Consider the following 54,580-nt stretch of genomic DNA (forward strand, 5'->3'; position numbering starts at 1 on the left):
GCCGATCGTCGGGGTGCCGAAGACCATCGACAACGACCTGATGGCCACGGACTACACGTTCGGCTTCGACACCGCGGTGCAGATCGCCACGGACGCCATGGACCGCCTGCGCACCACCGGCGAGTCCCACCACCGCTGCATGGTGGCCGAGGTCATGGGCCGCCACGTCGGCTGGATCGCCCTGCACTCGGGCATGGCCTCCGGTGCGCACGCGATCCTCATCCCGGAGGTCCGCACCCCGATGTCCCAGGTGGCCGAGTGGGTGAAGCAGGTGCATGACAAGGGCCGCTCCCCGCTCGTGGTGGTGGCCGAGGGCTTCGTGCCGGAGGGCCAGGACGACCCGTTGGCCGCCGCCGGCAACGCGAAGGACGGCCGCCCGCGCCTGGGCGGCATCGGCGACTGGGTGGCCCGCGAGCTCGAGGAGGCCACCGGCGTGGAGTCCCGCGCCACCGTCCTCGGCCACATCCAGCGCGGCGGCGACCCGTCCGCCACGGACCGTGTGCTCTCCACCCGCTTCGGCATGCAGGCCATGAAGCTCGTGGCCGAGCACCGCTGGGGCCAGATGGTGGCCGCCAACGGCACCGAGATCATCTCCGTGCCCATGTCCGCCGCCCTGTCCGGCCTGAAGAAGGTGCCGCTCGCCCGCTACGAGGAGGCCAGGGTCCTCTTCGGCCGCTGAGCGGGACCATGGCACTGCAGGAGCACACCCTCGCCCTGGTCGGCCTCGCCTGGGCCCGTGCGCTCGGGCTTCCTGACGACGGGCTCGGCACCCTGGGCGCCTCGCCCGCCACCGGTGCGGCCTCGCCAGGCCCGGCCTCGGGCGTCCCGTCCGCCGCCCCCTCGGCACGGGCGGCGGGGGCGCCGGGCTGCGCCCGGCGCGTGGAGGTCGTCCTCGACGACGGGGCCGTGCTGCCCGGCCAGGGCGAGCGCGTGGCGACCGTCCTCCGCCTGGGCGAGGCGGCCGTCGTCGTCGGCCCGCAGTGGTTCGTGACGGCCTGCCGGGACCTGGACGACGAGGTGCTGGCGCTCGAGTCCACCCTGCTGCGGATCGGCGCGGCGCACGGGGTGCGTTCGTGCGGCGAGCACACCCTCTACTACGCGGACGAGGCGCCGGAGGTGGACCCCGCGCAGTCGATCGCGGTGTCCTTCGACTCCGCCCACGCTCTGGAGGTCGGGGCGCTCTGCCCTGCCGACGACGTCACGGCCGCCGCGCTGCCGCAGTGGGACCACACGGCCGCCCTCGTCCCGGTCGTCGAGGACGGCCGGAGCGGCGGTGCGGCCTGCGCGGCCGCCGGCTACGACGTGTTCTCCGGGATCGTGGCGCGCCTGGGCGTGCTCACCGTGCCGCACCTGCGCGGCAGGGGGCTGGGCACCTATGCCGCCGCGTCGGCGATGGAGTCGGCCTGGCTGGACGGGCTGGTGCCCTCGGCGCGGGTGCCGGAGGGACACACCATGGCCCACCACATCGCCGTGGCGGTGGGCATGGAGCCGCTGGGGACGCAGACGTCCGTCACCTGGGGGCCGGGCGCCTGACGCGCGGGGCCTGAGCCTGTGGTCGGCGCGGCACAGCCGGAACACCGTGCCGGCCTCACGGCCTGCGGTCAGCGGCGGCGCACGTCAGGACGGCCGACGACCTGCCCGGCGTCCGGGGCCACGAGGACCTCCTGCGACGCGGCGACGTGCCCGGCGCCGCCCTCGGAGTCGTCGCGGACGATCAGCTGGGCGTCCACCGGAACCGAGCGCTTCACCAGGGCCAGGCCGAGGTGGCCGGCCTCGTGGTGCTGGCCCACGGAGGTCAGCACGCCCACCGGGCGGGCGGCGGCGCGGGCCTCCTCGGTGTCCGGCTCGGGCCGCACGATCACCGGCGCCCCGGGGGCCGGGAAGGCATGGCCGGAGCCGTCCATCAGCAGCTGCACGAGACGGCGCGGCGGACGCCCGAGGTTGTGCACCCGGGCAATGGTCTCCTGACCGCGGTAGCACCCCTTCTCCAGGTGCACGGCCGTGCGCAGCAGGTCCAGCTCGTGCGGCAGCGCCTTGGCGTCCGCGTCCACGGACGGGCGGGGGCGGCCTGCGGCGATGCGCAGGGCCTCGGCGGCCGACGTGCCGGCCAGGGACCAGCCTGCCAGCTCCCCCTCGCCGAGGCGGGCGGCGGTGGCGAGGAGGTCGTCCCGGGTCACGAGGTACTCGCGCCAGGACCAGTCCTCGCCGGGATGGTCGGGGCCGGAGTAGGCCCAGCCGCCCGGGGCGACCTCAGGCCAGGGGTCGATCCACACGGTGCGGTCCTCCCAGCCCGGAACGGCCGCGGTGGCGCCCACGACGGCGACGGTGCCGGTGTGGCGGCGCAGCGTGACCTCGTGGGCGAAGCGCATGCGCGTCAGCCAGTCCAGCAGCGCCTGCTCGTCCGCCCTGTCCAGGATGAGCCAGCAGGCGGCGCCGTCCTCGAGCAGGTGGACGCCGTGCTCGATGCGGCCGTTGGCATCCAGGAAGAGGGCCTCCGTGCTGGTGCCGGGCCGCGCCTGGGACAGGTGCTGGGTGGTCAGGGTGTGCAGCCACTCCAGCCGGTCGGGCCCGGAGACGGACAGGACGGCGCGGTGGGACAGGTCCACCAGTGCCCTGCCGCGGTCCAGCGCGCGCTGTTCGCGCAGCGGGGCGCCGTAGTGCGCGGCGACGCCGGCGTCGGGCCCCTCGCCCTCGACGGCACCGGTGGCGGGGCCCTCCGCCGCGGACAGCGGGGGCTGCAGGAGCGGGCTGCGATACGCGGGGGCGGACATCAGCGTGGACGCTTCGCGTGCGGGGACAGGCGACCCTCGGAGCGGTCCGGCATGCGGTCGAGGATCGCGGAGGCGTGGGCCTCGAGGTCGTGCTCCTCGGCGGCCGCGGTGTCCCAGCGCCAGAAGAGCTGGTTGTTCACGAGGCCCGCCATGCGGGTGGCGCGGTGGTAGTCGCCGGCGGCCGAGCCGCGCAGCACCGCGTCCGTGGCGAGCTGCAGCTGCGGGCCCTTGATGCGGCCGTAGTACAGCTCGGACATGGAGCCGGGGTGCGTGATGGTGGCGGTCAGGCCGAAGGCCTCGTCCTCGCCGCGCAGGGACTCGACGTCCTCGGCGGAACGGTAGGCGGGGACCACGTCGGCCGGGACCATGCCGGGGCCGACGTCTCCGTCGCGGCGGGGGCGGTCCACCTGCCAGAACCCGGACTCGACGGTCAGCGGGCGCAGCAGGGTGCCGTCCTCCTCGCAGATCCAGGACTCGGCGCGGTACTCCAAGAACGGCAGGCCGTACTCCGTGAAGTCGACGCGCTGGTAGAAGATCTCGGTCCCCTCGGCGCCGTCGCCGAGGCGCCCCTGCCCCTCCCAGGAGCCGATGAGCCAGGAGAGCGGAGCGAGTTCGGGGGTGAGGTCGTACGGGAGCTCGGTGGCCATGGAGACGTCGGTCTCGCGTTCAGGTCACCGTGCGGCCGGATCCCGGCCGCACGGGGACCTCAGCGCTGGCCCTTGAAGAGGCCGCCGATGACCAGGGCGGCCACGCCGGCCATGCCCAGGGAGGCGAGGCCCACCAGGCCCAGGAAGAAGATCTCGAGTGCAAGAAGGTTGTCCATGGCGGCCAGTCTAGCCGCCCTCGTCGCCTCGATCAGCCCAGGAGCGCGAGGATGACGTGGCCGATGACGCCGGCAGCGCCGACGGGTGCCATCGCCAGGGCGAAGCCGGGCCGCCGCGGACGCAGGGTGGTGGCCACGGGACGGTCCTCGGGACGCGGCTTCGCAGACGGCGCGGTGGCCGCGGTGAGCGCGACCAGGGTGCTGGAGGCCAGTGCCGCGACGGCCGCGATCGCAAGCTTGCGCGGCTCGGCGTCCAGGACCAGGCCCGACGCCACGGCGATCAGCACGGACAGCGGGATGAGCACGGCCGCCAGGGTGCCCGGACGGCCCTGCATCCAGGGTGTCAGGCCGAGCAGGGACACCAGGGCGACGGTGGCGCCGATGCTGAGCAGCAGGATGGGGGCGAGCGGCATGGCGTTCCACTGGGCCAGCGCGGCCCAGCCGGAGGTCATCACCACGATCATAACGCCGCCCATGGTGGCCACGGTGGACTCGAGGCGCAGCGGCCGTCCGGTCCCGCGGAAGAGCTGGACCATGAACGCCGCGATCACGCCCCAGCCCGCCACGACGGCCATCGGCTGGAAGAGGCCGAGCGCGCCCTTCTCCGGCTCGCCGAGGCCGACGTGGCCCCAGAGCAGGGTGAGGCCCAGGCTCACGAGGCCGACGACCGCCAAGGTGACGGACAGGGAGATCCGGGCCGGGGACCCGAGCTGACGGGGCCATCCCCAGGCGATCACGAGGATCACCACGACGGCGACGGCGGAGACCGCGAGGGGTCCCACGAACGCGGCCGCGCTGAGCACGACCGCCGCGAGGGCGGCGGCCAGGGCCATCGACAGTCTCATCACAGCCCCCATCCTGCCAGGTCGCGGGGCCACCGCCGAGCGTCACGCCAGTGGACACGGTGGGCACCGCCGCTGCGGGCGGACGTACAGTGTCACCGGACATTCGGCATGCGGTGTCCGCGAACCGGTGTCCAGGAGCGAAGGGAGTGCGGCCGTGACGCATGTGGTGCTGCTCACCGATGCGGAAGACGGACTCGGCGACCTCACCGAGCACCTGGACCTGCTCGGCCACACCGTCACCGCGCGTCCCCGCCGCGCCTCGGCCGCCGCAGGCGTCCCCGCGGCGGACGCCGTCTTCGTGGACGCCCGTACGGACCTGTCCGGCGCCCGCACCGTCTGCACGGACCTCGCGGCGCTGGCCGCCCACCTGCCCGTGGTGGCCGTGTTCCACGACGCCGGCCTGAGCGCCGTCTCCGCCCGCTGGCAGGTCGCCGACATCCTGCTCACCACCGCCGGCCCGGCGGAGGTGGAGGCACGCCTGCGCCTGGCCACCGCGCGCAGCGGGCCGCAGGGAGGGCACGAGCCGGACGAGATCCGCGCCGCGGACCTGGTGGTGGACGCCGCCGGCTACACCGCCCGCGTCCACGGGCAGCCGCTGAACCTCACCTACAAGGAGTTCGAGCTGCTGAAGTTCCTGGCCCAGCATCCGGGCCGCGTCTTCAGCCGCGAGCAGCTGCTGCAGGAGGTCTGGGGCTACGACTACTTCGGCGGTACCCGCACCGTGGACGTGCACGTCCGCCGCCTGCGCGCCAAGCTCGGCCCGGACCACGAGCAACTGATCAGCACGGTGCGCAACGTCGGCTACCGCTTCGACGCCCGCACCGCCTGAACCGCACGTAGTGTGGAGGGCATGACCGACCCCTCCGTGCCCGACGTCCGTGTCCTGACCGACCCCGGCCACGTGCCCGCCGCCGCGGTGCTCGCCCTGGCCGACGCGGCCCGCGCCGCCGACGGGCATCCCCCGCTGTCCGACCAGACCCGCGTGCACGTGCAGCGCGGCACCGCGCTGGCCGTGCTCCTGACCGGACCCGACGAGGCACCGGACGGCGCCGCCGTCCTGGCCCCCGAAGGCGAGGGCGCGGTCCTGGAGCTGGTCGTGCACCCCGACGCCCGCCGCCGCGGCGTGGCGACGGCGCTGGCCGGGGAGGCGGCCGTCGTCGTGGAGCAGAGGGGACTGCAGGAGGCGGTGAGCGTCTGGGCCCACGGGATGCTGCCGGGGGCGGCCGAGCTGGCCGCCGCCCACGGGCTGACTCCGGTGCGCGAGCTGCGCCGGATGGCCGTGGACTCGTCCGTCCTCGCTCCGCTGACCGCCCCGGAGCTGCCGGAGGGCGTGCGGCTGCGCCCCTACGTCCCCGGCACGGACGACGCCGCCTGGCTCGAGCTCAACGCCGCCGCCTTCGCGGACCATCCGGAGCAGGGCTCGCTGACGCAGGCCGACCTGGAGGACCGCCGCAGCGAGGACTGGTTCGACGCCGCCGGCTTCCTGCTGGCCGAGCGCGAGGCGGACGGCACCCTGCTCGGCTACCACTGGACCAAGGCCGAGGGCGACGGCACGGTCGGCGAGGTCTACGCCGTCGGCGTCTCCCCGGACGCGCAGGGCCTGGGCCTGGGCCGCGCACTCACCGTGGCGGGCCTGGTCCACATGCGGGACGGCGGCGCCCGGCGCGTGGACCTCTACGTGGACGCGGACAACACCGCCGCCGTCCGCCTCTACGAGAAGCTCGGCTTCGTGCTCGACGCCGCGGACGCGCAGTACCGGCGCGTCTGAGCGCCTCTCGCCACTATCCTTGAGCCGACGGTTCCGTGGCCCAGGCCGTCGTAGGATTCCACGCCCGGGACCGCCCGCAGACCGAACGGAGCACCATGCCGACGTCGCAGACCGCCCTCACCGCCGCGCGCGCCACCGTGGGACACCACGTTCCCGCGCCCCGGGCCGAGGTGCTGGCCGCCGGTGTCCTGCCCTGGCGGACCGGCCCGAGCGGCCTCGAGGTCATGGTCATCCACCGCCCCCGCTACGACGACTGGTCCTGGCCGAAGGGCAAGCTCGACCCCGGGGAGACGCTGCCGGAGTGCGCCGTCCGCGAGGTCCGAGAGGAGACCGGCCTGCGCGTGGCCCTGGGCATCCCGCTGGCCGTGACCCGCTACGAGGTCAAGAACCGCGGCGGCAAGCCCGGAACCCGCCCCAAGGAGGTCTGGCACTGGGCCGCCGAAGCCGGCCGGCAGAAGGGCCAGGCCGACGGAGACGAGGTGGACGAGCTGCGCTGGGTCTCCCCTGCAGCCGCGCGCCGTCTGCTCACCAACGCCACGGACCGTCAGCCGCTGGACGCCCTCGAGGCAGCCTACGGCGAGCGCCGCCTGCGCACCGTCCCCCTGGTGCTGCTCCGGCATGCCAAGGCCAAGCCCCGCTCCTCCTGGTCCCGCGCCGAGGAGGACCGGCCGCTCGCCGCCACCGGCCGCCGTCAGGCGCTGGCCGACCGGCGGCTCCTGACCGCCTGGGCCCCGGAGAAGCTGTTCTCCTCCCCGTGGCGCCGCTGCGTGGAGACGCTCGCACCGCTGGTGAAGGACACCCGCCTGCCCGTGAAGTACAAGGCCTCCCTCACGGAGGCCGGCGCCAAGGACAACCCGAAGAAGACCCGGCGCGTGATGCGTGGCCTGCTGGAGAAGCGCCGCGCCCTGGTGGTGTGTTCGCACCGACCCGTGCTGCCGGAGCTGCTGCAGGAGATCGAGGCGATCACCGCGCACCCGGACGTGCTCAAGGCCCTGCCCGCCGAGGACCCGTACCTGCGCCCCGGCGGCGTGCTGGTGGCGCACCAGGGCCTGAACCAGGGCGGCCGCGTGGTGGCACTGGAGTGCTACGACCCGGCGGACGGTTGACGGGACACCGTCCGGCGTGGTGGCCGCCGGCGGACGGTTGACGGGGCCGCGGCGCCTCCGGGCGGCCCGGCGTGGTGGCCGCCGGCGTGCCGCCGACCGTTGAGTCGCGCGTCACACCCGGACTAGGCTTCCCGCATGGACACCGTGAACCGCCCCGAACTGATCGTCCACGACCGCCTGAAGCTGACGCGCGACCCGGACCGCGGCCGCTTCGAGCTGCGCCAGGACGACACCTTCATCGGTTTCGAGGGCTACACCGTGGACGAGATCCCCGCCGAAGACGACGCCCAGGGCCAGGCCCGCACCGTGGTGCGTCTGCAGCACACGATCATCGACGAGGCCTACGGCCGGAAGGGCTACGCCCGCGCCCTGGTGACGATGGTCCTGCAACGGCTGGCGGCCGAGGGCGAACAGATCGTCCCGGAGTGCACCTACGTGCAGCAGTACCTGGCGCGCTACCCGGAGTTCCGCGAGCTCGTCTACGAGGGCTGAGCGCTTCGGCTGCCTCCGACGTTTCCCGACGACGGCCGCGCACCTTGGCTGTGTGCGCGGCCATCGTCGTGTCCGGACCGTGACGCCCCGCCCCCTTCCGTATGTATCAATGTGTTGATACGTTGATACATAACAAGGTGGCGTCGACGGGGCGCCGCAGACCGGAGGGAGTGACCGACCATGCAGCTGTTCCTGCTGACCTCGCTGTTCGGGGTCGCCGTGTCGATCGCCGTCGTCTACGCGGTGATCCGCCTGTTCACCAACAGCGCGCAGCGCGACCCGCTCCAGGCCGCCCGCTCCCACGGCATGGTGACGGCGCTCATCGCCCTGTTCGCCGCCACCGGCTCAGGACTGACGAGCCTGGTGTTCGTCGAGGATCCGCCCTGGGCCGCGGGAGCATCCGACGCCCCTGCCGGCCCAGGCGCCTTCCCGGTGTCCGCGGTGCCGTTCGACGTCGGCTTCAACGCCCTGGCCCCCGTCCTCTGGCTGCCAGTGGTCTACTGGATCGCCCAGCGCACCTGGCCGACCCCGGTCGCCCCCACCCGCAGCGCACGCCTCACCGCTCGGTCCTGGCGGGAGTACCTCCCACCCCGTCTGACGATCGTCACCGGCGTGGTCGCACTGGTCTCCGTGGCCGCCGCCCTGATGCTCCTGCCCACCGACGGCCGGCCGCTGACGACGGCCGACACGGGCGTCAGCGGCCCGGACGGGATGTCCGAGACCTTCGTGCGGGACCCGGGTGTGCGCAGCGGCGCGCTGGTGACCCCGTGGCTGCTCGGATTCGTGCTCCTGGCCTGCCTCTGCGGCGCACTGGCGGTCGCCGCCGTCGTCCGCCGGCGCTCCCTCTCAGGGCTCACCCCGGCCCAGGACGACGCCGTCCGGCACGTGGCCGTCAACCGCATCCTGCGCACTCTGACCGTCGTCCTTCTCTCCGTGCCCGTCGCCGTGGACAACGCCTTCGGGTCCCAGGAGCCGAACCGGATGGGGCCCTTCACCGTCTGGTCGCTGGCCGCGGTCTTCGCTGTGGCCCTGGCGATGCTCGTGTGGACCTCGCCCCAGGTGAGGGTGCTCCGTCAGGACGCGGCGCACCACGTGTACGAGGACGCCACCGGGGAATGGGTGGAGGTCCCCCGCGGCCCCGGCACCCTGAGCGATGTCATCCAGCTGCGCCACACGGCCGCCGCGGTCGTCCTCCCGCTCGCCGCGCTGACGACGGTGGCGATGTTCGTGCTGCCGATGCCGGCGCACCTGGAGCTCTCCGCCGTCGGGTCTCCCGTCGCCTCCGTGCTGGCCGCATTCGCTCCCCTGTCCGTCCTCTGGGTCGGCTACCTGCTGGCCGAGTTCGTGCTGCGCATGAAGCACACCGACCGCACCGCCACCGCCCGCACCCGCGGCGTCCGCGCCTCCACCTGGCGCGTCGTGCTCTTCGGCGTCGTCGCCACGGCCGGTCTCGTGGCCGTCGGCTGGGCCGTCCGGGAGGAACGCGCCCTCGCCCGCGTCGGCGTCGACGCAGTCCCGCTGGCCGTTGCCATGCTGTCCGCCCTCCTGGTGATCGGGATGCTCACCGCGATCGGCGTGCGGGTCTGCCTCCGCCGCCACCCGCTGACCCGCACCTCCGCGCTCATGGACCGCCGCATGCGCCGCCGCACCGCGGACCGCATGGTCGGCATCGGCACCACCGGCATGCTGATGGTCCTCGCCACCGCTGTCGGCCAGCTGGTGATGTCCATGTCCGTCGCCCCGCTGCTGTACCTCCTCGCCGTCATCCCCGCCCTGCTCCCCAGCACCTCCCTGGTCCGTCCGATCGGCGACGCCCAGGACCCGGCCGACGGCTCGGACGGACCAGAGGACGGAGGCCACCGGCCGTCGTCGGGAAGGCCCGAGGCGACCGGAGGGCCGGTGGCCGCGGGAGCGAAGGCGCGCCGATGAGCCACCCCGTCTCCCCACAGCCGCCGGCCGGCCCGGCCGAGATCGCCATCGACCTGGAGTCCGCGACGCCGCCCTACGAGCAGGTGCGTCGGCAGATCTCGGTGGCCGCCTCCTCCGGGGCACTGCCGCCGGGCACCCGGCTGCCCTCGGTGCGCGCCCTGGCCGCGGACCTGGGCATCGCCCCCGGCACCGTGGCCCGCGCCTACAAAGAGCTCGAGGCCGCCGGCGTGGTGGTCACCGCAGGACGCCGCGGCACCGTGATCGCCGAGGACGCGCCCGCCACCGAGGCGGCGGCCGTGGTGGCCGCGCTGCGCCAGGCCTCCGCCCTGGCCCGCGGCGCCGGCTGGGACCGGAGCCGCTGGGAGCGGGAGGCCGGGCGCGCCTGGGGCTGAAGGCCTCCAGGGTTCCCGGAACCGCCGGAATCAGCCGATTCTGCGGACTCGCTACGATGGTCCGGTGACCATTCCGACCCCCTACGAGGACCTGCTCGCCGAGGTGCTGGCAGACGGCGCCCTTAAGGGCGACCGCACCGGCACCGGCACACACAGCGTGTTCGGCCGGCAGCTGCGCTTCGACCTGGCCGACTCCTTCCCGCTGATCACCACCAAGCGCGTCCACTTCAAGTCCGTGGCGCTCGAGCTGCTGTGGTTCCTCCGCGGCGACTCCAACGTCCGTTGGCTGCAGGAGCGCGGCGTGCGGATCTGGAACGAGTGGGCGGACGAGAACGGTGACCTCGGCCCGGTCTACGGCGTCCAGTGGCGCTCCTGGCCCACGCCGGACGGTGGGAGCATCGACCAGATCGCGAAGGTCGTGGAGTCGCTGCGGACGAACCCGGACTCACGCCGGCACATCGTCACCGCCTGGAACCCCGCCGAGGTGGAGGACATGGCCCTGCCCCCGTGCCACGCGCTCTTCCAGTTCTACGTGGAGCCGGCGCAGGACGGCGGCCCCGGACGGCTGTCCTGCCAGCTCTACCAGCGCTCGGCGGACCTCTTCCTCGGGGTCCCGTTCAACATCGCCTCCTACGCCCTGCTCACCGTGATGATGGCGGAGCAGACCGGCCTGCGCCCCGGCGAGTTCGTGTGGACCGGAGGCGACTGCCATATCTACGCCAACCATGTGGACCAGGTCCGCGAGCAGCTGAGCCGCGAGCCCTACCCGTACCCGCGGCTGCGCCTGACCCGCCGCCCCGAGTCGATCTTCGACTACGCCTACGAGGACATCGAGCTCGTCGACTACCGCCACCACCCGACCATCACGGCGCCGATCGCCGTCTGAGCCGCCCTCCCCGAGACCCGCAGGACCACAGGAGCATCCGCAGCACCGTGAACGACGCCGCCCACCACCGCACCTCCCCCGCCGGCAGCCCCAGCCGCATCGGCATGATCTGGGCCCAGAGCCCGGACCGCGTCATCGGCCTCGACGGGGGCATGCCGTGGCACCTGCCGGAGGACCTGAAGCACTTCAAGGACCGCACCCTGGGCCACCCCGTGGTCATGGGCCGCCGCACCTGGGAGTCCTTCCCGGAGCGCTTCCGGCCGCTGCCGGACCGCACGAACATCGTGGTCTCCCGCACCCTGGACGCGGACGACGCCGCCGGGGACGCCGTGCGCGCCACCGGCGCCGTGGTGGCCGCAGACTTCGGGGCGGGTCTGCACGCGGCCTCCGAGGCCGACGGCCTGGACCTGGTCTGGGTCATCGGCGGCGCCACCCTGTACGAACAGGCCCTGGACGTGGCCACCCTCGCCGAGGTCACCGTGATCGACACGGACGTCTCCGGCGATGCCCATGCCCCCGCCCTGGACGCCCGCTGGAGACTCACGCAGGCCGACCCGTCCCCGGACGGCTGGCACACCTCCGCCGAGGGCCTGCGCTACCGCTTCGAGCGCTGGGAGCGCCCGGCCTGAGCCGGACGTCACGTCTGCTCTCCGCATTCCGTCCGTGCACCCCGTCGAGAAGGAGCATCCATGAGCCCCACCCCGACCTCCCAGAACGACCCCAAGCCGTTCTTCGACAAGGACATGCTGTCCTTCCTCGCGCTGATCGCCTTCCCGATCCTGGCGCTCGTCTCCGCCGTCTTCGGCCTGATCCTCGTGGTCCAGGGCCACATCCTCGGCGGCCTGGTGTTCCTGCTGGTCCTCACCCAGGCCTTCGCCATCGGCGGTCTTATCGTGTGGACGCGCCGACGCCGCCCGCGGGACTGACGGATACGGTGGAGGCATGACCGTCCACGCACAGACCGCCGCAGCCCCCGCCGATGCCGCCGCCCTGCCCGCCGTGGGCCTGGTGGGCTGGCGCGGCATGGTGGGATCCGTCCTCATGCAACGCATGGCCGAGGAGGGCGACTTCGCCCGCATCCACCCGGTGTTCTTCTCCACGTCGAACGCCGGCGGCACCGCCCCGGCCTTCGCCGGCATGGACGGGGACCCCGGCACCCTCAAGGATGCCTATGACGTCGAGGCGCTCAAGGCCCTGCCGATCATCGTCAGCACCCAGGGCGGCGACTACACCAAGGCCGTGCACGGCACGCTCCGCGCCGCCGGCTGGGACGGCCTCTGGATCGACGCGGCCTCCACCCTCCGCATGGAGGACGACGCGGTGATCGTCCTGGACCCGGTGAACCGTTCCGTGGTCGACGCCGCCCTGGAGGCGGGCACCAAGGACTTCGTGGGCGGCAACTGCACCGTCTCCTGCATGCTCATGGGCCTGGGCGGCCTGTTCACCGCCGGCCTCGTGGAGTGGGGCACGGCCATGACCTACCAGGCGGCCTCCGGCGGGGGCGCCCGCCACATGCGCGAGCTGCTGAACCAGTTCGGCGCCCTGCACGGCGAGGTCGCCGGAGAGCTGGAGGACCCGGCCTCCGCGATCCTCGAGATCGACCGGAAGGTGATCGAGCTGCAGCGCTCCGGCCGCCTGGATGCCAGCCAGTTCGGTGTCCCGCTCGGCGGCTCGCTCATTCCCTGGATCGACTCGGACCTGGGCAACGGCACCTCCCGCGAGGAGCTCAAGGCCTACGACGAGACCAACAAGGTCCTCGGCCGCACCGGCGCGGATCGCATCCCCTTCGACTCCCTCTGCGTGCGCGTGGGCGCCATGCGCTCGCACTCCCAGGCCCTCACCCTGAAGCTCACGAAGGACGTCCCGCTGGACGAGGTCGAGCAGATCATCGCCGAGGGCACCGAGTGGGCCAGCGTCGTCCCGAACGACAAGGAGTCCACCGTGGCCGAGCTGACCCCGGTCGCGGCCACCGGCACGCTCCGGATCCCCGTGGGACGCCTCCGCAAGCTCACCATGGGCCCCGAGTACCTGTCCGCCTTCACCGTGGGCGACCAGCTCCTGTGGGGTGCCGCCGAGCCGCTGCGCCGCATGCTGATGATCGCCACCGGCAACCTCTGACGCTCCCCGCACCGGAGCGTCCATCCGAAGGGACGACGACGGCCGGTCACCTTCCGCAGAAGGCGACCGGCCGTCGTCGCGGGTACGCCGTGGGCGCCGAACCCTCTGGCTCGCCGAACCAGAGACTCTGGCTCCTTCAGACGACGCTGAACCCACCAAACCCTCTGGCTCGCCGAACCAGAGACTCTGGCCCCTTCAAGCACGGTCGAAGCAGCCGAAGCTTCTGGCTCGCCGAACCAGAGACTCTGGCCCCTTCGGGTGCGCTCGAAGCAGCCGAAGCTTCTGGTTCGGCGCAGGGCGGGGGTTCAGAGGGAGGTGCCGATGATCATCGGTTCGGCGTGCAGCTCGACGCCGAAGCGCTCCTTCACACCGTCCCGAACGGTGCGGGCGATCGTGAGGATGTCCTCGGTGGAGGCGTCCCCGCGGTTGGTGATCGCCAGGGTGTGCTTCGTGGACAGGGAGGCACGGCCGCCGGCCAGGCCCCGCCCGTCCGCGCCGCGGCCGTCCACCTCGCCCTCGCCGGGGACGACGTCCGGCAGGCCGAAGCCCTTCTTGAATCCGGCGTGGTCGATCAGCCAGGCGGCGGAGAGCTTGACCAGTTCGGTGCCGTCCTCTGCGTGGCCGACGCCGAACGCCGGGGCTCCCTCCGGCAGGCGGGCGCGCACGGAGGCCGGGACGATCGGATTGGTGAAGTAGGAACCGGTGGACCACGTGTCCCGGTCCGCGGGGTCGGACACCATGCCCTTGGAGCCGCGCAGTGCCAGCACGTTCTCGCGCACGGTCGCCAGCGGGGCGTGGGTGCCCTCCTCCACGTCCAGGGCCTTGGCGAGCTGGCCGTAGCGGACCGGGGCCGTGGCCTCGGCGCCGTGGGCGGCACGCAGCAGCTCCAGGTCGATGGACAGCACGATCCAGCGCGGGGACGGGGCGCCGCCGGCGGTCATGGAGCGCTTGATGATGGAGTCGCGGTAGCCGAAGCGCAGGTCCTCGGCGCCGAGCTCCACGACCTGCCCGGACTCGCGGTCCAGGGCCCGGACGGAGCGCAGCACCTGGGAGATGTCCGCGCCGTAGGCACCGACGTTCTGCACCGGGGTGGCGCCGGCCGATCCCGGGATGCCGGACAGGGCCTCGATGCCCGCCAGCTCGTGCTGCACGGACCAGGCGACGGCGTCATCCCACACGTGGCCCGCGGCGATGCGCACGACCACGGCGGTGCCCTCGGCACCGGCATCCGCGTCCCCGGAGAGGACCTCGATGCCGGTGAAGGCCATCTGCACCACGGTGCCGTCGAAGCCGGCGTCCGCCATCAGGGTGTTGGAGCCTCCGCCCAGGACGAACAGGGCCTCCCCTGCGGCGTCCGCGGCGGTGATGGCCTGGACGGCCTGCGCCTCGGTCTCGGCGCGGACCCAGTTCCTGGCCGCACCGCCGACGCCGGTGGTGGTGTGGTCCGCCAGGCGGCGGCTGGTGGTCGGCTCGCTCACGCGGCCTCTCCCTTCGGCAGGGCGACGACGGCCTGCGCCTTGGTGAGCGCGCGGGCGTCGTCGCTGCTGGTGACGGTGACCGCCAGGTCGATGCGGGCGGTCCCGGCCTCCGGGTCGACCTTGCCGACCTTGCCGGTGACCTGCAGGACGGCGCCGGGGACGGAAGACCCGTCCTCCGCGAGCCGACCGGTGGTGTCCTCGACCGGGACCATGGCGGTGAAACGGGTCTGGTAGTCCACCACCCGGGCCGGGTCGCCGACCCAGTCGGTGACCAGCTGCACCGCGGTGCCCATGGTGAGCATGCCGTGGGCGATCACGCCCGGCAGGCCCACGGACGTGGCGAAGGACTCGGACCAGTGGATCGGGTTCAGGTCTCCGGACGCGCCGGCGTAGCGGACCAGGTCCGCGCGGGTCAGGTGCACGGTGCGGGTGCCGATCACGGCGCCCTTCTCCAGGCCCTCGAGCTGCGGGGCCGGGACGGCCTGGGCGTGCGCAGCGGTGTTCTCGGTGCTCATGCGTCGGCCTCCTCGTCGTCCGCACGGACCAGCAGGGTGGAGGTCACGGTGCTCAGCGGGGCACCGGCACCGTCCACGATCTCGGTGACGGTGGTGACCATGGAATTGCCGCCGAGCTGCTTCACGGAGGCGATGGACACCGTGGCGGTGACCTCGTCCCCCGCGGTCAGCGGACGGGTGTGGGTGAAGCGCTCCTCAGCGTGGACCACACGGGAGAAGTCGATGCCGACCTCCGGGTCCTCCACCACCGCGGCCTCCGCGCGCTGGGCGACGACCACGGCGAAGGTCGGCGGGGCCACCAGGTCCGCGTGGCCGAGGGCGCGGGCGGCCTCGACGTCGTGGTGGGCCGGGTGCGTGGCCTGCACGGCGGCGGCGAATCCGCGGATCACCTCACGGGACACCTGGTAGGGCTCGGCCGGCGGGTACTGCCGGCCGGCGGCCTCGGGGTTGACGCTCATGCGCTCCTCCTCGTCTGACGGTTCGCGGGCGCTGGTTCAGCCTACCGGCGGGAACCGCGCGCGCCACCGTTCCGTGCGACGTCGCGGGCCGCACGGTTGCGGGCGGCGTCCCGGAACCGCACCGTCTGCGCGGTGAGGTGGCAGAGGACGCCCGCACCGAGGATCGCCAGCGCGGTCCAGGACAGCGGCAGCCGCTCGGTCAGGGCGCCGACGACCGCCAGGACGATGCCCACGAGGAACAGGCCCGAGCCGGTCAGGACAAGGCGGCGGTAGAGGTGCGAGCCGTTGTCCCACATGCCGGCCATGCCGGTGGACTGCGGACGGTGCTGCTGGGAAGAGGGCATGCCCACGAGTCTACGAGGCACCGGCCGGCGCGGCAGGGCGACCGGCGCTGCGCCCGGTGTGCCGCCGCGGCAGGACGTCCGGGAGTGCGACCGGGGGTGCCCGGGGGGTGCCTCAGCACCGGAACCGGCCCCAAGACGCCCGTAGACCACGAAAGCCCGGGCCACCGCGAGAGGCCCCGAGACGACGAGAGGGCCCGGCCTGTCGGCCGGACCCTCTCCGATGCGGTAGCGGCGGGGGGACTCGATCCCCCGACCTCACGATTATGAGTCGTGCGCTCTAACCAGCTGAGCTACGCCGCCACGACATGAGAACGCCCGTGCTTCCAGCGGATATGTGCCGAAAGAACGGGCTCCCATGTCAGAGCCCCGACCGGGAATCGATCCCGGGACCTCCATCTTACCAAGATGGCGCTCTACCACTGAGCTATCGGGGCAACGAGATGAAACTCTATCAGCGCGCTGCGCAGAGTTCCAAATCGCCTGCGGCGTCCCGGCGGACGGTCCTGACGGCCCCGCCCGACCGGATTCCGATCAACGCACGATCAGCGCTGCGGGCGGCGGCCGAAGCGCTTCGGACCGGAGCCGCGTCCACCCTTGCCGCCGCCGAAGCCACCGCGTCCGCCCTTGTCAGAGCCGAACCTGCCGCGGCTTCCACCGCGCTTGCCGTGGTCGGCTCCGCCGCGGCGGCCGCCGTCGCGACCCCACGAGTCATCGCCGCGGCCGCGGCCGTCCCGGCCGTCGCCGGCACCCCGCTCGCGGCGCCGGTCCGCACTCCAGCGGGGCTTCTTCCCGGTGTGATTGTCCTCACGGTTCCTGCGGGCTGAAGGGTGACGGCCGTCGTCGCTCCCCTCCTCGCGCTCGCCGCGACCCCGGCGCTCGTCGCGTTCGGCACGATCGACGCGTCCGTCGCGTTCGGCACGATCGACGCGTCCGCCGCGGTCACCGCGGTCGAACCGGTCCTGGCGGCCACGGCCGCCACGGGGACCGCCGTGGCGGCGGCGCGGGCCGTCGTCGTCCCCCTCCGCGCGCTCGGCGCGGGTCGGACGACCGGTGTCCAGGCGCAGGCCCAGAGGCCGGCCGTTGACCTCGGCCCGGGCGCCGGCCTCCAGCTGCTCCGGGGTGAGGTCCTTCGGCAGCTCGACGAGCGCGTGGTTGCCGCGCAGGTCGATGGCGCCGATGGCGTTGCCCGGCAGGCCGACCTCGTTGGCCAGGGCGCCCACGAGGTGGCCCGGCTTCACGCGGTCGTTGTGGCCCACGCCCACCCAGTAGGTCGCGTTGCCGGCCGCCGGCTCGCGGCGCGGGCCGCGGGAGCCTCGGCCGTCGCGCTCGCCGCGCTCCGAACGGTCTCCGCGGTCCCGGTCACGGCGGCCCTTGCCCCCGAACGGCGGCAGGTCCGGTTCCTCGGCCAGCAGCGGGCGGCCGTCCTGGACCATCATCGCGATGGCGGCGGCCACACGGTCCGGCTCGGCCTCGTTCTTCTCCACATAGTCCACCACCATGTCCCGGAACACCGCGAGGTCCTCGTCCGCGGCGGTCTCGAGGGTGGCGGTGATGCGGTCGGCGAAGCGGGCCTTGCGGGCCTCGTTCACCTGGGCGATCGAGGGCAGCTGCATCTCCTCCACCGGCTTGCGGGTGGTCTTCTCGATCGAGCGCAGCAGGTAGCGCTCGCGCGGCGTGATGAACAGGACGGCGTCGCCGGAGCGGCCCGCGCGGCCGGTGCGGCCGATGCGGTGCACATAGGACTCGGAGTCGTGCGGGACGTCGTAGTTCACCACCAGGGAGATGCGCTCCACGTCCAGGCCACGGGCGGCGACGTCGGTGGCGACGAGGATGTCCACGCGGCCGGCCTTGAGGTCCTCCACGGTCTTCTCGCGCTGCTTCTGCGCGATGTCGCCGGAGATGGCCACCGCCTTGAAGCCGCGCTCGTTCAGGCGGCGGGTGAGGTCCTCGGTGCCGGCACGGGTGCGGACGAACGCGATGACGCCGTCGTGCTCCTCGGTCTCCAGGATCCGGGTGAACGCCTCGAGCTTCCACTGGTGGCCCACGATGAGGCAGCGCTGGCGGATGGTCGCGGAGGTGGTGGCCTGACGGGCCACCGCCACCTCCTGCGGGTCGTTCAGGTACTGCGCGGAGATGCGGCGGATGGCCGGCGGCATGGTGGCGGAGAACAGGGCGGTCTGCTTGGCCTCCGGGGTGGAGGCGAGGATGCGGTCCACCTCCTCGGCGAAGCCCATGCGGAGCATCTCGTCCGCCTCGTCCAGCACGAGGGTCTGCAGCTGGGACAGGTCCAGGGAGCCGCGCTCGAGGTGGTCGATCACGCGGCCCGGGGTGCCGACGACCACCTGGGCGCCGCGGCGCAGGCCGGCCAGCTGCGGGCCGTACGGGGAGCCGCCGTAGACGGCGAGCACGGAGACGTCGTCGATCTGCTGGGCGTAGGTGTCGAAGGCGTCGGCCACCTGGAGGGCCAGCTCGCGGGTCGGGGCGAGCACGAGCACCTGCGGGGCGTCGGCGCGGCCGTTCACGTCGGCGGACTCGGCCAGGCGGGACAGCACCGGCAGGGCGAAGGCGCCGGTCTTGCCGGTGCCCGTCTGCGCCAGGCCGACCACGTCTCGGCCCTCCAGGATCAGCGGGATGGTCTGCTCCTGGATCGGGGACGGGGCGGTGTAGCCCAGCTCCTCGATCGCGGAGAGCACGCGGGCGTCCAGGCCGAGGTCGATGAAGGACGTGCCCTCCGGCTCATCGGCCGGGACGGCCTCGGCAGCGGCATCCGCTGCGGCGGAGTTCTCGACGGTCTCGGCGGCCTCGACGGCAGTCTGGTCCGGGCGGACCTCGTCGTCGAGCGGGGTGTTCGGGGTGTGCGTCATGGCGGTCTCCTCTGTGTGGGGACGCGCAGGCGGACGCCGGGCACGCTCCGGTCGCGTCTCGGAGTCGGTGCGGCGCTGCGCTGCTGGGGTGGAAACAAGGTCGGCCGGTCAGATCGGCACGTACCCCCACGGCGACGACGTTCGTCGCCTCTCAACACATCTGCGCCCTTATCAGCGCACACCGGCGTGGCATCACGCGTCCACGCTCACTCATCACAGGGGGAGAGTCCGGAACCGGAGTCCCCAGTCTATGCGCCCGCACCGGACCGGACACCCGTTAGGCTCGATTCCGTGGCAGAGAACACCAACGACCACCGTTTCGCCCGCGCCGCCGGACGCGCCGCCCGCGCCTTCCGTGAGCAGCAGCGGGCAGACAACGAGCGCCTCGCCGAGCGCCGCGTGCAGGAGCGTCAGGCGGACGAGACGCGCCTGGCCGAACGCCATGCGGCCAAGGAGCGCGCCCTGGACGAGCGCGACGAGCTCGAGGCCGGCCGCGTCCATCCGCTGCTGGGCCTGGCTCGCAAGTGGTGGACGGCGGCCACGCTCATCATCTTCGGCCTGGCCGCGGTGTTCCTGTTCAACGGCCTGCGCGCCCAGCGCGAGGGCGGCCCGGTCGTGGACCTCACCACGGGCATCGAGTCCGTCGGCGTGCTCGGCGGCGCCACGGGCCAGTTCGCCCTGGCCGGATTCGTCGCCGTGATCGGCCTGTTCACCCTGTGGGGCACCATCGCCCTCTACCGCCGGCGGGCGTCCGCCGTGAACACGCTCACCACCCTGGCCGTGCTGGTGGGCGTGCCGTCCCTGGTGCGCGGCAACGCACTGCTGCTGATCATGACGGCCCTGTTCATCATCGGCGCCGTGCTCGTCTGGCTGCCGCCGGTCAAGTCCCGTCTGCGCAAGGGCAAGACGGCCCGGGCCGCCGAACGCGCTGCCGACCGCGTCGTCCGCTGACCTCTCCCCCACGCACGGACGAAGGGCGGGGCCAGCCGCAGTGGCGGCGGACCCCGCCCTGCGTCTGCACCTGCTTTCCGACGACGGCACCGCACCCTGGGTGCGTCCGTCGCCGGGGCCGGTGAGGACCCGTCGCCGACGGCAGGGCGAGGCGGAGCCGGCTCAGTCGAGCGGGGGACGGGCCGCGGCGATCTGCGGGGCGTGCGTGACGTCGTCGTACTCCATGACCTGGCGGCCGCCGATCCACACCCGACGGGCGCGCTGCATGACGTCCAGCGGGTCACCGGACCACAGGACCAGATCCGCGTCCTTGCCCTCGGCCAGTGACCCGAGGCGCTCGTCCAGGCCGAGGACCTTCGCCGGGTTGATGGTGATCGAACGCAGCGCGGTCTCCCGGTCCAGGCCCTCCTTCACGGCCAGGGCGGCCTGGTAGACGAGGAAGTCGATCGGGATGACCGGGTGGTCGGTGATGATGCTGATCTCCACGCCGGCGCGGGCCAGACGGCCCGGGTTGCGCAGGGAGCGGCCGCGCAGCTCCGGCTTGGACTTGGTGGTGAACAGCGGGCCGATCAGCACGGGGATGTTCCGCTCGGCGAGGGTGTCGGCGATCGGGTGGGCCTCGGTGCCGTGGTCCAGGACGAGGTCGTAGCCGAACTCGTCGGCCAGGCGCAGGGCGGTGGCCACGTCGTCGGTGCGGTGGCAGTGCTGGCGCCACGGGATCTTCTTCTCCAGCACCAGGGCGAGGGCCTCCATGTGGGGGTCCTTGGCGAACGGCTTGCCGGACTCCTCGGCCTCGGCGCGGCGGGCCATGTAGCCCTGGGCCTCCATGAAGGCCTTGCGGATGACGTAGGCGGTGCCCAGGCGGGTGGAGGGGGTGCGGTTCTTCTCCTTGTAGACGTTCTTCGGGTTCTCGCCGAGGGCGGACTTCACCCCGGCGGGGCTGCGCAGGACCATCTCGTCCACGGTGCGGCCGTGGGTGTGCATGGCCACGGCCTGCCCGCCGATCGGGTTGCCGGAGCCCGGGTTGACGTTCACGGTGGTGACGCCGCCGGCGAGCGCGTCCCGGAAGCCGGGCTCGTTGGGGTCCACGGCGTCGAGGGCGCGGACGCCGGCCATCACCGGGTCGGTCGTCTCATTCACGTCCGCGGTGGAGCCGACCTCCCCCTCGGCATGCATGCCCAGGTGCACGTGGGCGTCCACGAAGCCGGGCAGCAGCCACTGGCCCTGGCAGTCGACGGTCTCGGCGCCGGCCGGGACCGGCACGTCCGGGCCGAGCGCGGTGATCTTCCCGTCCTCGACCACGAGGGTGCCGTCGAACGGCTCGGTCTCGATCGGGACGATGTGTGCATTGGTGAAGGCGAGGGTGCTCATGCCCTCCACCGTAGCGAGGAAGGATGATTCCCGAGCGCTCGACCCGATCCCCCAGCGCTCGTTCCGATCCCCCAGCGCTCGATCCGATCCCCCAGCGCTCGTTCCGATCCGGAGCACGCGAGGCATGCTCCGGATCGGATCGAGGCGTCGGTGGTCCCGGCGTTCCGAACGGGGCGCAGGCAGCCCGGGCGAAGGGCGCCGGCAGCCCGGGCAGCCCGGACAGAGTGCCCGGGCAGCCCAGGGAGAGTGCCCAGACAGCCCGGTCAGAGTGCGGAGATGGCCCGGTCCAGGTCGTCGATCAGGTCGGCGGCGTCCTCGATGCCCACGGACAGGCGCACGAGGTTGTCCGGGACAGCCAGCTCGGTGCCGGCCACGGAGGCGTGTGTCATCTCTGCCGGGTAGTTCATCAGGGACTCAATGCCGCCGAGCGACTCGGCCAGCTGGAACAGGCGGGTGGACTCGGCCACCTGCTTGGCCGCGGCCGCGCCGCCGGTGAACTGCACGGACACCATGCCTCCGAAGCCGCGCATCTGGCGGGCGGCCAGCTCGTGGCCGGGGTGGTCGGCCAGGCCCGGGTAGAGCACGCGTTCCACGCCGGGGCGGCCCTCCAGCCATTCGGCCACGGCCTGGGCGTTGGCGGCGTGGCGGTCCATGCGCACGCCCAGGGTCTTCAGGCCGCGGGTGGTCAGGTAGGCGTCCCACGGGCCGTTGACGGCGCCGGCGGCGAACTGCTGGAACTTCACGCGCTCGGCGAGCTCCGCGTCCGGGATCACCAGGGCGCCGCCGATGACGTCCGAATGGCCGCCGATGTACTTGGTGGTGGAGTGCACCACCACGTCCGCGCCGAGGGCCAGCGGGGTCTGCAGATACGGCGTGGCGAAGGTGTTGTCCACCACCAGCAGGGCGCCTGCGGCGTGGGCCACGTCGGCGATCGCGCCGATGTCCGAGACCTTCATCATCGGGTTGGAGGGGGTCTCCAGCCACACCAGCACCGGACCCTCGGCCTTCGCGGCGTCCACGGCCGCGGCGACCGTGGCCGCGTCCCCCATGTCCACCACGGCGTGCTTGACGCCCCACTTGGCCAGGACCTTGGTGATCAGGCGGTAGGAGCCGCCGTACACGTCGTTGCCCATCACGATCGTGGTGCCCGGCTCGGCCGCGCCCATGATCAGCGCGGTCTCGGCGGCCAGGCCGGAGGCGAAGGTCAGGGCGGTGGCCTGCGGCGCACCGTGCTCGTCCACGCCTGCCTCGAGCGCGGCCAGCTGCTCCTGCAGGGCGTCGCGGGTCGGGTTGGTGCCGCGGCCGTAGTCGTAGCCGCGGCGCAGCTGGCCGATCTTCACCGGCGCGTAGGTGCTGGACAGGTGCACCGGCGGCACCACGGCGCCGAAGACCTCGTCCAGGTGCTGTCCTGCGTGGACGGCGCGGGTGCCGAAGCCCTGCTCGCGGGCGGAGTCCTTCTGGGTGTTCTCGCTCATGTGCTCCATCCTCTCTCGGTCTCAGGCGGTGACGTAGGCCAGCAGGTCGTGCAGCGTCACGATCCCGGCCACCACTCCCCCGCGGGTCACCAGGAGGGTGTCCTCACACTGGAGGCGCTCGGCCACCTGACGCACGGTCGCGTGCGCGCCGACGATCGGCAGCATCGGACCCATCAGCGCCTCCACGGGGTCCCCGGCGGCCATGCGGCCGGACGCGAGCGCCGCGGAGAGCGCGCTGACGGTCACGGTGCCGCGGACCTCGCCGATGCGCAGGTCGTGGCGCGGCTCGGCCACCACGGGCAGGGCGTCCACGCCGTAGCGGTTCATGGTCGCGATCGCCTCGGCCACGGTGGTGGTCGGCGCGGCGGTCACCAGGGTCGGGACGGAGCCCGGGAACAGGTCCTCCTTGTCCGCGACGACGGCCCCCACCTCGTCCTCCCAGCGCGGGTCCGCCTGGGGCCGGGTCCCGGCGCCGCCGGCGCCGAGGGCGCCCTGAGCAGCCGAGGAGGAGGCGACGGGCGCGGCGGAGGCGGCGCCGTCGTCGTCCTTCACGGCCGAGCGGGAGCGGCCCTGCGCCCACTCCGGGAGGATCGTCTCCTGGCGGGCGTAGGACAGGCCGCGCTCGTCCATCCACGGGTCGTTGAAGATCTTGCCGAGGTAGCCGCGGCCGGAGTCCGGCAGGACGATCACCATGACGTCGTCCGGGCCGAGCTCCTTCGCGGCGCGCAGGCCGGCCACCACGGCCATGCCGGAGGAGCCGCCCACGAGGAGTCCCTCCTCGGCGGCGAGGCGGCGGGTCATGGCGAAGGCGGCGTCGTCGTCCACGGCGATGACCTCGTCCGGCACGTCCTTGTCATAGTTGCCCGGCCACATGTCCTCGCCGACGCCCTCGACGAAGTAGGGGCGGCCGGTGCCGCCGGAGTACACGGAGCCTTCCGGGTCCGCGCCGATGACGCGCACGGGGCCGGACGGGCGGTCCGCGGAGACCTCCTTGAGGTACCGGCCGGTGCCGGTGATGGTGCCGCCGGTGCCGGCGCCGATGACCACGTGGGTGACCGTCCCGGCGGTGTCCTCCCAGATCTCCGGCCCGGTGGTCTCGTAGTGGGACTCCGGGGCGGCCGGGTTGAAGAACTGGTTCGGCTGGAACGCCCCCTCGATCTCCCGCTCCAGGCGGTTGGCCACGCCGTAGTAGGACTCGTCCGAGTGCGGGTCCACGGAGGTGGGGGTGACCACCAGCTCGGCGCCGTAGGCGGCGAGGACGTCGCGTTTCTCCTGGCCGACCTTGTCCGGGGTGACGAAGACGGTGCGGTAGCCCTTCTGCTGGGCCACGATCGCCAGGCCGACGCCGGTGTTGCCGGAGGTCGGCTCCACCACGGTGCCGCCCGGGCGCAGCTTCCCCTCGGCCTCGGCGGCCTCGATCATCTTCAGCGCGATGCGGTCCTTCACCGAGCCGCCCGGGTTGAGGTACTCCACCTTCACCAGGACGGTGGCCGCGATGCCCTCGGTCACGCTGTTCAGCTTCACCAGCGGGGTGCGGCCGATGAGGTCGAGGACGTTCTCGGCGTAGCGCGGGGCGGACTCGTTCTGGGGTGCTCGGTTCTCAGTCACGGCGTCCACGGTACTGGCACGCCCGGACACGACAGTACTCTCGGGGTCATGTCCGGACCCGACGCGTCACGCACGCTGCGCCCCGCCGTCCCGGTGGACGTGGCGCTGACCCTGGGCGTGCTCCAGCGCGGCCACGCGGACCCGTGCGTGCGGGCGGCCCCGGAGGGCGTGTGGCTGACCCGCCGCGTGGACGCGGACGGGGCGCCGGTGCCGGCGAGCCTGCTGGTGCGCCCGGCCGCCTCCGCGGTGCGGCCGTCCGCGATCCGCGTGGAGGCCTGGGGGCCGGGCGCGGAGGCGGCCGTGGCGGAGGCCGAGGCGCTCCTCGGGCTTCACGACGACGGCTGGGTCGCCTTCGAGGACCTCCTCGCCTCCGGTGGGCGGCGGCTTCCCCACCACGTGGCCTCCGCCCGGCGGACGCGGCCCGGCCTGCGCCTGCCGGCGCACGGCCGCCTGGCCGAGCAGCTCATCACCGTGGTGCTGGAGCAGAAGGTCACCCATGATCAGGCCCGTCACGGCTGGCGGCAGCTGGTGCGCGCGGTCTCCGAGCCGGCACCGGGGCCGGTGCCGCACGGGATGCTGCTGCCGCCGGATCCGGCCGCGGTGCTGCGGGTGCCCAGCTGGGACTGGCACCGGTTCTGGGTGCAGCCGCCGCAGTCCAAGGCCATCCTGCGGGTGGCCGAGCGGGCGGAGAGCATCGACCGGCTGAGCCGGCAGGTGCGCCCCGGGGACGCGGCGGCCACCGCGGAGCTGGCCCGGCGGCTGCAGACCCTGCCGGGGATCGGGGCGTGGACCGTGGCCGAGGCGCTGCAGCGCAGCCACGGCGCCGCGGACCTGGTGGCCGTCGGCGACTTCCACCTGGCCCACTACGTGGGGCAGGTCCTCACCGGCCGCCGCGTGGACGACGCCGGGATGCTGCGCCTCCTGGAGCCCTGGTCCGGGCACCGGCAGCGGCTGGTGCGGATGATCGGGCTCTCCGGCGAGCGCCGAGAGCGGTTCGGCCCCAAGCTGGCCCCGGAGGACCACCGCGGACGGTGAGGGGTCCTCCACAGGCGACCGGCCGACGTCGTTCTCCACAGACGCGCCGCGCCGGCAGGCGGCGCCCCCACGGCGGGAAGGCCCTCCCTGCCAGCGTGGGTGGCGGAGGCGCCGCAGGGGCACTCCCCGGGCGACCCGAGGGACGTCCCGGCAGACGCGACCGACGGAGGGGCGATGATCGAGCAGCACAGGCGGAGGAGGACGCCGGAAGAGGCGGCAGCAGCAGGTGTCCACGGCCCGGGGACGCCCGGGACGATGCGTCCGGGCAAGCGGGCGTCGGTGATGATCGTGGCGCAGTCCGCCGGCCCGGACGACGGGATCGACGAGGCGCTGGAGTGGATCGAGGCGTTCGAGCGGGACTGCGGGCTGGTGCTGGACACGGAGGCGACGTCGGCGTTCGCCGTGGCGAATGCGGACGTGCTGCAGGACGGCCTCCAGCCGCCGCGCACCGAGTCCCCGGCGGAGCTGGTGGAGTTCATCCTCTGCGGAGGCGTCTGGTACCACCGCGGCAACGTGCCGACCGCTCCCCCGGACGACAACGGGGTCTCGGCCTGGGGCTGGATGTACCACCGCGCGATCAGCGGCGCCCGCCCGGACGCGCTCTGCACCGTGTGGGACGTCTACCCGCTCCCCTGCCCCGGTCAGCCCTGCTGAGCCGCCTTCTGGGCCTCCACGAGCTTGGTGCCCTCGGCGCGGAGCTCGACCTTGCGGACCTTGCCGGAGACCGTCATGGGGAAGGCGTCCATCACCTGCACGTAGGCGGGGATCTTGTAGTGCGCGATCTTCCCGGTGGCGTACTCCTTCAGGTCCGAGGCGGTGAGCGGGGAGGAGCCCTCGCGCATGATCAGGCAGGCCATGAGCTGCTCACCGTACTTCTCGTCCGGGACGCCGACCACCTGGACGTCCTGGATGTCCGGGTGGGAGTAGAAGAACTCCTCCACCTCGCGCGGGGAGATGTTCTCGCCTCCGCGGATGATGAGGTCCTTGATGCGCCCCTCGATGCGGGCGTAGCCGTCCTCGTCCATGGAGGCGAGGTCGCCGGTGTGCATCCAGCCGTCCTCGTCCAGCACGGCGGAGGTGCGCTCGGCGTCGTCCCAATAGCCGGACATCACGGAGTAGCCGCGGGTGCAGAGCTCGCCGGTGGCGCCGCGCGGGACGACCTCACCGGAGAGCGGGTCGATGATCTTGGTTTCCACGTGCGGCATGGAGCGGCCCACGGTCTCGGTGCGGCGCGCGAGGGAGTCGTCGCGGCGGGTCATGGTGGACACCGGTGCGGTCTCGGTCATGCCGTAGCAGATGGCCACCTCGGACATGTGGAGGCGGTCGATCACGCGGCGCATGACCTCCACCGGGCAGGTGGAGCCGGCCATCACGCCGGTGCGCAGGGTGGACAGATCCAGCTGCTCGGCCTCGGGACGGGCGAGCATGGCGATGAACATGGTCGGCACGCCGTAGAGCGATGTCGCCTTCGTGTCCGCGGCGGCCTGCAGGGCGGCCACCGGCTCGAAGCCGCGGGACGGGATCACGGACAGGGTGCCGTGGGAGACGGCGGCGATGGTGCCGATGACCATGCCGAAGCAGTGGAAGAACGGCACCGGGATCACCAGTACGTCCTGCTCGGTGTAGCCCAGCAGCTCGCCGATGTGGAAGCCGTTGTTCAGGATGTTCAGGTGGGACAGGGTGACGCCCTTGGGGAATCCGGTGGTGCCCGAGGTGTACTGCAGGTTCACCGGGTCTCCGGCGCCCACCTCGGCCTCGCGGGCGGCCAGCTGCTCGTCCGAGACCCGCTCGGCACCGGCCAGGAAGGCTGTCCAGGTGCTCTCCTCCACCGGGGTCTCGGCCACGCGCCTCGGGACCTCACCGGGGCGGGCGTGCGGGTAGGAGTCCTCGGTCGGCTCGCCCGGGGTGGGGAGCATGATGAGCTGGCGAAGCTCCGGGGCGGAGCCGGCGGCCACCTCACGGGCGGTGCGCGGCGGGTTCATACGGTCGTCCGGGCAGGCGACCACGAGGCCGCGCATGGTGCACTGCTCCACCACATAGGTCAGCTCGTGGGTCCGGTAGGCCGGGTTGAGGTTCACCAGGATGACGCCGGCCCGGGCGGCGCCGTAGAGCAGCGTGGTCCACTCGGCCACGTTGGGGCTCCACATGCCGATGCGGTCGCCCTTCTCGTAGCCGGCCGCGATGAGGGCCTTGGCCACGGTGCGGGAGTCCTCCTGCAGCTGCGCGAAGGTCCAGGAGCGGCCGGTGGAGGACTCGAGCAGGGCCGGGCGGTCCGGGTGGGCCGCGGCGGTCGCATCCAGGTTCTGCGCGAGCGTCTGCTCCAGCAGCTCCACATCGGTGGGGCCGGACGTGTAGGACATCTCGGCGTTGGACTGCTGCTCGGTCATCGGTGCCCTCCTGGCGGCGTCGTCGGCTGGGTCGACGGGCACGGCTACGCCGCAGCAGAGCGGTGACGTGGGCGTCGGACACCCCCGCCCGCTGTGATGCAGAGCACAATCGTGCCGTCGCCGTGGAGCGTACCCCCGATCACCGGAGAAATGCGAGGACGTCCGAACGATCGCTCCGAAGCATGGCGGTCGGGCGACGCGGGCCCGGGCATGACGGTGGGCCCGAGCGCGACCACGGCCGCACATGACGAAGGGCCCGGAACCGTGAACCGGTTCCGGGCCCTTCCAGCACGGTGGCAGATGAGGGATTCGAACCCCCGTAGGCAGTGCCAGCTGATTTACAGTCAGCCCCCTTTGGCCGCTCGGGTAATCTGCCGTGCGACCCGCGGTCGGCGCCGATCGACGCTTCCCAACAGGCGAGAGAAGACTCTACAGCAAAGTGCCGGACGCGGCCAACCGGGAGGGGCCAGGACCGCCCTTGCCCCGGTAGGCTGGGCGCAGATGCGGCCGTGCGCCGCCGTGCCGGACGCCGCGGGAACCCCGCCTGCCGCCGTTCGGACGGCTCAGCACGGCCTGCCCCAGACATCACCGAGAGAAGGAGCACTCCGTGGCCAGCGATTCCACGTTCGACGTCGTCAGCAAGGTGGACAAGCAGGAGGTGTCCAACGCCCTGAACCAGGCGCAGAAGGAGATTGCCCAGCGCTACGACTTCAAGGGCGTCGGCGCCGAGATCGACTTCTCCGGAGAGAAGATCCTCATGAAGGCGAACTCCGAGGAGCGCGTGAAGGCGGTCAAGGACGTCTTCGAGTCCAAGCTGGTCAAGCGCGGCATCTCCCTGAAGTCCTTGGACGCCGGCGAGCCGTTCGCCTCCGGCAAGGAGACCCGCATCGAGGCCGCCATCAAGGAGGGCATCGACCAGCCCACCGCGAAGAAGATCACCAAGCTGATCCGCGACGAAGGCCCGAAGTCGGTGAAGGCCACCATCCAGGGCGACGAGCTGCGCGTCTCCTCCAAGTCCCGCGACGACCTGCAGGCGACCATCGCCCTGCTCAAGGGCTTCGAGGACGCGGACCTGCAGTTCATCAACTTCCGCTGACGCGCCCACCCCGCAAGGAGAGACATGCTCTACCTGATCGACCCGCGCGGCCACGTGCACCAGGCCGAGACCACCGTCGGCGCCGCCCGTGCCCGCGAGCGCGTGGACGGCCGCCGCATCGACGACCAGGGCTGGCACCGGGCCGCGATGCTCCTGGACTACGACGACTACCTGGACATCGCCCTGCGCCACGGCGTGAAGTGCTCCAAGGGCCTGATGCTGGACGCCGGCTTCGTGCAGCACGCCCTGGCCCCGTCCAAGCTCAAGGCCTCCGGCCGCAACCAGGAGGCCGTGGCCGTCCAGGTGCAGGCCGTCGGCCGGGACACAGAGGACCGCCGCACCCGCCTGCATGAGCGCGCCATGATGGTGAAGAACGCCCTGTCCGGCCACAAGTCCCGTCTGTCCGAGGCCGAGGACAAGGCCCGCGAGATCCTGCAGGCAGACGTGAAGCAGGAGCTGGTCCGCCACTGGCAGTCCCTCGGCGGCATCCTCCCGGAGGCCACCTCCGCCGAGCTGCACCGCGCCTGATCGGCATCGCCTGATCCCCTGCCCCCTCGGGGGCTTCACGACGACGGCCGGTGACCTTCCGTGCGGATGCACTGGTCACCGGCCGTCGTCATCAGTGCAGAGGTGCGACGAGGAGGAGGCGTGCGGCGCCGTCAGGGCGAGGGGTCGCGGGCGTCGTAGCGCAGGAACGACGGCTGGGCGCGCATCAGCAGGCTCACGCCGAGCATGCACAGCACGCCGCCGACCACCAGGGTGAGCCCCTCCCCCAACGCCGCGGAAGCGCCGCCCTGGATCATCTCGCCCAGGCGGGGTCCGCCGGCCACGACCACGATGAACACGCCCTGCAGACGCCCGCGCAGGTGATCCGGGGTGGCGGACTGCAGGATCGTGGTGCGGAACACCGCGGACACCGAATCCGCGGCGCCGGCGACCACCATGCACACGGCCGAGGCGGCCAGCGCCAAGCCCAGGCGCGGATCGCCGGCCAGCAGTCCGGACGCCCACCAGACGACCACGCCGAACGCGGCGACGGCGGCGCCCCAGACGAGGATCGAGGCATAGACGCCGCGCCCCTGGGCGTGCACGCGGGTGAAGGTGCCGGAGAACAGGCCCGCGAGGAACGCCCCGGCGGCCATGGCGGCCAGGAGCAGGCCGGCCGCGGCTTCGCCGCCGCCGAGCATCATGGCGCCGATCGCGGGGATCAGGGCTCGCGGGAACGCGGTGGCCATGGCCACGATGTCCGCCAGGAACGTCATGCGCACGTTCGGCCTGGTGCCCAGGAACCGGAACCCCTCCACCACCGAGGAGATCCCGACGCGCCTCGTGGCTACAGCACCGTCCGCACGTTCCGGCGGGAGCGCCGGCAGCCGCCAGAGTGCGTAGAGGGCGGCGAGGAACGTGACCACGTCGACCGAGTACGTCCACGCGTAGCCGATCGAGGCGACGAGCACGCCGCCGAGCAGCGGTCCGGCCATCATGGCCACGGAGAAGGTCATCATGTTCAGCGCGTTGGCCGCCGGCAGCAGCTTCACGCCCACCAGCGCAGGGATGATGGCGCCGCGCGTCGGCTGGTTCACGCCGGACGCCGCCGAGTGCACCGCGGTGAGCGCGTAGAGCAGCGCCACCGACTCCCAGCCCGCCCACGCTTGCGCGGCGATGCCCACCGTGGTCAGCCACATCACGGAAGACGATCCCAGGGCTACGGTGCGGCGGTCGAACTGGTCCGCCACCGCGCCGCCGTAGAGCCCCGCGATGATCAGGGGCACGAGCGCCGCCAGCCCCAGCATGCCCACGGCGAACGAGGAGCCGGTCAGTGCGAAGACCTCCAGCGCCACGGCCGTGAGCGTGAGCTGCGTGCCCACCGCGGACAGCACGTTGCCCAGCCACAGGCGGCGGAAGCCGGGCGAGACCTTCAGCGGGGTGAGGTCGGCGAGGAGTAGAGGCACGCCGGTCAGCCTAAGGGATGAGGTGCAGGCGCTCCGGACGGGCCGGATTCCGACGTTAGGGCCAGGCCACCGGCCATGCGGCTCCGTAGCATGGAGGACATGCTGACGGCCGAGGACCTCGTGGTCCGCCGCGGCGGCACCGAGGTGCTGCGCGGCGTGACCTGTGCACTGCCCACCGGGACGACCGCCCTGATCGGGCACAACGGGGCGGGCAAGACCACCCTGCTGCGCGCCCTGCTCGGGCTGCTGCCGGCCGCCTCCGGCACAGTCCGGCTCGACGGTGAGAAGGTGCTGGCCACCGCGGCCTCACGTAGCGCCTTCCACGCGCGGCTGGGCTGGATGCCGCAGGACGTGGAGTTCCCACGCGGAGTGACCGTGGCCGAGGCCGTGGAGTACGCCTGCTGGCTGCGCGGCCGCCCCCGCCGCACCCTGCGGGCGCACCGCGTGGCCGCCCTGGAGACCGCGGACCTGACCGAGCTCGCCCGGCGCCCCGCGGACCGCCTCTCCGGCGGACAGCGCCGCCGCCTCGGGCTGGCGTGCGCACTGGCCGGTGACCCGGACGTGGTGGTCCTGGACGAGCCGACCGCCGGACTGGACCCGCTGCAGCGCGAAGAGATCATGGGCGCGGTGCGGCAGGCCTCCCGGGAGAGGACCGTGGTGGTCTCCACACACCTGGTGGAGGACGTCCTCACCGTGGCCGACCGCATCCTGGTCCTCGCGGACGGGCGCGTCGTGGCCGACGCTCTGCTGGACGAGATCGTGGCCTCGGGGGCGAGCGCCGAGCAGGCCCGGGCCGCGGTCACCGGGCTGATCGCGCCGCGCGGCGGTGCCTGCGGGCAGACGGACGGGGCGCCGGCATGAGCGGCCCGCGCGGTCGCGCCCTCGTGCCGAGCCTGGCCACCGCGCTGGCGGTCACGGCCCTGGTCTGCTGGACCTTCTGGAACGACCGCCACGCCTCCGGCGGCTGGCTCACCAGCACGCTGGTCATCACCGCCGACCTCGCGGTCACCGTGGGCGGCTGCGCCGGCGCCGCCCTGCTGGCCTGGCTCGTCTCTCCCCTGCACGCGCCGCGGCACCGCGACGCCCCGCTGCTCAGCGCCCGGACACCCTTGGCCCGCCTGCGCTTCGCCGTCTCCCGGTCCGCCGTGTGGTCCGCCGCCGTCTTGCTGCTCTCCCTGTCCTCCGCTGTGGGGATCTCGGCGGCCACGGTCGGCCTGTGGGCGGACGGGATGGACCTCCTCGCGGTCGCCGCCCGGCTCGTCTCCGCCTGGGCGTGGCTGACCGCGCTGTGCCTGGTGGGCGCCGCCGTGGGGCGCTGGGTCCCGGCACGGCTGGCCCCGGCCGTCGCCGGCGTGCTCGCCTACGCCACGTTCGTGGCCGCCACCCGGCCGAGCGGGACGTCCTGGGCGCACGCCGCACGCCTGCTCAGCCTGGACGGCCAGTCCGCCTGGCATGACGTGGCCCCGTCTCCGCTGGCCTCCGGCCTCCGCCTGCTGCTCGCCGTGCTCGTGGCGGCGGCCCTCGTCGGCATCGCCGTCGGCAGCCTCCCGACGACGGCACTCGCCTCCGGCGCGGCCCTCGCCCTGGTGATCACCGCGGCCCCTGCGGCGGCCCCGGTCACCCCCGAACGGCTCGAGCGCGGAGAGACCGGACCGCTGTACACCGCGACCTCACAGGCCCGGGTCTGTGCGCGGGACGCCTCCGCGGAGGGCGAGGTGCTGACGGTCTGCGGCGGACTGCCGGAGTCCGGTGCACTGGCGACGCACGCCCGGCAGGTGCGCGAGTCCGCCGCCGCCCTGCCGGCAGCCCTTCGTCCGGAGCACGTGACGACGTCTCCGGAGGAGGCCGCGGAGGGGCGGTCTCTGCTGGTGCCGCTTCCCCAGGACGGCGGGCCCACGGGCGGCGCCGGCACCGCGGCGGCCGTGGACCGCGAGCTCGCCCGCGCCGTGTTCGAGCGGCCCTGCCTGCCCACGGAGGAGGAACTCGCCGGCGGCTCCCCGGAGGTCCTGGAGCGGCTGGCTTCGGAGCGGGTCACGGCCCGCACGGTGCTCTACTACGCCCACGGGGTGCTGCGGGGGCATCGCCCGGCCGAGTTCCGCGACTCCTTCGCACCGCCGGTCGACCAGCTGGAGGGCGGCGCCGAGGTCGCCGCGCGGGCTGAGGCGTTCGCGGCCCTGTCCGAGGGCGAGCGGGACGCCTGGTGGCGGGAGCACCTGCCGGCCGTGCAGGGCTGCACGCTGACCCTGGACGAGCTGCCGCAGGCGTCCCGATGAGCCGCGCCTCCCTCCCGCTGCCGCTGCCGGCCCGCGGCTGGCTCGCCGCACACGGCGCCCGCCCGGGCCTGCTGGCCGCGCTCGTCCTCGGCCCCGCCCTCGCTGCCCTGCTCGCCCGCTGGCCGCTGCCGCACACCCCACCGGCGGACGTCACCGTGGACCCGACCCTGAACCCCGCGCACCTCGGCCTGCTCGCCCTGGCCCTGGCCGTGGGGCTGCTGCCGGTGCTCCTGGTGGACCGCCTCGCGTGGGCCACGGACGTGGCCGCCCGTCCGGTGCGCCGGATGCGCTGTGGGTGGGTTCTGCTGCCGCTGGCGGCCCAAGGTCTCGGCGCCGTCCTCGGGGCACCACTGCTCCCGGCGCACCTGTCCGCCGGCGCCGCGTGGCTGTCCTGTCTGCCGCTGCTGTGGGGGCTCTGCCTGCTCGGCGACGTCCTGCTCGGCCCGCTCGCCGGCACCCTGCTGCCGGCGGCCGTCGTGGCGGCCCTGGGCTTCGGGCCGCTCCCCTGGCACGTCGACGTGCTGTTCAACCCCGATCTCCAGGGACAACGCCTCCTCGTCGGCTGTGCCCTGGCCGTCCTCGGCGCGGCGCTCTACGCGCTGCGCGGCACCCGCCGCGGCCGCGGCGTCGTGGCCGCCGCCGACTGAGGCGCGGCGCCCGGAAAGGGCGGATTCAAGCGGTCCTCGCAACACCCTCGGGTGTGGGTGGGATCAGTAGACCACGCAGGCGCTCGGCTGGGGTATCCCAGTCGAGCGTCATGCGTGGCCTGTCGTTGAGTTCTTGAGCGACGAACTCGAGGTCTTCTCGGGAGTGCACTGACAGGTCCGTGCCCTTCGGGAAGTACTGACGCAGCAGCCCGTTGGTGTTCTCGTTCGATCCACGCTGCCAGGGCGAGTGCGGGTCGCAGAAGTACACCGGCATGTCCGTGGCGATCGTGACCTGCTTGTGCCGGGCCATCTCAGCGCCCTGGTCCCAGGTGAGCGAACCGCGCAGATGTTCCGGCAGGGTCTGGATCAGTCGGACCAGCTCGTCTCTGACCTGCACGGCGTCATGACCGGCCGGCAGGTGCCCGAGCATCACGTACCGGGTGTGGCGCTCGACCAGGGTCAGGATCGCGGACTTGTTTCCGGCCCCGAGGATCAGGTCTCCTTCCCAGTGCCCGGGCACGGCCCGGTCCTCGATCTCGGCCGGGCGCTCGGAGATCATGACCATCTCATCGACGAACCGCCGCTGCCCCGCCTCGTCCCGGCGCTGGGGCCTGCGGCGGGCCCGGCCGGTGCGCAGAGCGTTCTTGACCTCCGCGCGCAGGTTCCCGCGGGCCTGGAAGTACAGGGCCTGATAGATCGTCTCGTGGCTCACATGCATTAGCGGATCATCCGGGAACCGCTTGAGCAATGTCTGCCGGATCTGTCGTGGGGAGTATCTGCGCTGCAGCAACCCGATCACTTCACGGCGCAGCGGGCAGTCCATGGCCAGCTTCGCCGGTTTCGGGCGTGCTCGAGAGGCAGCCCATTGGCGATGGGCGGTGTAGGGCTGATAGGTCCCGTTCGTGGAACGGGCATCGATCTCGCGTTTGATCGTCGAGGCGGCCCGGCCCAGTACCCAGCCGATCTGACGCAGGGAGGCCCCCTGCCGGAGAAGGTCCGCGATCTGCTCGCGTTCGGCGATGCTCAGGAACCTGGGATGCAGTGTGCTCAGCACTGCCACGTCAGCACGACTGATGCGCATGTCAGTGGTGTACCGCACGTGGGTGCCATCCGGGTAGAGCCGTGAGTTCCCGATCTTGCGCACGCCCTTGTCCCAGTCATAGCCGGTGCGTGGATGGACCCCGACCTGCGCGGCTGCCTGTTTGATGCTGGCACCTTCAGCACGCAACCGGGCGAAGACCGGTTTGCGAGGATCCGGGCCGGGCCCGGGCGAGCCCATGCCCTTCACCCCTGCCTTGCGAGCCCACCGGTAGGCGGTGTTCTCATTCGCCCCGACCGCGCGGGCGGCATGCCTGATCGAGCCGCGGTGCTTCGGCAGGGCTTTGAAGAATGCTTCCTTGAGCTGGTCAGACGACACGGTCCTCGCAACCTCCTGAAACTCAGGGTGTTGCGAGGACCGCTTGAATCCGCCAAGGCGACGGGCCGTCGTCGTGCCCCCGGAGGCGAACGACGACGGCCCGTGGCACGTCGGTCTCTGTCAGGCTCAGCCCTGGACGGCCTCGCGCATGATGCGGATCTGCTCGGCACGGTCCACGACCTTCACCCGCTCGCGCTCCACCGGACCGGCCTCGGTGGCCTCGCGGCCGAGGGCCTTCTCGTGGTCATCGAGCGCGTGCCAGCCGGCCCAGGTGGTGTACTCCACACCGCGGTCCTCGAGCAACGTGATGATCGAGTCCTCGGACGGATCCTGCGCGGTGTACAGGGAGTCCACGTCCTCGATGAGGTGGGTGATGGTCTCCAGGGCACAGCCCTTGGTGTGTCCGATCAGGCCGACCGGGCCGCGCTTGATCCAGCCGGAGGCATACAGGCCCGGGACCGGAGCGCCGTCGGCGCCGAGCACGCGGCCCTCGGCGTTCGGGATGACGCCGCGGACGTCGTCGAACTCCACGCCGTCCAGCGGGGAGCCGAAGTAGCCCACCGCGCGGTACACGGCCTGCACCGGGTAGTCCACCGTCTCCTGCGTGGGGCGGATGCCTCCCTCACCGTCCAGCTCCATGCGCCGCATGCGCAGGCCGTCCACGCGACCGTCGCCGTCGGCGTCTAGGAACTCCTCCGGGGCCTGCAGGAAGTGCAGGTGCAGGCGGCGCGAGGCGGAGGAGGTGCGGTCCTCCTGCTCCATCAGCCAGTTCGTCAGCGTGCCGACCATGGTGCGGGTCTGGTTGTTGGACTCGATCGCGGCCTCCGAGCCGGCATCGAAGTCGAAGTCGTCCTCGTAGAGCACGATGTCCACGTCCCGGGAGTGGGCGAGCTCCCGCAGCTCCAGCGGCGTGAACTTCACCTGCGCCGGTCCTCGCCGGCCGAACACGTGCACGTCCGTGACCGGGGAGGCCTTGAGCGCCTGGTACACGTTGTCCGGGATCTCGGTGGTGAGCAGGTCGTCCGCGTGCTTGGACAGGATGCGGGCCACGTCCAGGGCCACGTTGCCGTTGCCGATGACCGCGATCTCCTTGGCGTCCAGCGTCCACTCGCGCGGCACGTCCGGGTGGCCGTCGTACCAGGAGGCGAAGTCCGCGCCGCCGAAGGAGCCTTCCAGCTCCACGCCCGGCACGTCGAGGGCGGCGTCCTTGACGGCGCCGGTGGCGAACACGATCGCGTCGTAGTGGCGGCGCAGGTCCTCAAGGGACAGGTCCGTGCCGTAGTCCACGTTGCCGAGGTAGCGGATGTCACCGCGGTCCATCACCTTGTGCAGGGCGTTGACGATGCCCTTGATGCGCGGGTGGTCCGGGGCCACGCCGTAGCGGATCAGGCCGAACGGGGCCGGGTAGCGGTCGAACAGGTCGATCGAGACCTGGAAGTCGCGCTCTTCCTTGGTGAGGATGTCGGCCGTGTAGACGCCGGCGGGGCCTGCTCCGACGATGGCGATGCGCAGCGGGCGGTCGGGACGCGTGGTCACGGCGTGGGTGTCCTTCCGGTGGAGGTGTTCGGCGGCGGTCCGCGGGAGCCGGGCGGAGCTCTGCGCCCAGGGCGGACCGACCGTCCATCCTACCGGCGCACCGCCGCTTTCCGCGGTGAGGCCGGTCACCATCCGCGCCGCCCCGGGGCACCACGACGACGGCCGCTCCCCGACGTGACGCGCCCACCGCCCGCCCGTGGCAGGGCGGGTCTACAGTGGCCCGGTGACCACCCGATCCTCGTCCTCAGCACCGCCCCCCGGCAGCGCGGACGGCACCTCGTCCTCGGCCGAGGCCTCCGGTCTGGCCGTCGGCGCCGGCGCCTATGCGATCTGGGGCGTGCTGCCGCTGTACATGGCGGCCACGGCGCCGGCCTCCGCCATGGAGATCGTCATCATGCGGATCGGCTTCTCCCTGCTGTTCTGCCTGCTCCTGCTGGCCGTGCTGCGGCGCTTCGGGGACCTGCGGGCCGCCCTGGGGACGCGCCGCCGGGTCGTCGGTGTGGTGCTGGCCGCGGTGGCCGTGGCGGTGAACTGGCTGCTGTACGCCGGATCGGTGACCTCCGGGCATGTGCTGCAGGCCTCCCTGGGGTACTTCATCAACCCGCTGGTCAACGTGGCCCTGGGCGTGCTGCTGCTGGGCGAGCGCATGCGCCGCGCCCAGTGGGCGGCGGTGGCGATCGCCGCGGTGGCGGTGCTGGTCATCACCGTGGACGCCGGGCAGGTGCCCTGGATCGGGCTGGGCCTGGCGTTCTCCTTCGGCCTCTACGGGCTGGCCAAGAAGCGCGCGGGCGCCCCCGTGCACCCGGTGGCGTCCATGACGGCCGAGACCGTGGTGCTGCTGCCGGTGTTCGTGGGCGGCACGATCGGGCTGGCCGCGACGGGCACGCTGACCACCGGCCTGCACGGGGCGGCGCACTTCTGGATCATGGCGGCCTCCGGCGTGGTCACCGCGGTGCCGCTGATCATGTTCGCCACCGCGGCCCGGACCGTGCCGCTGTCCGTGCTGGGCATCCTGCAGTACATCGCGCCGATCGGACAGTTCCTCCTCGCGGTCACGGTGTTCGGAGAGCACATGCCCGCCGGCCGCTGGATCGGATTCGGCCTGATCTGGCTGGCGCTGATCGTGTTCACGGCGGACCATCTGGCCGCCGCCCGGGCACAGCGGCGGCTGACGCGCCGGGCCTAGACTGGCCGCATGCCTCCCAAGCCTCCCGCACCCGTGTACCTGTCCGGCTTCCAGAAGCTCGTCCCGGCCCTGCTCGGCGAGGACTGGGCGCACGACGACGGCCTGACCGGCGCCGAGGTCGACCGCCGCCTGGACGAGTCCCCGGCCGCCGAGCAGCTCGGAGAGGACCTGGTCCTGCCGGCCGCCCTGCGCGAGTTCTACCTCGCCCTCGGCAACTGCGGCGACCTGCTGGAGACCGCGCACTTCTTCTGGGACCCGGACGACCTCGAGGTCCGCGACGGCTTCCTGATGTTCCTCGAGGACGCCGAGGAGACCGTCGTCTGGGGCCTGCCCGTGGACAACCTGCCGCTGCCGGACCCGATCGTCTGGCGCCGCTCCTCCGGCGCCGATGACGAGGACGGCGAGTGGACCGACGAGGGCGGGACGTTCTCCGAGTTCGTCACCGACCTGCTCGCCTGGACCTTCGAGGACGAGGAGGAGGACCGCTGATGCCCTCCCAGACCCCGGGCTCCGCCGCCGGCTCCGCTCCGGAGGCCGCCCCCGCCCGCTCCCCCGAGGCGCCGCGCGGCTCCGGCATCCCCTCTCAGGCCCCGGAGGGCTACGTCTGCCCGTTCTGCGGCCTGGTGGCCGGCGACTGCTCGGACCCGGGCAACCGCTGCGAGCTCGAGGACGTCGTCTACCAGGACGAGGACCTCGTGGTGCTCATCGCCTGCGACGGCTTCGGCGACCACGAGGGCCACGCGATGATCATCCCGGCCCAGCACTATGAGAACCTCTACGAGATGCCGGACCGGGTGCTGCAGCGTACCGCGCTGATGGCCCGTCAGGTCGCCTTGGCGATCAAGCGGGCGTGGAACTCGGAGGGCACCTCCACCCGCCAGCACAACGAGAAGGCCGGCAACCAGCACGTCTGGCACTACCACCTGCACGTGTTCCCCCGGTACTCCGGGGACATGCTCTACCGCCAGCTGCGGCACGCCGTGGATCCGGCCGTCCGCGCCGTGAAGGCGAAGGAGCTGGCCGCCGCCCTGGACGTGGGGCCGACCCGGCTCTGAGGCGGCCGTCCCGCTTCGAGCGCGAGCCCGCAACAACTGGTGAGGACACACCGTCAAAGTCGTCCAGAAGCGTGCCCTTGAGGGTGTGTCTTCACCAGTAGGCGACGCCGGTGGGCCCGGCTGGATCCACGCGGAGAACCGCCTCAGGAGGAGCGGTCGACCACGTAGTCGGCGAAGCCTGCGAGGGCGTCCTTCACCGCGGAGTCCGGCAGCGGCGCCAGGATCTGCTTTGCCCTCGCGGCGTGCGCGCGGGTCATCTCCCAGGCACGCTCCATCACCGGGTGGGCGGTCACGGCGGCGACGGCGGCGGCGAGCTGCTCATCCGAGTCCAGCGGGCCGTCCACAAGCTCGAGGGCCTTCCGGGCGGACTGCGCCTCGGCGCCGGCGCCCACGGCCGCGCCGCGCAGCAGGATGGTGGTCAGGGTCGGCACGCCCTCCCGCAGGTCGGTGCCTGGCGCCTTGCCGAGCTGCTCCTCGGTGGAGGTCAGGTCGATCAGGTCGTCGGCCAGCTGGAACGCCAGGCCTACCTCCTCGCCGTAGGCGGCGAGGATCTGCACGGTCTCCTCGTTCGCGCCGCCCAGCAGCGCGCCGAGCATGCCGGAGGCGGCGATCAGCGAGCCGGTCTTGCCGCCGATGACCTGGAGGTAGTGCTCGAGGTGGTCCTCGCCGTCCTGCACGCCGCGGGTCTCCCACAGCTGGCCCAGGACGAGCCGCTCGAAGGTGTCGGACTGCACACGGACGGCACGCGGACCGAGCTCGGACATCAGCTGGGAGGCGCGGGCGAACACGAGGTCGCCGGCCAGGATCGCGGCGGAGTTGCCCCACAGGCGGTGGGCGGTCTCCACGCCGCGGCGCACGGGGGCCTCGTCCATGACGTCGTCGTGGTACAGGGTGGCCAGGTGGGTCAGCTCCATCACCACGGCGGCCTGACGGACCGCGGGGTTGACCGGGGCGACTTCCCCGGAGCCGAGCTCCGGGTCCGCGATGAGCGAGGCCATCACGGTGAGCACGGGGCGGATGCGCTTGCCGCCGGCGGTGAGCAGGTGGCGGGAGGAGGTCTCCGCGAAGACGTCGTCGCTCGTCAGGGCCTCGTGCAGCTGCGTCTCCACCGCGTCGAGGGCGTCGGTGACGGTGTCGAGCACGCGACCATGCCCGGCCAGCGATTCGAAGCCGGCGGGCAGGGTGAAGCCGTCAGTGGAGGTGGTCACCGTGCAAGCCTACCCAACCCGGCGGCCCGGTCCCCCACCGGCAGCGCGTCGGCCGTGGTCAGCGCGGGCGTGGCGGACTCGAGCAGCCGCACCAGACGGTCCACGGCGTCCCCGCCGCGTGGGTCCACGAGGTTGCCCATCATGCGCACGACGATGCGGAACAGCGGCGGCGTGGACATGCCCAGGGCCAGGCCGGCGCGCATCACGGCAGGGTTGCCGATGAGCTGCGCGAACTGGCGGCCGAGCTGGAAGTGGCGGCCCCAGAGGTGCTGGGTGAGCACCGGGTAGCGCTGCAGCACGGCGTCCGCGCCGCGCGCGGTGCCGGCGGCCAGGGCCTGCACGGCCAGGTCCGCGGCGTGGCGGGCGGCCTCCATGGCGAAGCCGATGCCCTCGCCGTTGAACGGGGAGACCATGCCTGCGGCGTCGCCCACCAGGAGCATGCCGGGCACGTGCTGCGGGGTGCGGTTGAACGCCATGGGCAGGGCGGCGCCGAGGATCCGGGAGTGCCGGGTGTCCTCGCCGATGCCCCAGTCGGCCTCGAGGGCCCCGGTCCAGTCCTTCAGCAGCTGCCGGTAGTCCAGCTTCCCGAACTGCGGGGAGGTGTCCAGGATGCCGAGTCCGACGTTCACGGTGCCGTCGGCCAGGGGGAACAGCCAGCCGTAGCCCGGCAGCGGGTTGCCGTCCGCGTCCGGCAGGCGCAGCCAGGACTCCATCCACTCGGCGCGGTCGCCGGCCAGGACCGGAACGGCGCCGTCCGGTCCGGGGGCACCGGCGGTGTAGTAGGCGCGCACGGCCACACCCATGGGGCGGTCCTCACGGCGGTGGATGCCGGCGGACACGGCGGCGCGGGTGGAGTTGCCGTCGCAGGCGAGGGTGATCGGGGCCTGCACGTGCACGCGGCGGCCGGTCCTGCGGCCGCGCTCGTCCAGCTGCTCGGCGGCCAGCCCGACCACACGCCCCGCCTCGTCCCGCAGCACCGAGCGCACGGCGTGGCGCTCACGCACCTCGGCCCCGGCGGTGCGGGCGTGCTCCACGAGCAGGCGGTCGAAGTCCTGGCGGGTGCGGGTCAGCGCGTAGTCCGGCCAGCTCTCGGTGGTCGGCCACGGCACATCCACGCCCCTGTCCCCGGCGCGCAGGCGCAGGCCGCGGATGCGCTGCCAGCCGCCGTCGTCCCCGGCCTCGCCGCAGTGGGGCACGCCCAGCAGCTGCAGCTCCTTCACGGCCTGCGGGGTGAGGCCGTCTCCGCACACCTTCTCCCGTGGGTGCGCGGTCTTCTCCAGCACCACCACGTGCACGCCCGCCCGCGCCAGGTGCCAGGCGGCGGTGGCGCCGGCGGGCCCGCCTCCGGCGATCACGACGTCGGCACACACCGCCTCGGGCACCTCGCCGGGCTCGGTGGACGGGTCGGGCACGGTGTGCCCGTCATGGGGCCGGGGGTTCATGCGGTGACCTCCGTGACGGTGGTGCGGGCGCCGTCGTCGGCGAAGGTGGCGCGGACGGCCTCGGCGAGCGCGGCGGCCACGCCGGGGCGGTCGGCGCGGTCGCAGCGGACCTCGATCAGGCGGCGTCCGCCGGTGTGGTCGGACAGGGCGTGGACGAGCTCGGCGGTGGTGGCGACGGGCACGTGCTGCACGCCGTAGGCGGCGGCGAGGGCGGCGAAGTCCACGGAGTGCGGGGTGCCGAACAGGCGCTCGACGATCCCGCCCATGCCGGGGACCTGGGCGACCTGGCCGTGCTCGAGGCCGGCGAAGATCGCTCCGCCGGCGTCGTTGACCACCACGAGGTCCAGGTCGGGCTCGTCCTCGTCGGTGCCGGCGAGCAGGCCGCCGGCGTCGTGCAGGGCGGTGAGGTCGCCGAGCAGGGCCACGGTGCGGCGCTGGCTGGCCAGAGCGACGCCCGCGGCGGTGGAGACGGTGCCGTCGATGCCGGCCAGGCCGCGGTTGGCGTAGACCTCGTTGTACGGGGTGGCCGGCGGGCGCCACGTGAGGTCCACGTCCCGGATCACGGACGAGGATCCGAGCACGAGCGGACCGTGCACCACGGAGGCACAGGTCTGGGCGGTCTGCTGCGGGGACATCCCGAAGCGGGGCTGCACGCCGAGCAGCACGTCCTCCACGGCGGACTGTGCGCGCATGGAGGCGGCCTGCCAGGCGTGGAGCCAGCCGGCCTCGCCCTGGCCGGCGAAGTCCGCCAGATCCTCCAGACAGGAGAAGAGCTCCTCCCGGCGGCGACCGGCCTCGAACCACGGGGCCGGTTCCGGGACGTAGAGGGCGGTGTCCACGTCCGCGCGGCGCAGCAGGGCTGCCACGGGACGGGTGAGGGTGGGGCGGCCGAAGAGGACCACCCGGTCGATGCGCTCGGCCAGCGGGTGCCCGGCAGGGCCGTCGGCGGCGCCCGCTCCCGCGGCAGGGCCGAGCAGCAGCGGGTAGGCCGCGATCGCGTTCACGCTGAAGCGGGCGTTGGAGCTGGGCTCGGCCAGCAGCGGCAGGCCGAGGGCCATGGCGAAGGCGGCGGCCACGGGGCCGGCGTCGTGCCCGGCGAGCACCACGGTCCGGCGCTCGGCACGGCCGGCGACCTGCAGCTCCGGGAAGCCGGACAGGTCCGTGCCGGCGGGACGCCACACCTGCACGGGCGCGGCCTTCTGCGCGGCGGCCAGGCAGCCGGAGAGGTCCGGCAGCGTGCCGGTCGACGGGTGCGCGTCCAGCACCTCGCCGCGGCCGGTCTCCGGCAGGACGTGCTCGGTGCCTGCCGGGGTGAGGGCCCCGATGCGGGCGGCCTCCGCGTCATCCGGGACCAGCGGCTCGGCGAAGTGCAGGTTCAGGTGCACCGGCCCGGCCGGGGCGTCCTGGACGGTCACGGAGCCGCCGTCCTCCGAGGCGAGGAAGCCGTCGGCGGCCAGGAGGGCCGAACGCACGCTGGAGGCGACGCGTGACAGGTGCGCGCCGCCGTCGTGCCCGTCCTCCGGCGAGGAGTGCAGGGACGCGGCGAAGCGGACGTGGTGCGGGAAGACCCCCGGCTGCTCGGTGGTCTGATTGGCGCCGGTGCCGACCATCTCGGCGGGACGGTCCGCCGTCAGCGCGACCACGCGCGTGCCGGCGTGGAAGGACTCCATCAGGGCCGGCAGCAGGTTGCCGACGGCCGAGCCGGACGTGGTCACCACGCCGACCGGGCGGCCTGAGCCCAGGGACAGGCCGTGGGCGAGGAAGCCGGCGGAGCGCTCGTCGACGCGCACGTGCAGGCGGACCTCGCCCGCGCGCTCGCAGGCGGCCAGCGCGTACACGAGCGGGGCCGAGCGGGAACCGGGGCAGATCACGACCTCCCGCATGCCGCCGTCGATCAGGGAGTGGACCACCGTGCGCGCCACGGCCAGGGAGTCGGCTGAAGTCATGGTGCCCACCAGTCTAGGCCGGTCCGCCCCGACGGAGGGACCGGGCAGTGCGGGGCGAGACCGGCACGCAACGGGCTCCACACGGGCACGGCCGAGGCCCGGACACCTGTGTGTCCGGGCCTCGGAAGGCGCCGGCGACGAGGGCGTGCGGTCCGCGTCGTCAGCGCTCAGCGGTCGGCGGCGTCAGCAGTCCGCGTCGTCGGCGGTGAACTGGCGGTCGTCGTTCCAGGCGCCGTTCTTGTGCATGCCGGAACGGTGCTCCCAGGCGGTCTGGTCCTCGGTCAGCCACACCTGCACCACGGACGGGCGCGGAGCACGGACCTTGTCCCCCACCTGGATCGGCCCGTTAGCCGGAAGGTGGTCGGGCCACAGGGACGTGTGGGCGCCCCACTCGCCGTCCTCGCCCGGGTGCTGCACATTGACGAACACCGAGTTGTCCAGGTCGTGGATGACCGGGCCGCAGGTCTCGGCGTCGCGCGGCACGGACAGGAACTGGGCCACGCGGCCACGGTCCGGGCCCTGCAGGACGACCTTGTGGAGGGCGTCGCCGTAGCCGATGGTGCCGGGGGCGCCGTCGGTGGAGATCCACAGGTTGCCGCGCGAGTCGAACGCGAGGTTGTCCGGGCAGGAGATCGGCGAGACCTTCTCCTTCGGGTAGCCCTGGAAGTACACGGAGGAGGACATGCGCGGGTCGCCTGCCAGCAGCAGGATGTTCCACACGAAGGAGGTGGCGGTGTGGTCTCCGCCGGCCTCCTTCATCTCCACCACGTGGCCGTCGCGGTTGCCGACCACCGGGTTGACCTCGTCCACCTCGGTGCGGTCCTTGTTGTTGGTCAGCGCCATGTAGACGCGGCCGTTCACCGGGTTGGTCTCCACGTCCTCCGGACGGTCCATCTTGGTCGCACCGACCTTGTCCGCGGCCAGGCGGGTGTTGATGAGCACCTCGGCCACGGTGAAGCCGGGGACGAAGGACTCGGTGTCCGAGGTCAGCGCGATCCACTCGCCACAGCCGTCGAAGCGACCGTCCGAGGGGAGGGTGCCCTTGCCGTCGATCTGCGCTGCCGGGGAGTCCCCGGTGAACTTCGCCACGTACAGGGTGCCGGCGGAGAGCAGGCCCATGTTGTGCTTCTTGTCGCCCTCCACGTAGGTGCCGGCGGAGACGAACTTGTACAGGTAGTCATGGCGCTGGTCGTCACCGGAGTAGACGACCACCTTGCCGTTGTCCGCGACGACGGCGGTGCCGGCCTCGTGCTTGAAGCGGCCGAGCATGGTGTGCTTCACCGGCGTGGAGGTCGGGTCCTCGGGGTCGATCTCCACGATCCAGCCGAAGCGGTTGCCCTCGTTGACGTAGCCCTCGTTGCGCAGGTCGAAGCGCGGGTGGAACTTCTCCCAGCCGCGGGCGGTCGGCTCGTCGGCGTAGCCGATGCGCTCCTGGGCCTCGTTGTTGGTCACCGGGCCGTTGAAGTAGCCGTCGAAGTTCTCCTCACCGGAGAGCACGGTGCCCCACGGGGTGAACCCGCCGGCGCAGTTGCCGAGGGTGCCGAGCACCTTGGTGCCGGTGGGGTCCTCCGCGGTCTTGAGCAGCTCGTGGCCGGCCGCCGGGCCGTCCACGGTGAACTCCGTCATGCCGGTGATGCGGCGGTTGCGGGCGCCGCCGCGGACGTACTCCCACTTGCTGCCCACGGAGTCGCGGCGCAGCTCGACCACGGAGAGGCCGTGGGCGGCCAGGCCGATGTCGGCGACCTCCTGCGGGTTGGCCTCGATGAACTCCGGGGAGAACATGATGTTCTCGTTGGTGTACTCGTGGTTGGACACCAGCAGGCCGGTCAGGCCGGTCTCGTCGTCGGCCTGGACTGCGAGGAAGTCGCAGTTGTACCCGAACTGCTTCGCCTGGGCGGCGGCGGTCTGGGCCTCGATCTGGAACTCCGGGGAGTCGGCGAAGAGCGGGTCGCCCCAGCGGAGGATGACCCCGTGGTCGTAGCCGGCCGGGACCGTCATCTGGTCCACCACACGGGAGACCGGGTTGATGGCGGTGAACGGCAGGGTTCCGGCGCCGGTGGAGCCGTTGGCCGGGGCCACGGCGAGCGCCTGGGCGGATTCGGGGCGGGCGACGGAGGCACCCACGACCACGGCGGCGGCCAGGCCTCCGCCCAGGGCCATGCGGCGCGAGATGGCCCTCTCCGCGACGTCGCGGAAGGTCTCGTTCTCCGAGCGGTTCGGGACTGGCTTGGCGCAGGCGTTGGCGCACTTGAGCTCGCAGGTGACGGCGGAGCGGTTGCCCCGGGTGTGGCCGGCCATCGGCAGGAGGCGCTTGAGCATGACGTTCCCTTCGGTGCATGGGGACGGCCCGTGTCCGGACCGCGAGGAGTGTCGGGGCTTCACGACGGCGGCCGCTGCCGTACCCGTGCGCGACGCCCACCGCCACTGTGCGCGGCCCACGTCACGGTGGGCTGACGCCTGGACGACCGGCAGGTGAACGTGTGCGAACCGCCACTTTTCGTCACGATGACATGCTGTAATCCCGGAGTGAGCGGGCCGGTCCCTCGCACTTCTCGGCGATGTCGGGGCCGGACGGCCGATCCGCTCGGCCCGGCCTCAGTGCTGCGCGGCGAGCACGGCGTGCGCGCCGTGGACGCGGCGGGCCCACCGGTCGTGGCTCGCCGCGTCGGCGCGAACGGCCTCGAGCAGGGCGGGGTCCGGCTCGGGCGCGCTCACGCCGGGGACGGGCAGCATGCCGCCGGACGGGGTCCAGGCCGGGTCGCAGACGTCCCGGGAGAACAGGGCGCCGGTGCCCAGCCCGCAGGCGAAGGGCAGTCGGGGCAGGTGCGCGGCGAGCGCCGCCGACCCGGCCAACCCGACGGAGGTGTCCAACGCGCTGGAGACCACGGCGTCCAGGCCGGCGGCCTCCACGATCGCCGCGGCCCGGCGCACCCCGCCCAGCGGCTGCACCTTCACCACGATCAGGTCGGCCGCATCGGCCTGCGCCACCGCGAGCGGGTCGGCCTCCTTGCGCACGGCCTCGTCCGCGGCGATCCGGGTGGGCACTCCGCGCTCGCGCAGCTCTCGGCGCACGGCGGCCAACGGCTCGATCCCGGGCACCGGCTGCTCGGCGTACTCCAGCCCCACGTCCTCGAGCTCGGTGAGCACGTCCACCGCCTGCTCGTGCGTCCAGCCCATGTTGGCGTCCACGCGCAGGGCGGCCTGCGGCAGCAGCTCCCGGACTCGACGCACGCGGGCCAGGTCCTCCTCCCGAGAGCCGGCCACGAGCCGCCCGTCCGGTCCGTGCTCGGCGACCTTCACCTTCACCGCGGTGATGCCGTCCCCGTACTTCGCCAGGACGCGTTCCACGTCCTCGGCGGCCACCGCCGGGACAGTCGCGTTCACGGGCACGGCGTCCCGCACCGGCTCCGGCCAGCCCTGCCAGCCTGCCTCGACCGCAGCGGCCAGCCAGCGCGAGGACTCCTCGTCCCCGTACTCCGGGAAGGGCGAGAACTCGGCCCAGCCGGCCGGTCCGCGCAGCAGCAGCGCCTCCCGCCGGGTGGTCCCGCGGAACCTCACGGTCATCGGCAGGGACACGGCCACGGCATGCTCGAGCAGCTCCTCCACGCTCGGCAGGGACGGCCCCGCAGGGGCACCGGGCAGCGGGGGCAGGACGGTGTCGGCGCTCATGCTCCCCAGTCTAGGAACGCCCCCGGCCACAGGCCCGGGCGGGCCGGACGCGGACGGCGGACAGCCGTCGTCGGGACACCGCCGGGGCCGTCAGCGCGCGGCGAGGTACCCGAGCCTCCGGGCCACGGCCACCGCGCGCCCGTGCGAGCCCAGCACGCCCTCGAGCGCGCCGACCACCTGACCGAGCACCTCCTCGGTCAGCCGCCAGTCCTCGGTGAACGGGTCGTCGGCACCGGCCCACACACGCCCCACCGCGCACAGGGCCAGGGTCATCTCGGCCAGGTCCCGGAACACGGGCTCCGGCTCGTCCAGGCGGTCCTCCCAGCCCTCCTCGCCGGCCATGAGGACCGCACCGGTGGAGGCCTCGTGGATGAACGGGTCGCCGCCCTGGAGCGCGACCACGGTCCAGTCGTCGTTCCAGTCGACCAGGCGGGCCCCCGTGCGGCGGGACCAGCGGAAGCCGGCCTGCTCGTCCCAGAGGCGCTCGAGCGGGAAGAACAGGAAGGGAAGCCCCAGGGTGTCCACCTCCACCCAGCCCGGCCCCACCTGGCGGTAGTAGGCGGCCAGCGCCGGGGCCAGCGGCTCTTCGGAGCCCCACTCGATCGGCTCCTGGCGGAAGACCGGCCCGTGCACGGCCAGGGCGTCCCGTGCGGCGGCGAGGGCGGCGGAGGACGGGGCGGGGGCGGAGGCTGCGGGCTGCATGCCGTCAGGCTCACACGCCCCGGCGAACCCTGCCCCCAGGTGAGGGGACGGGCCGGTGAGCATTCCGTGAAGGGAAGGTGGCGTGTTCCGTCACAGGGTTTCCCAGGCGGGACCGCCATGATGGAGACATGCACCCCGACCCGTTCGAGTCCGCGCACCCGGCTCCGGCCGGCCCCCGCCCCACCCGCTGGTGGCTGTGGCTGCTCGGAGCGCTGCTGTGTGCCCTCGCGGTGGTCGCCGTGTTCCAGACGTTCGTGAGATCGAGCACCGGCCAGGTCCTCGAGTACCGCGCGTTCCAGGCCGTGGAGCCGGCGCCCGGCGACGCGTTCGGTCCGTCCCCGGCCACCACCGCCCTCACGTACGCCCCGTACGTGGCCCTGGGCTGCGCGGCGCTGGGCGTCGCGGTGCAGCTGTCCCGCCGCCGCTGGCAGTCCGCCGTGGCCGTGGTGGCCGCGGCGGTCGGCGCGAACGTCACCACCCAGGTCCTCAAGCACGGCCTGGAACGCCCCTACTTCGACAACGGCGTCCCCTATGTGGTGGGCAACTCTCTGCCGTCCGGGCACACGACCCTGGCCGCCACCGCCGCCGCGGTCCTCCTGCTGACCGCCCCCGTGCGCTGGCGTCCGCTCGCCGCGCTCGTCGGCGCCGTGCTGACCGGGGTGATCTCCTCCGCGGCGTTCCTGGAGGCCTGGCACCGCCCGTCGGACATGGTCGCGGCCATCGCGGTGGCCGCAGGCTGGGCCTTCCTCGCCGCCCCGTTCGTCCAGCGCGAGGACGGGATCGACCGCGGCCAGACGGCCTCCCCCACCACCTGCGAGGTGGTCCTGTGGGCCGCCGGCATCCTGGGCGTGGCCGCCTCGGCCGTGCTGCTGGGCATGGCCGTGTCCACGGCGGACCCCAGCCCCTCCCCCGGCCCGATCGCCCTCACCGCCGGCGTGGTCATCTGCGTGACCCCGGCCCCGCTCGCCTGGGCCGCGCTGGTCACGTCGCTGCGCCATGAGCGCCGCTGGCAGCGCCGCCGCACCCGCCGGCGTCCGCGCCCGTACGCGCGCGCCTTCTGAGCCCCTCCTCGTCCCCTCCCGACGACGGCACCGCCCTCCGGCGACGGCCCTCGCCGTCCTCGTCCCACTGCGCAGGTACGACGACGGGCCCGGGAGGCGACCGGTGAAGGTCGCCTCCCGGGCCCGCCCGCCCTGGAAGGGTGCCCCGCCCCCGCAGGCGGGGTCCGATCAGATCTCGGCCAGGGCCGCGGTCGGATCGTTCAGGCAGCCGGCCACGAACGTGAGGAACGCGGAGGCCGTGGCGCCGTCGGTGACGCGGTGGTCGAAGGTCACGGTCATCTCGGTGACCTTGCGGACCTGGATCTGCCCGTCCACGACCCACGGGCGGTCGATGATGCGGCCGATGCCCAGCATGCCCACCTCGGGGATGTTGAGGATCGGAGTCGCGCCGTCGGTGCCCAGCGGACCGTAGTTGTTCAGGGTGAAGGTGCCGCGGGTCAGCTCGGCCGGGGAGGCCTTGCCCTCGCGGGCCCGGCCCACGGTCTCGGCGATCGCGGCGTTCAGCTCCGCGGCACAGAGACGTTCGGCGTGCTCGATGGACGGGACCATCAGGCCGCGGTCGGTCTGCACGGCGAGGCCGAGGTTGACGCCCTCGAACTCGACGATCTCCTCCCTGCCGTCCGCACCGGTCTCGATGCGGGCGTTCATCACCGGGTACTTGCGCAGGCCGGCGACGGTGAAGCGGGCGATCAGGCCGAGCAGCGACGGGGCGTTCTCCGGATCCTTCGCCTTGAGCGCCTGACGGAGCTCCAGCAGGCCGGTGACGTCCACGTCCATCCACGCGGTGACCTCGGGGACCTCGCGGCGGGACCGGGCCATCTGGTCCGCGATCGCCTTGCGCACGCCGGTGATGGGGGTGCGCTCACGGATGCGCAGGCCCGAGCGCGAGTCCTGCTCGCCCACGGCGCCGGAGGCGGCCGGGGCGGAGGATGCCGCCGGAGCGGCCTGGGCCGGGGTGGAGGCGCCGCCGGAGATCGCACCCATCACATCGGCGCGAGTGATCAGCCCCTCGGGGCCGGTGCCGGTGAGGGTCGCGACGTCCACACCGTTGTCCCGGGCGAGCTTGCGCACGATCGGCGACACCACGCGCGGGGCCTGCCCCGAGCCGGATGCGGCCGGCGAGGACGAGGCGGGGACCGTCGCCCTGCCCCGGCCGCGCTTGCGCTTGGACGGGCGGGTGCGGCCCTTGGTGCCGTGGCCGGAGGTGCCGTAGCCGATCAGGACGTTGCCGGAGGCCTCCTCGTCCGAGCCGGCGACGTCGCCGTCGCCGCCCCGGGCCTTGTCCGGGGCGGGCTGGCCCGTGCCGGGTTCCATGACGCCCGCGCGCTCCTCCTCGCGGTAGGACAGCGCGCCGGGCCGCTCGTCCGCGGCGGGGCCGGCATCGGCGCCGCCGTCGGTCTCCCCGGCCTCGCCGACGGTGATCAGCGGCAGGCCGACCTCCATGGTCTCGCCCTCGGAGCCGTGCAGGGTGAGGACGGTGCCCTCGAACGGGCACGGCACCTCCACGAGCGCCTTGGCGGTCTCCACCTCGGCGATCGGCTGGTCCACAGCGACCTCGTCGCCCTCGGCCACGAGCCAGCGGACCAGGTCCGCCTCGGTCAGGCCCTCGCCCAGGTCGGGCAGGTTGAAGGTCTTGCTCATGCGTCGGCCTCCTCAGAGTCCAGGTCCCAGTTCAGGTCGTCGATGGCATCGAGGATGCGGTCGACGTTCGGCAGGTGGTGCTCCTCGAGCTTCGGCGCCGGGTACGGGATGTCCCAGCCGGTCACGCGCAGCACCGGGGCGGCCAGTGAGTGGAAGCACTCCTTCTGGATCCGGGCCACCAGCTCGGAGGCCACGGAGGCGAAGCCCTGCGGCTCGGCCACGACGACGGCGCGGCCGGTCTTGGTCACCGACCTCACGATGGTCGCCTCGTCCAGCGGGTTGATGGTGCGCAGGTCCACGACCTCCACCGAGCAGCCCTCCTCCTCGGCGGCCTTGGCAGCGGCCACACAGGTGGGCACGGACGGGCCGTAGGACACCAGGGTGACGTCGGTGCCGGTGCGGGCCACGGCGGCGCGCGCCCAGCCCTCGGCGTCGGTCTCGGCCTTCTCGGCCTCGGCCCAGCGGGCCTCGAACTCGGCGCGCAGCTCGTCCAGGTCCAGGTCGGCCTTGGACCAGTAGAGCTTCTTCGGCTCCATGAAGACGACCGGGTCGTCCGAGCGGACCGCCCAGCGCAGCATCAGGTAGGCGTCGGCCACGGTGGCCGGGGTGTAGACCTTCAGCCCCGGGGTGTGGGCGTAGTAGGACTCGGAGGAGTCGCAGTGGTGCTCCACGCCGCCGATGCCGCCGCCGTAGGGGATGCGGATGGTGATCGGCATGGGCGTGGCGCCCTTGGTGCGGTTGCGCATCTTGGCCACGTGCGAGGCGATCTGCTCGAAGGCCGGATACGCGAACGCGTCGAACTGCATCTCGATCACCGGGCGGGCGCCGCCGAGGGCCATGCCCACGGCCATGCCCGCGATGCCGGACTCGGCCAGCGGGGTGTCGAAGCAGCGGTCGTCGCCGAAGCGCTGGGTGAGGCCGTCGGTGATGCGGAAGACGCCGCCGAGGGTGCCCACGTCCTCACCGAAGACGACCACCAAGTCGTCCGCGGCCATCTCATCGGCCAGGGCCGCGTTCAGCGCGGCCGCGAAGGTCAGGTTCGCCATGCTCAGGCCTCCTTGGTCTCGGAACGGGACAGCTCCTCCGCCAGCTGGGCGCGCTGAGCGGCCAGCTGCGGGGTCTGCACGGTGTAGACGTGGTCGAACAGCTCCAGCGGGTCGAGCTCCACGTCGGTGTTCATCGCATCACGCAGCGAGGCGGCGACCTGCTCCGCGTCCGCCGTGATGGACTCGGCGACCTCGTCGGTCAGCACGCCGCGGTCGGTGAGGAACGCGGACATCCGACGCAGCGGATCGCGGGCCTCCCACTCCTTCACCTCGGCGTCCTCGCGGTAGCGGGTGGCGTCGTCCGCGTTGGTGTGGGACTGCATGCGGTAGGTGTCCGCCTCGACCAGGAAGGGGCCGCCGCCGTTGTGGCACAGCTCCACGGCACGGCCGAGCACGGCCAGCAGGGCGGCCAGGTCGTTGCCGTCCACGCGCTCGCCGGCGAGGCCGTAGCCCACGGCCTTGTGGGCCAGGGACGGGGCGGCGGACTGGCGGGCCAGCGGCACGGAGATCGCGTACTTGTTGTTCTGCACGAAGAAGATCACCGGCAGCTTGAACACGGCGGCGAAGTTGAGGGCCTCATGGAAGTCGCCCTCGGAGGTGCCGCCGTCGCCGACCATGGCGAGCACGGTCACGTCCTCACCGCGCAGGCGGGCGGCCTTGGCCAGGCCCACGGCGTGCAGCAGCTGGGTGGTCAGCGGGGTGGACTGCACGGAGACCTTGTACTCCTGCGGGTCGTAGCCCTGGTGCCAGGTGCCCTGGTAGGCGACCATCACCTCGGTGGCGGGGACGCCGCGGGACATCACGGCCACGGTGTCGCGGTAGGTCGGGAAGAGCCAGTCGTCCTTGCGCAGGCAGACGGCGGCGGCGACCTCGGAGGCCTCCTGGCCGTGGGAGGACGGGTAGACGGCCATGCGACCCTGACGCACGAGGGCGTAGGCCTGGTCGTTCACGCGGCGGCCGATCACCAGGTGACGGTAGGCCTCCAGCAGGGCCTCGTCGGACGGCATCGGGTACTCGTGGCCGGGCTCGACGTCCTGCTCCTCGGGGGACAGCGCGGTGCCGTCCTCGGCGACGAGCTGGATGCGACGGGTCGCCGGCAGCAGGTACTCCTCCAGCGTGATGCCGAACGAGTCATGCGGCGCAGACGCGGTGTTGTGGCTCATGGGCACTCCTTTCCAGAATCGCCTCATTCTGACCTGAACGGGCCAATCTGTTCACCGGAGCGGCGTGACTTGCATACAGTTCGCTTGATTCATGGACCCTGGATGGACATTCCGTTAGAGTGGCGTACGGCACACGCACAGATGTCCGCCGTTCTCCGCTGCGGGAGACGGCGTCTGCGCAGGATCTGAGGAGAGAGTGCACACCATGGAACTGGACGCCACGGACCGCGCGATCATCGCCGAGCTCAGCCGGGACGGGCGGCTCTCCGTCGCCGCCCTCGCCGAGCGCGTCCACGTCTCCCGCGCGCACTGCTACTCCCGTCTGAACCGGCTGCAGGACGCCGGCGCCATCACAGGCTTCACGGTCACGGTGGACCCGGAACGGCTCGGCTTCGGCGCCTCCGCGCACGTGGCCCTGAAGCTGCGCCAGCACAACTGGCGCGAGCTGCGCGCCCAGCTGCTGGCCGTCCCGGAGGTCAGCCAGGTGTCCCTGGTCGGCGGCAACATGGACGTGATGATCATGGTGCGCGCCCGGAACATCGCGGACCTGCGCCGGGTGGTGTTCGAGCACCTGCAGGCACTGCCCGGCGTGGTGGACACCCAGACGTACATGATCTTCGAGGACCACACCTCCGCCCGATACCTGGAGGACCGCCCCGAGCGGAGCTGAGCCCCGGGACCGACGCCCCGGGACCGGGCCTCAGAAGCGGCCGGCGAGCGGGGCGTCGTCGCCCTCGACCCAGGCGCCCATCGGCGGCGCCCACGGCCGGACGTCCACGGTGGCCACGAGGCCCTCCTTCTGGAAGGGGTCCTCCGCGAGGGCGATGCGGGCGTCGTCCGCGGAGTCGGCGCGGAGCACCAGCAGCGCGGCGGGCTGGACGCCCTCCTGCTCCGGGTACGCGCCGGCGAGCAGCACGACCCCGTCCGCGGCCAGCGAGCGCAGGAAGGCCCGGTGATCGGCGCGGTGGGCGTCGCGGCCGGCGGAGTCGTCGGTGTAGGTGTAGTGCACGGCGAAGACGGTCATGGCGTCAGTGTGGCACGTCACGCCCGCCGTCGGGACTCCGTGCCGCCCTGCGGACGGTACACCGACCCGGGGCCGCCCGGCAGCAGCACCCGGAAGCCGACCGACCCGGCCGCCGCCAGCCCGGCGAGCGCGAGGATGCCGCCGGCCAGGCCGACCACGCCGGTCACCGCGGACAGCAGCAGCGGACCGGTGACCATGCCGGTGTCCGAGACGATGCGCCAGATGCCCAGGAACTGCGCCCGGCCGTGGGCCGGCGAGTAGTCGGCGCCGAGGGTCATGACGATGCCGGAGCCGAAGCCGTTGCCCAGGCCGACCAGCAGCGAGGCGCAGAGCAGGGTGACGAACGAGTCGCTCAGCGGGATCAGCGCGAAGCCCACGGCCATCACGCCCAGGCAGGGCACGGCCACGGCACGGCGCCCGAAGCGGTCCATGAGCCAGCCGGACGGGTAGAACATGAGCACGTCCACAAGGGCGGAGAGGCCGAAGATCAGGGACGTGGTGGCCGGGTCGATCCCCAGGTGCGCCGCCCACAGCGGCACCACCGCGGCACGGCAGACGCGGGTGGCGGACAGCGTCATCACGCACAGGCCCACGGTGGACAGCAGCTTCACGTGCGTGGCGGCCATGTGCCGCAGGGTCTCGGCCGGCAGCGGGATGCCCTGGGTGTCCAGGGCCTGCTCCTCCTCGAGCTCCTCGATGAAGAAGCTCATGCCCACGCCCACGGCCATGGCCACGGCGGCGGCCGCGAACGCGCCGGGCAGGCCCATCCAGGACTGCAGGCCGGCGCCGAGGAAGGGGCCCACGAGGGTGCCGATGCGGATGGTGCCGCCGAGCAGGGACATCGCCCGCGCCCGGTGCGTCACCGGGACCGCGGCCGCCAGATAGGACTGCCGGGCCAGG

The 54,580-nt window shown here is 73.1% G+C and carries 51 protein-coding genes and 3 tRNA genes (2 of these 54 only partly in view); 25 read left to right on the plus strand and 29 right to left on the minus strand.

Features of this window, described 5'->3' with window-relative positions; translation table 11 throughout:
* Both MLY01S_RS01075 and MLY01S_RS01080 read left to right on the plus strand, forming a co-directional pair.
* A protein-coding gene (locus MLY01S_RS01075) for a 6-phosphofructokinase (RefSeq protein WP_067188480.1) crosses the window boundary here: on the plus strand, positions 1 to 679 show its 3' portion. Its footprint begins 353 nt before the window's first position; only the last 679 of its 1,032 coding nucleotides appear in the window; its start codon lies beyond the left edge, outside the window; the stop codon is at positions 677 to 679.
* Positions 680 to 687: 8 nt separating this feature from the next.
* Entirely contained in the window at positions 688 to 1,533 is an 846-nt protein-coding gene (locus MLY01S_RS01080; RefSeq protein ID WP_067188482.1) for a GNAT family N-acetyltransferase, read from the plus strand.
* Between the two features lie 68 nt (positions 1,534 to 1,601).
* Here MLY01S_RS01080 and ygfZ read toward each other — a convergent pair whose 3' ends face one another.
* The 3 genes from ygfZ to MLY01S_RS01095 form a co-directional block, all read right to left on the minus strand.
* Positions 1,602 to 2,771, minus strand: coding sequence for a CAF17-like 4Fe-4S cluster assembly/insertion protein YgfZ (gene ygfZ / locus MLY01S_RS01085; RefSeq protein WP_082739493.1), 1,170 nt, complete (start codon positions 2,769 to 2,771; stop codon positions 1,602 to 1,604).
* A complete protein-coding gene (locus MLY01S_RS01090) occupies positions 2,771 to 3,418 on the minus strand; it encodes a nitrobindin family protein (RefSeq protein ID WP_067188484.1) in 648 nt (215 codons plus the stop codon). Before MLY01S_RS01090 ends, ygfZ begins: the two co-directional genes overlap by 1 nt.
* Positions 3,419 to 3,626: 208 nt before the next feature.
* Positions 3,627 to 4,439 (minus strand): hypothetical protein, encoded by an 813-nt coding sequence (locus tag MLY01S_RS01095; RefSeq protein WP_245232125.1) that lies wholly within the window; start codon positions 4,437 to 4,439, stop codon positions 3,627 to 3,629.
* 154 nt (positions 4,440 to 4,593) lie between these two features.
* On the opposite strand from MLY01S_RS01095, the gene MLY01S_RS13060 reads away from it, so the two are divergent.
* From MLY01S_RS13060 to asd, 10 genes are all read left to right on the plus strand, one after another.
* Positions 4,594 to 5,268, plus strand: coding sequence for a winged helix-turn-helix transcriptional regulator (locus tag MLY01S_RS13060; protein WP_067188488.1), 675 nt, complete (start codon positions 4,594 to 4,596; stop codon positions 5,266 to 5,268).
* A gap of 21 nt (positions 5,269 to 5,289) precedes the next feature.
* Complete coding sequence (mshD, locus tag MLY01S_RS01105; protein WP_067188490.1) at positions 5,290 to 6,207, plus strand: mycothiol synthase; 918 nt, start codon at positions 5,290 to 5,292, stop codon at positions 6,205 to 6,207.
* 95 nt (positions 6,208 to 6,302) lie between these two features.
* On the plus strand, positions 6,303 to 7,313 hold the full coding sequence (locus MLY01S_RS01110; RefSeq protein WP_067188493.1) for an NUDIX hydrolase: 1,011 nt from the start codon (positions 6,303 to 6,305) through the stop codon (positions 7,311 to 7,313).
* 135 nt (positions 7,314 to 7,448) lie between these two features.
* Positions 7,449 to 7,805, plus strand: a complete 357-nt coding sequence (locus MLY01S_RS01115; protein ID WP_067188497.1) for a GNAT family N-acetyltransferase — start codon at positions 7,449 to 7,451, stop codon at positions 7,803 to 7,805.
* Between the two features lie 180 nt (positions 7,806 to 7,985).
* Positions 7,986 to 9,734: a hypothetical protein gene (locus MLY01S_RS01120; RefSeq protein WP_067188499.1), complete on the plus strand. Its 1,749-nt coding sequence runs from the start codon at positions 7,986 to 7,988 to the stop codon at positions 9,732 to 9,734.
* The gene (locus MLY01S_RS01125; RefSeq protein ID WP_067188501.1) at positions 9,731 to 10,126 is read left to right on the plus strand and encodes a GntR family transcriptional regulator; all 396 of its coding nucleotides are present in this window, start codon (positions 9,731 to 9,733) and stop codon (positions 10,124 to 10,126) included. The genes MLY01S_RS01120 and MLY01S_RS01125 overlap by 4 nt, the downstream gene beginning before the upstream one ends.
* A gap of 64 nt (positions 10,127 to 10,190) precedes the next feature.
* Positions 10,191 to 11,012, plus strand: coding sequence for a thymidylate synthase (locus tag MLY01S_RS01130; protein WP_082739494.1), 822 nt, complete (start codon positions 10,191 to 10,193; stop codon positions 11,010 to 11,012).
* 104 nt (positions 11,013 to 11,116) lie between these two features.
* The gene (locus MLY01S_RS01135; protein ID WP_067188586.1) at positions 11,117 to 11,641 is read left to right on the plus strand and encodes a dihydrofolate reductase; all 525 of its coding nucleotides are present in this window, start codon (positions 11,117 to 11,119) and stop codon (positions 11,639 to 11,641) included.
* A 60-nt stretch (positions 11,642 to 11,701) separates the two neighbouring features.
* Positions 11,702 to 11,938, plus strand: a complete 237-nt coding sequence (locus MLY01S_RS01140; protein WP_067188506.1) for an NF038396 family protein — start codon at positions 11,702 to 11,704, stop codon at positions 11,936 to 11,938.
* Positions 11,939 to 11,954: 16 nt separating this feature from the next.
* Positions 11,955 to 13,130 carry an aspartate-semialdehyde dehydrogenase gene (gene asd / locus MLY01S_RS01145; protein WP_067188508.1) on the plus strand — a complete coding sequence of 392 codons (1,176 nt, stop codon included), beginning with the start codon at positions 11,955 to 11,957 and terminating at the stop codon, positions 13,128 to 13,130.
* A gap of 305 nt (positions 13,131 to 13,435) precedes the next feature.
* Here the strand turns inward: asd and MLY01S_RS01150 are convergent, their stop codons facing one another.
* The 7 genes from MLY01S_RS01150 to MLY01S_RS01180 form a co-directional block, all read right to left on the minus strand.
* Complete coding sequence (locus tag MLY01S_RS01150; RefSeq protein WP_067188510.1) at positions 13,436 to 14,608, minus strand: UDP-N-acetylmuramate dehydrogenase; 1,173 nt, start codon at positions 14,606 to 14,608, stop codon at positions 13,436 to 13,438.
* On the minus strand, positions 14,605 to 15,123 hold the full coding sequence (locus MLY01S_RS01155) for a MaoC/PaaZ C-terminal domain-containing protein (RefSeq protein ID WP_067188512.1): 519 nt from the start codon (positions 15,121 to 15,123) through the stop codon (positions 14,605 to 14,607). The genes MLY01S_RS01150 and MLY01S_RS01155 overlap by 4 nt, the downstream gene beginning before the upstream one ends.
* Positions 15,120 to 15,581 carry an FAS1-like dehydratase domain-containing protein gene (locus MLY01S_RS01160; protein ID WP_067188515.1) on the minus strand — a complete coding sequence of 154 codons (462 nt, stop codon included), beginning with the start codon at positions 15,579 to 15,581 and terminating at the stop codon, positions 15,120 to 15,122. Before MLY01S_RS01160 ends, MLY01S_RS01155 begins: the two co-directional genes overlap by 4 nt.
* Before the next feature lie 41 nt (positions 15,582 to 15,622).
* A complete protein-coding gene (locus tag MLY01S_RS01165) occupies positions 15,623 to 15,925 on the minus strand; it encodes a hypothetical protein (RefSeq protein ID WP_067188518.1) in 303 nt (100 codons plus the stop codon).
* A gap of 226 nt (positions 15,926 to 16,151) precedes the next feature.
* Positions 16,152 to 16,225, minus strand: a tRNA-Met gene (locus MLY01S_RS01170).
* A 62-nt stretch (positions 16,226 to 16,287) separates the two neighbouring features.
* Positions 16,288 to 16,359, minus strand: a tRNA-Thr gene (locus MLY01S_RS01175).
* Between the two features lie 108 nt (positions 16,360 to 16,467).
* Complete coding sequence (locus MLY01S_RS01180) at positions 16,468 to 18,789, minus strand: DEAD/DEAH box helicase (RefSeq protein ID WP_082739495.1); 2,322 nt, start codon at positions 18,787 to 18,789, stop codon at positions 16,468 to 16,470.
* Positions 18,790 to 19,080: 291 nt separating this feature from the next.
* Between MLY01S_RS01180 and MLY01S_RS01185 the strand changes: the two genes are divergently transcribed.
* Positions 19,081 to 19,740: a hypothetical protein gene (locus tag MLY01S_RS01185; RefSeq protein ID WP_067188520.1), complete on the plus strand. Its 660-nt coding sequence runs from the start codon at positions 19,081 to 19,083 to the stop codon at positions 19,738 to 19,740.
* 162 nt (positions 19,741 to 19,902) lie between these two features.
* Here the strand turns inward: MLY01S_RS01185 and MLY01S_RS01190 are convergent, their stop codons facing one another.
* The 3 genes from MLY01S_RS01190 to MLY01S_RS01200 all read right to left on the minus strand — a co-directional run bounded on the left by MLY01S_RS01190 (position 19,903) and on the right by MLY01S_RS01200 (position 24,194).
* Positions 19,903 to 21,111, minus strand: a complete 1,209-nt coding sequence (locus tag MLY01S_RS01190) for an amidohydrolase (RefSeq protein ID WP_067188522.1) — start codon at positions 21,109 to 21,111, stop codon at positions 19,903 to 19,905.
* A gap of 263 nt (positions 21,112 to 21,374) precedes the next feature.
* Positions 21,375 to 22,586: a cystathionine gamma-synthase gene (locus MLY01S_RS01195; protein WP_067188524.1), complete on the minus strand. Its 1,212-nt coding sequence runs from the start codon at positions 22,584 to 22,586 to the stop codon at positions 21,375 to 21,377.
* Between the two features lie 21 nt (positions 22,587 to 22,607).
* Positions 22,608 to 24,194, minus strand: a complete 1,587-nt coding sequence (locus MLY01S_RS01200) for a pyridoxal-phosphate dependent enzyme (protein WP_067188526.1) — start codon at positions 24,192 to 24,194, stop codon at positions 22,608 to 22,610.
* A 48-nt stretch (positions 24,195 to 24,242) separates the two neighbouring features.
* Here MLY01S_RS01200 and MLY01S_RS01205 point away from each other — a divergent pair, with 48 nt between their 5' ends.
* Positions 24,243 to 25,229 (plus strand): DNA-3-methyladenine glycosylase family protein, encoded by a 987-nt coding sequence (locus MLY01S_RS01205; protein WP_067188528.1) that lies wholly within the window; start codon positions 24,243 to 24,245, stop codon positions 25,227 to 25,229.
* Between the two features lie 174 nt (positions 25,230 to 25,403).
* Positions 25,404 to 25,883 (plus strand): hypothetical protein, encoded by a 480-nt coding sequence (locus MLY01S_RS01210; protein ID WP_082739496.1) that lies wholly within the window; start codon positions 25,404 to 25,406, stop codon positions 25,881 to 25,883.
* On the opposite strand, the gene MLY01S_RS01215 is transcribed toward MLY01S_RS01210, so the two are convergent.
* Positions 25,871 to 27,616 (minus strand): AMP-binding protein, encoded by a 1,746-nt coding sequence (locus tag MLY01S_RS01215; protein ID WP_067188532.1) that lies wholly within the window; start codon positions 27,614 to 27,616, stop codon positions 25,871 to 25,873. The two genes, MLY01S_RS01210 and MLY01S_RS01215, sit on opposite strands and share 13 nt — an antisense overlap.
* A 294-nt stretch (positions 27,617 to 27,910) precedes the next feature.
* Positions 27,911 to 27,992: transfer RNA gene (locus MLY01S_RS01220), tRNA-Tyr, on the minus strand.
* 231 nt (positions 27,993 to 28,223) lie between these two features.
* On the opposite strand from MLY01S_RS01220, the gene MLY01S_RS01225 reads away from it, so the two are divergent.
* A complete protein-coding gene (locus tag MLY01S_RS01225; protein ID WP_067188534.1) occupies positions 28,224 to 28,712 on the plus strand; it encodes a YajQ family cyclic di-GMP-binding protein in 489 nt (162 codons plus the stop codon).
* Between the two features lie 24 nt (positions 28,713 to 28,736).
* Positions 28,737 to 29,240 carry a hypothetical protein gene (locus MLY01S_RS01230; protein WP_067188536.1) on the plus strand — a complete coding sequence of 168 codons (504 nt, stop codon included), beginning with the start codon at positions 28,737 to 28,739 and terminating at the stop codon, positions 29,238 to 29,240.
* A gap of 131 nt (positions 29,241 to 29,371) precedes the next feature.
* Here the strand turns inward: MLY01S_RS01230 and MLY01S_RS01235 are convergent, their stop codons facing one another.
* A complete protein-coding gene (locus tag MLY01S_RS01235) occupies positions 29,372 to 30,664 on the minus strand; it encodes an MFS transporter (RefSeq protein WP_067188538.1) in 1,293 nt (430 codons plus the stop codon).
* Positions 30,665 to 30,763: 99 nt separating this feature from the next.
* On the opposite strand from MLY01S_RS01235, the gene MLY01S_RS01240 reads away from it, so the two are divergent.
* From MLY01S_RS01240 to MLY01S_RS01250, 3 genes are read left to right on the plus strand one after another with little or no spacing between them, the layout of a single operon-like run.
* Entirely contained in the window at positions 30,764 to 31,525 is a 762-nt protein-coding gene (locus MLY01S_RS01240) for an ABC transporter ATP-binding protein (RefSeq protein ID WP_067188540.1), read from the plus strand.
* On the plus strand, positions 31,522 to 32,937 hold the full coding sequence (locus MLY01S_RS01245) for a hypothetical protein (protein ID WP_067188542.1): 1,416 nt from the start codon (positions 31,522 to 31,524) through the stop codon (positions 32,935 to 32,937). The genes MLY01S_RS01240 and MLY01S_RS01245 overlap by 4 nt, the downstream gene beginning before the upstream one ends.
* Positions 32,934 to 33,584, plus strand: coding sequence for a hypothetical protein (locus tag MLY01S_RS01250; RefSeq protein ID WP_067188544.1), 651 nt, complete (start codon positions 32,934 to 32,936; stop codon positions 33,582 to 33,584). The genes MLY01S_RS01245 and MLY01S_RS01250 overlap by 4 nt, the downstream gene beginning before the upstream one ends.
* 25 nt (positions 33,585 to 33,609) lie before the next feature.
* Here the strand turns inward: MLY01S_RS01250 and MLY01S_RS01255 are convergent, their stop codons facing one another.
* Positions 33,610 to 34,863 (minus strand): IS30 family transposase, encoded by a 1,254-nt coding sequence (locus tag MLY01S_RS01255; RefSeq protein ID WP_425339234.1) that lies wholly within the window; start codon positions 34,861 to 34,863, stop codon positions 33,610 to 33,612.
* Between the two features lie 264 nt (positions 34,864 to 35,127).
* Entirely contained in the window at positions 35,128 to 36,537 is a 1,410-nt protein-coding gene (locus MLY01S_RS01260; RefSeq protein WP_067188549.1) for an FAD-dependent oxidoreductase, read from the minus strand.
* Positions 36,538 to 36,760: 223 nt separating this feature from the next.
* Here MLY01S_RS01260 and rarD point away from each other — a divergent pair, with 223 nt between their 5' ends.
* From rarD to MLY01S_RS01275, 3 genes are read left to right on the plus strand one after another with little or no spacing between them, the layout of a single operon-like run.
* A complete protein-coding gene (gene rarD, locus MLY01S_RS01265) occupies positions 36,761 to 37,723 on the plus strand; it encodes an EamA family transporter RarD (protein ID WP_245232184.1) in 963 nt (320 codons plus the stop codon).
* A gap of 9 nt (positions 37,724 to 37,732) precedes the next feature.
* Positions 37,733 to 38,212 (plus strand): hypothetical protein, encoded by a 480-nt coding sequence (locus MLY01S_RS01270; RefSeq protein WP_067188553.1) that lies wholly within the window; start codon positions 37,733 to 37,735, stop codon positions 38,210 to 38,212.
* Positions 38,212 to 38,778, plus strand: a complete 567-nt coding sequence (locus tag MLY01S_RS01275; RefSeq protein ID WP_082739499.1) for an HIT family protein — start codon at positions 38,212 to 38,214, stop codon at positions 38,776 to 38,778. Before MLY01S_RS01270 ends, MLY01S_RS01275 begins: the two co-directional genes overlap by 1 nt.
* Before the next feature lie 143 nt (positions 38,779 to 38,921).
* Here the strand turns inward: MLY01S_RS01275 and MLY01S_RS01280 are convergent, their stop codons facing one another.
* The 6 genes from MLY01S_RS01280 to MLY01S_RS01305 all read right to left on the minus strand — a co-directional run bounded on the left by MLY01S_RS01280 (position 38,922) and on the right by MLY01S_RS01305 (position 47,745).
* Positions 38,922 to 39,986: a polyprenyl synthetase family protein gene (locus MLY01S_RS01280; protein ID WP_067188555.1), complete on the minus strand. Its 1,065-nt coding sequence runs from the start codon at positions 39,984 to 39,986 to the stop codon at positions 38,922 to 38,924.
* A complete protein-coding gene (locus MLY01S_RS01285; protein WP_082739500.1) occupies positions 39,983 to 41,428 on the minus strand; it encodes a geranylgeranyl reductase family protein in 1,446 nt (481 codons plus the stop codon). Before MLY01S_RS01285 ends, MLY01S_RS01280 begins: the two co-directional genes overlap by 4 nt.
* Positions 41,425 to 43,374, minus strand: coding sequence for a 2-succinyl-5-enolpyruvyl-6-hydroxy-3-cyclohexene-1-carboxylic-acid synthase (gene menD, locus MLY01S_RS01290; protein WP_067188592.1), 1,950 nt, complete (start codon positions 43,372 to 43,374; stop codon positions 41,425 to 41,427). Before menD ends, MLY01S_RS01285 begins: the two co-directional genes overlap by 4 nt.
* Positions 43,375 to 43,557: 183 nt before the next feature.
* Positions 43,558 to 45,693 carry a PhoX family protein gene (locus MLY01S_RS01295; RefSeq protein WP_082739501.1) on the minus strand — a complete coding sequence of 712 codons (2,136 nt, stop codon included), beginning with the start codon at positions 45,691 to 45,693 and terminating at the stop codon, positions 43,558 to 43,560.
* Between the two features lie 276 nt (positions 45,694 to 45,969).
* Complete coding sequence (locus MLY01S_RS01300; RefSeq protein ID WP_067188557.1) at positions 45,970 to 47,043, minus strand: o-succinylbenzoate synthase; 1,074 nt, start codon at positions 47,041 to 47,043, stop codon at positions 45,970 to 45,972.
* 90 nt (positions 47,044 to 47,133) lie between these two features.
* Positions 47,134 to 47,745 (minus strand): hypothetical protein, encoded by a 612-nt coding sequence (locus MLY01S_RS01305; protein ID WP_088478629.1) that lies wholly within the window; start codon positions 47,743 to 47,745, stop codon positions 47,134 to 47,136.
* 128 nt (positions 47,746 to 47,873) lie between these two features.
* Here MLY01S_RS01305 and MLY01S_RS01310 point away from each other — a divergent pair, with 128 nt between their 5' ends.
* Positions 47,874 to 48,806 (plus strand): phosphatase PAP2 family protein, encoded by a 933-nt coding sequence (locus tag MLY01S_RS01310; protein ID WP_067188560.1) that lies wholly within the window; start codon positions 47,874 to 47,876, stop codon positions 48,804 to 48,806.
* Between the two features lie 168 nt (positions 48,807 to 48,974).
* Here MLY01S_RS01310 and MLY01S_RS01315 read toward each other — a convergent pair whose 3' ends face one another.
* Genes MLY01S_RS01315 through MLY01S_RS01325 form a run of 3 tightly spaced genes read right to left on the minus strand, consistent with a single transcriptional unit; the run spans position 48,975 to position 52,656 of the window.
* Positions 48,975 to 50,447, minus strand: a complete 1,473-nt coding sequence (locus tag MLY01S_RS01315; protein ID WP_067188561.1) for a dihydrolipoamide acetyltransferase family protein — start codon at positions 50,445 to 50,447, stop codon at positions 48,975 to 48,977.
* The gene (locus tag MLY01S_RS01320) at positions 50,444 to 51,493 is read right to left on the minus strand and encodes an alpha-ketoacid dehydrogenase subunit beta (RefSeq protein ID WP_067188562.1); all 1,050 of its coding nucleotides are present in this window, start codon (positions 51,491 to 51,493) and stop codon (positions 50,444 to 50,446) included. The genes MLY01S_RS01315 and MLY01S_RS01320 overlap by 4 nt, the downstream gene beginning before the upstream one ends.
* A gap of 2 nt (positions 51,494 to 51,495) precedes the next feature.
* Positions 51,496 to 52,656, minus strand: coding sequence for a thiamine pyrophosphate-dependent enzyme (locus tag MLY01S_RS01325; protein WP_227718851.1), 1,161 nt, complete (start codon positions 52,654 to 52,656; stop codon positions 51,496 to 51,498).
* A gap of 205 nt (positions 52,657 to 52,861) precedes the next feature.
* Between MLY01S_RS01325 and MLY01S_RS01330 the strand changes: the two genes are divergently transcribed.
* Positions 52,862 to 53,326: an Lrp/AsnC family transcriptional regulator gene (locus MLY01S_RS01330; RefSeq protein ID WP_067188594.1), complete on the plus strand. Its 465-nt coding sequence runs from the start codon at positions 52,862 to 52,864 to the stop codon at positions 53,324 to 53,326.
* 30 nt (positions 53,327 to 53,356) lie between these two features.
* On the opposite strand, the gene MLY01S_RS01335 is transcribed toward MLY01S_RS01330, so the two are convergent.
* Both MLY01S_RS01335 and MLY01S_RS01340 read right to left on the minus strand, forming a co-directional pair.
* The gene (locus MLY01S_RS01335) at positions 53,357 to 53,680 is read right to left on the minus strand and encodes a YciI family protein (RefSeq protein WP_067188566.1); all 324 of its coding nucleotides are present in this window, start codon (positions 53,678 to 53,680) and stop codon (positions 53,357 to 53,359) included.
* Positions 53,681 to 53,697: 17 nt separating this feature from the next.
* Positions 53,698 to 54,580, minus strand: partial view of an MFS transporter gene (locus MLY01S_RS01340; RefSeq protein WP_067188567.1) — the 3' portion only. Its footprint extends 416 nt past the window's final position; 883 of the gene's 1,299 nt are visible here — the last part of the coding sequence; its start codon lies off the right edge, out of view; its stop codon occupies positions 53,698 to 53,700.

The sequence above is a fragment of the Micrococcus lylae NBRC 15355 genome, from assembly GCF_001570885.1.
Classification (GTDB): Bacteria; Actinomycetota; Actinomycetes; order Actinomycetales; family Micrococcaceae; genus Micrococcus; species Micrococcus lylae.

What these genes read in the sequence shown, in the direction of transcription:
- MLY01S_RS01165 (WP_067188518.1), bottom strand. Translation starts at nt 15,925, where the DNA reads ATGCCCTCTTCCCAGCAGCACCGTCCGCAGTCCACCGGCATGGCCGGC.
- MLY01S_RS01285 (WP_082739500.1), bottom strand. Translation starts at nt 41,428, where the DNA reads ATGAACCCCCGGCCCCATGACGGGCACACCGTGCCCGACCCGTCCACC.
- MLY01S_RS01190 (WP_067188522.1), bottom strand. Translation starts at nt 21,111, where the DNA reads ATGAGCACCCTCGCCTTCACCAATGCACACATCGTCCCGATCGAGACC.
- MLY01S_RS01180 (WP_082739495.1), bottom strand. Translation starts at nt 18,789, where the DNA reads ATGACGCACACCCCGAACACCCCGCTCGACGACGAGGTCCGCCCGGAC.
- ygfZ (WP_082739493.1), bottom strand. Translation starts at nt 2,771, where the DNA reads ATGTCCGCCCCCGCGTATCGCAGCCCGCTCCTGCAGCCCCCGCTGTCC.
- MLY01S_RS01160 (WP_067188515.1), bottom strand. Translation starts at nt 15,581, where the DNA reads ATGAGCGTCAACCCCGAGGCCGCCGGCCGGCAGTACCCGCCGGCCGAG.
- MLY01S_RS01120 (WP_067188499.1), top strand. Translation starts at nt 7,986, where the DNA reads ATGCAGCTGTTCCTGCTGACCTCGCTGTTCGGGGTCGCCGTGTCGATC.
- MLY01S_RS01095 (WP_245232125.1), bottom strand. Translation starts at nt 4,439, where the DNA reads ATGAGACTGTCGATGGCCCTGGCCGCCGCCCTCGCGGCGGTCGTGCTC.
- MLY01S_RS01155 (WP_067188512.1), bottom strand. Translation starts at nt 15,123, where the DNA reads ATGAGCACCGAGAACACCGCTGCGCACGCCCAGGCCGTCCCGGCCCCG.
- MLY01S_RS01090 (WP_067188484.1), bottom strand. Translation starts at nt 3,418, where the DNA reads ATGGCCACCGAGCTCCCGTACGACCTCACCCCCGAACTCGCTCCGCTC.
- mshD (WP_067188490.1), top strand. Translation starts at nt 5,290, where the DNA reads ATGACCGACCCCTCCGTGCCCGACGTCCGTGTCCTGACCGACCCCGGC.
- MLY01S_RS01305 (WP_088478629.1), bottom strand. Translation starts at nt 47,745, where the DNA reads ATGCAGCCCGCAGCCTCCGCCCCCGCCCCGTCCTCCGCCGCCCTCGCC.
- MLY01S_RS01245 (WP_067188542.1), top strand. Translation starts at nt 31,522, where the DNA reads ATGAGCGGCCCGCGCGGTCGCGCCCTCGTGCCGAGCCTGGCCACCGCG.
- MLY01S_RS01325 (WP_227718851.1), bottom strand. Translation starts at nt 52,656, where the DNA reads ATGAGCCACAACACCGCGTCTGCGCCGCATGACTCGTTCGGCATCACG.
- MLY01S_RS01300 (WP_067188557.1), bottom strand. Translation starts at nt 47,043, where the DNA reads ATGAGCGCCGACACCGTCCTGCCCCCGCTGCCCGGTGCCCCTGCGGGG.
- MLY01S_RS01295 (WP_082739501.1), bottom strand. Translation starts at nt 45,693, where the DNA reads ATGCTCAAGCGCCTCCTGCCGATGGCCGGCCACACCCGGGGCAACCGC.
- MLY01S_RS01135 (WP_067188586.1), top strand. Translation starts at nt 11,117, where the DNA reads ATGATCTGGGCCCAGAGCCCGGACCGCGTCATCGGCCTCGACGGGGGC.
- MLY01S_RS01255 (WP_425339234.1), bottom strand. Translation starts at nt 34,863, where the DNA reads ATGGGCTCGCCCGGGCCCGGCCCGGATCCTCGCAAACCGGTCTTCGCC.
- MLY01S_RS01125 (WP_067188501.1), top strand. Translation starts at nt 9,731, where the DNA reads ATGAGCCACCCCGTCTCCCCACAGCCGCCGGCCGGCCCGGCCGAGATC.
- asd (WP_067188508.1), top strand. Translation starts at nt 11,955, where the DNA reads ATGACCGTCCACGCACAGACCGCCGCAGCCCCCGCCGATGCCGCCGCC.
- MLY01S_RS01230 (WP_067188536.1), top strand. Translation starts at nt 28,737, where the DNA reads ATGCTCTACCTGATCGACCCGCGCGGCCACGTGCACCAGGCCGAGACC.
- MLY01S_RS01205 (WP_067188528.1), top strand. Translation starts at nt 24,243, where the DNA reads ATGTCCGGACCCGACGCGTCACGCACGCTGCGCCCCGCCGTCCCGGTG.
- menD (WP_067188592.1), bottom strand. Translation starts at nt 43,374, where the DNA reads ATGACTTCAGCCGACTCCCTGGCCGTGGCGCGCACGGTGGTCCACTCC.
- MLY01S_RS01080 (WP_067188482.1), top strand. Translation starts at nt 688, where the DNA reads ATGGCACTGCAGGAGCACACCCTCGCCCTGGTCGGCCTCGCCTGGGCC.
- MLY01S_RS01240 (WP_067188540.1), top strand. Translation starts at nt 30,764, where the DNA reads ATGCTGACGGCCGAGGACCTCGTGGTCCGCCGCGGCGGCACCGAGGTG.
- MLY01S_RS01320 (WP_067188562.1), bottom strand. Translation starts at nt 51,493, where the DNA reads ATGGCGAACCTGACCTTCGCGGCCGCGCTGAACGCGGCCCTGGCCGAT.
- MLY01S_RS01330 (WP_067188594.1), top strand. Translation starts at nt 52,862, where the DNA reads ATGGAACTGGACGCCACGGACCGCGCGATCATCGCCGAGCTCAGCCGG.
- MLY01S_RS01210 (WP_082739496.1), top strand. Translation starts at nt 25,404, where the DNA reads ATGATCGAGCAGCACAGGCGGAGGAGGACGCCGGAAGAGGCGGCAGCA.
- MLY01S_RS01250 (WP_067188544.1), top strand. Translation starts at nt 32,934, where the DNA reads ATGAGCCGCGCCTCCCTCCCGCTGCCGCTGCCGGCCCGCGGCTGGCTC.
- MLY01S_RS01215 (WP_067188532.1), bottom strand. Translation starts at nt 27,616, where the DNA reads ATGACCGAGCAGCAGTCCAACGCCGAGATGTCCTACACGTCCGGCCCC.
- MLY01S_RS01195 (WP_067188524.1), bottom strand. Translation starts at nt 22,586, where the DNA reads ATGAGCGAGAACACCCAGAAGGACTCCGCCCGCGAGCAGGGCTTCGGC.
- MLY01S_RS01275 (WP_082739499.1), top strand. Translation starts at nt 38,212, where the DNA reads ATGCCCTCCCAGACCCCGGGCTCCGCCGCCGGCTCCGCTCCGGAGGCC.
- MLY01S_RS01335 (WP_067188566.1), bottom strand. Translation starts at nt 53,680, where the DNA reads ATGACCGTCTTCGCCGTGCACTACACCTACACCGACGACTCCGCCGGC.
- MLY01S_RS01315 (WP_067188561.1), bottom strand. Translation starts at nt 50,447, where the DNA reads ATGAGCAAGACCTTCAACCTGCCCGACCTGGGCGAGGGCCTGACCGAG.
- MLY01S_RS01140 (WP_067188506.1), top strand. Translation starts at nt 11,702, where the DNA reads ATGAGCCCCACCCCGACCTCCCAGAACGACCCCAAGCCGTTCTTCGAC.
- MLY01S_RS01115 (WP_067188497.1), top strand. Translation starts at nt 7,449, where the DNA reads ATGGACACCGTGAACCGCCCCGAACTGATCGTCCACGACCGCCTGAAG.
- MLY01S_RS01270 (WP_067188553.1), top strand. Translation starts at nt 37,733, where the DNA reads ATGCCTCCCAAGCCTCCCGCACCCGTGTACCTGTCCGGCTTCCAGAAG.
- MLY01S_RS01110 (WP_067188493.1), top strand. Translation starts at nt 6,303, where the DNA reads ATGCCGACGTCGCAGACCGCCCTCACCGCCGCGCGCGCCACCGTGGGA.
- MLY01S_RS01310 (WP_067188560.1), top strand. Translation starts at nt 47,874, where the DNA reads ATGCACCCCGACCCGTTCGAGTCCGCGCACCCGGCTCCGGCCGGCCCC.